The sequence below is a fragment of the Streptomyces sp. NPDC096323 genome (genome assembly GCF_040302845.1).
In the GTDB taxonomy this organism is placed as follows: Bacteria; Actinomycetota; Actinomycetes; order Streptomycetales; family Streptomycetaceae; genus Streptomyces.
In genome coordinates this window covers 126,662-177,424 of record NZ_JBEOSI010000015.1, presented here as the reverse complement: position 1 = coordinate 177,424, position 50,763 = coordinate 126,662, and the positions used below count along the sequence as shown (strand labels likewise).

Below are 50,763 nucleotides of genomic sequence, written 5' to 3'. Positions count from 1 at the left end.
CCGCATACTGGATGTATTCGGGCGTTTCGACAACGCGGCGAGGTGCCGTAGCTGTCGTCGCGCGCCCGCCAGGAATTGCGGGACAGCCCTTAGGGGCGGATCACCTCTCCGCGGAGGCCAGACGGGAACGACGTATGCCGTACGCGGCGTAGAACACGAGGCCGACAGCCATCCAGGCACCGAACACGATCCAGGTGTCCACGTCGAGTGTGTACATGCTGTAGGCGCAGAAGAGGAAGCCCAGAACGGGGAAGAGCGGACCGAAGGGCACCTTGAACGTGCGGTCCATCTCGGGCCGTTTGTGGCGCAGCATGACCACGGCGATGTTGACCAGGGCGAACGCGAAGAGCGTACCGATACTGGTCGCGCTGACGAGCTTGCCGAGCGGGATGGCCGCCGCGAGGACACCGCAGAAGAGCGAGACGATCACCGTGTTGACACGAGGCGTTCCGGACTTGGGGTGCACCTTGCCGAAGACCTTGGGTACGAGGCCGTCGCGGGACATCGCGAAGAGGATGCGGGTCTGGCCGTAGAGCACCGTCAGGACCACGCTCGCGATGGAGATGACCGCGCCGCCCGCGAGCAGGGTGCCCCAGAAGCCCTGTCCGGTGACATCGTTCATGATCGCGGTCAGGGTCGCCTCGGAGCCCGCGAACTTCCTCCAGTCCCACGCGCCGACCGCCACGGCGGCGACGAGCACGTACAGCACGGTGACGATGACCAGGGAGAGCATGATCGCTCGCGGAAGGTCGCGCTTGGGGTTCTTGGCCTCCTCGCCGGCGGTGGAGGCGGCGTCGAATCCGATGTAGGAGAAGAAGAGGATGGCGCCCGCGGCACCCACGCTTCCGATACCGAGCGGCATGAAGTCGCTGTAGTTGCCCGACTTGAAGCCCATGAAGCCGATCGCGCAGAAGAGGACGAGCGAGGCGATTTTCACGAGCACCATGATCGTGTTGGCGCGAGCGGACTCCTTGGCCCCGCCCAGCAGGAACATCATGGCGAGCAGGACGACGATCAGAGCGGGGAGGTTGAATATGCCGCCGTCGCCGGGGGGTGCGCTGAGCGCCGTGGGGAGGGTGACGCCGAGCGTTCCGTCGAGCAGTTGGTTGAGGTAGTCACCCCAGCCCACCGCGACGGCCGCGACGGACACGCCGTACTCCAGGAGCAGACACCAGCCGCAGACCCATGCGACGAGTTCACCCATCGTTGCGTAAGCATACGAGTAGGAGGATCCGGCCACCGGAATGGTGCCGGCGAGTTCGGCGTACGAGAGGGCCGAGAAGAGCGCCGTGAGTCCGGCGAACACGAAGGCGAGCGTGACGGCAGGGCCGGCCTTGGGAACGGATTCGCCGAGGACCACGAAGATTCCGGTGCCGAGCGTGGCACCGATGCTGATCATGGTCAGCTGCCACATGGAGAGCGAGCGGCGGAGGCTGCCGCCCTCACCCTGTCCACCCTCGGCGACCAGGCGTTCCACCGGCTTGCGCCGGGTGAGGGCGGAGAGCACGGATGACTTCGGCGTGGGCGCCGTCGTATCGGGCGCGACTGTGCCTTGGTCCAGCACTGGGGGACTCCTTCATCGCTGCGGGTCAGTGGACGGGACCTGCGGCGGTGACACGGGCGTCACGAGAGAGACCCGAGGGGGATGGGGAACCGCCGAGCAGACGGTCGCCGCCACTCCTGGTACGAGGCATGAGCCTAGGCCCCTGAGTTCGCGCTCGTAATGAAGGGTTGTTGCGCATCGGCGGATGATCATTGCGCATTTCCGGTACCGGCGGGGAAACATTGTCCCGCACCGCATGAATCGACACATCGGGGTGTCCGGGGTGTACGGGCTCCGCACGTGGGCAGGCGCTCCTTATGTCGGCTGACGCACTCGGTGGGTCAGCCGGCGCCGTCACGGTCGGAGGCGTCCATGAGCCGACCGCCCCCTGGGGGCTTGCACGTGCGGCCCGGTCCGAGATCGGAACCCCAGGTTCCGGCCGCCCGGCGTTGCTGGAGTCCCGGGCCGTTGCACGCGCCCCGGTGCGGCTTCGTGGTGGTGGACCCCGGGTTCGCCGAGCAGTCGGCTTCCGCGGCCGCTGATCACGGAGCCGTTGTTCATGGCGGGGACGTGGTTCGCAGCTGGTAGCCGTCGACGGACTGGATCGTGTCGCCGCCGGTGCCCGGGTTCACGGAGTGCGGGTCGCCGACGATCCCGTTTCGTGACGGCGCGCGACATACAGGCGGTGGCCCCCGGCAGGCGGGCGGCACACGGTTCGAAGGAGGAACACCATGTCCGGATTGGTTACGCGCATCAAGCAGTTCTCCCGCACCCCGCGGGGACGCCGAGCGATCGCGAGCGCCCGCCGCGCCGCCGCGGACCCGCGCAGGCGCTCCCAGGCCCGCGGCCTCATCGGTCGGTTGCGCGGGCGCCGGTGACGGGGCGATCGGGAGGGCAGGCGGATGGTCAAGGGAGGACTGACACGCTGGGAACGGACCCTGGAGCGCTGGGAAAGCGCTCTGGTCCCCAGGACCCATCAAGACGAGCCCGTCGAACTCCTCGACGCGCTGCGGCGGGAGTGCGATTCCCGGGCCGTCGTGTGCAGCGAGAGCAGAGTGGTCGTGCCCAACGCCTACGAGGTGGAACTGGACGCCCGCGTGCACGAGGAGTTGGTGCGGCAGACCGGCGGCGACGTGGGAGAGGCCCTGACCGACGACCTGGCACGGCACGGCGAGCGCATGGGATACGAGTGGGTGGGGCCGCTCACCCTGCGTGTCAGTCCCACCGATCGCCCGTCCGGTGATCCCTACCGGGTGAGCAGCACCCCCATGCCGCACGTGCGTGCGGACGCCTTCCCGGCGGAAAGCTGATCCTCGCGGTGGGTCCGGCCGTTACCCGATGTGGGCCGCAGAAGTCGGACCTGGCGCGTCGCGGCAACCGGACAGCCTGAGTTGTCCTAACGGCATTTGGTGGACACGAACGTCGACAACGCGGACCGGCAGGTGCGGCTGAGCTTCCTTGGTTGACCAGGCTCGGTCCCAGACGTCGTGCCGCCGAGTCTCCCTACCTGCGTGCGCGAACGGAGGGAGACTTGAGGCGCCACGCACCCGGTGACCCGCCCGAAGCCGGGCCCATGGTTCCGCGATGAGAGGGGCCCTTACGACGGTCTCGTCGCGGCCGCCGTGGACCGCAGGGGTGCCGCCCGGTCCGCGAACACCCCGGGCGTCACGCGCGTGCCGCCGTCTGCGGCACCCGGAGATCCGCGACGTGGTGCCCGAGGGTGCAGACGAAGACCGCCCCGCCCCCAGCGGCGCGTCCACACCACGGGGAACTCGACGGGCCCGCCCCAGGGGTCGGCCGGGCCCGGCGTGAGCACGGACGTGGCCACGACGGTGTTCAGGGAGTCCGTGAGCACCCAGTAGTGCTCGGTCTCCACGTCGTAGTCCGCGATGCCGTCGGTGATCCCGCCGTCCCGGTCCGGCGCTGCGGCGACCCGCACGGTGAACTCCTGGAAGCCGTCCGGATGCCACAGGACGCGCCCTCCGACCGCACCACTCGGGCCGCCCTGACCTATCTGCGCGCCTCCCGCCATGCTTCCGTCGTCAACGTCTGTTCCATCGCCGCCACCGCCGGACTTCCCCAGCGTGCCCTGTACTTCGCCAGCAAAGGAGCCGTGCTGTCCCTCACCCCGGCACCCCGGCCATGTTCGCCGACCACATCCGCGAGGGCATCCGCTTCAACTGCGTCAACCCCGGCACCGTGGACACCCCCTGGGTCTCGCGCCTTTGCGACGCGGCCGACGCCCCCGGTGCCGAGCGCGCCGCTCTCCATGCCCGTCAGCCGCACGGCCGACTCGTCACCGCCGATGAGGTCGCTACCGCCATCACCCACCGGCCGGCCCGCTCGCGGGCTCGACCCTGGTTCCGCCCTGGCCGTCGACGGCGGCATGGCGGGCCTGCGTCTGCGCCCCGCCTCGGACGACTGACCACAGTCTCTGCCACAGACCGAGTCCAGCCTCGTCCGGAACGTGCGCATCACCGACGGGCGAAGCTGACGGCGCACACCTCAGTGGCGCACGCCCACGCTCATCCCCGACCGGACGGCAGCGGAGGCTTGCACCTCACGTCAATGTCAGGTTCTAGGGTGACGAGCGTCGGACGAACACGTCTTTCCGGCTCGTCGAAGTAAGGCAGACCATTATGCGCGCAGCCCGGTTCCACGAATACGGCGGAGCAGAGAGCCTCGTGATCGAGCAGGCCCCCGACCCCCACCCCGGACGCGGTGAGATCCGTATCCGCGTCGCGGCGGCCAGTGTCAACCCCATCGACTGGAAGCTGCGCGCCGGCGCCCTGCATCAGCTGATTCCCCTGGAGCTGCCCGCCATTCCCGGGCGCGACGGCGCCGGTGTGGTCGACGAGATCGGCGACGGGGTGCAGGGAGTGAGCATCGGCGACCGTGTCTTCGGACTGGGCGGTGTCACCGGGGCGACCGCGGAGCTGCTCATCCTCTCGGCCTGGGCGCACACCCCCGCCACATGGAGCGACGAGCAGGCCGCTGGTGCAGGTCTCGCGTCAGTGACCGCGATGGGTGGACTGAACGTGCTCGGCGCCCTCGCGGGGCGCACCCTTCTCGTCGAGGGCGCCGCCGGAGGCGTGGGCAGCGCGGCGGTGGAGATCGCGGTAGCGCAAGGTGCCAATGTGATCGGGACAGCCAGTGAACGCAACCACGAGTTCCTCACCGCACTGGGCGCCGTTCCCACCACCTACGGCCCCGGCCTCGCTCAGCGCCTCACCACCCTCGCTCCGCACGGCGTCGACATCGTGCTCGACACCGCGGCCTCCGGCTCCCTGGACGACCTCGTCGCGATCACGGGTGACCCGAAGCGCGTCGCGACGGTCGCCGACCACGCGGGCGGGCAGCGCCTGGGCACGCATGTGGTCAATGCGGAGAACGATTCCGCTCTCCTTTCCGCGGCCGCGGACCTGGGCGGGCAAGGCCGTTACACACCACGCATCGATCGGACCTACTCCCTGGAGCGGATCGCGGACGCCCACGCGCACGCCGAGCGCGGACGGACCCGCGGAAAGATCGTGATCTCCATCTGAACGGGCCGATCCGTATCGGAACAGGCCCACGAGGTGGGTAACTCGCAACATGCGGGCCTGCGGGGCGGACCGTGTCTGATACATACCCCAGTTCTGCGAGGTATGGGACGGGGCATAGGTGTCGGTGGGGAACTGAGGGAGGCTGCTGGTCAGTAGCGGGGCGGTCTGCAGGCGTCATTCACGGCGACCGGGGGCCTGGCGGCTGTGCGGCCGCCGGGTGGCCCCGACCGCCGCCGCAGCGGTGGCGTGGCGCGGCACGGGCCTGGGATCCAGGCGCTGCCAGCAGCTGCGGGTCCTATCGGCATACCCTCAGCCCCTTGGGTATTGCGCAAGTCTCAACAGCCGCACTTGCCAGTAGGGACCAGCACTCAGCACATCAAGAACTCTGCACGTTCCTTCGTGCGCGGCTCTGCGCGTTCACGTGAACGCCGACAGCGTGCCTTGATCGGTACCGGGAGCCGCGGTCCCGAACGGACCGATCCCCATTGATCCTCGGCAAGCGGCCTGCCCCTGTTCGGGCACCGCGCGATGGTCATTCCACCGTCCGCCCGGCAGCACGCCGCGGGCACGGTGGCTCGTTCACCCGGACCGGACGACGTGGGCGGCTACACGGTGATCCGCCGGGCATCCACCTCGATCTCGATCTTCATGCGGGGATCGGCGAGGCCGCACATGAGCATGGTGGCGGCCGGCCGGACCTCTCCGAAGGCGCGCCGCAGTACCGGCCAGCAGGGCTCGAAGTCGGCACGGTCGGGCAGCAGATAGCGCACCCGCACCACGTCGGCGAAGGTGCACTTCGCTTCGGTCAGGGCGGCCTCGATGTTGCGCAGGCACTGCTCGGCCTGCTCCACCACGTCGTCTGGGATCGCCATGGTGGTGTAGTCGAATCCGGTCGTCCCGGATACATGAACCCAGTCGCCGTCGACCACGGCGCGGGCGTAGCCGATCTGTTCCTCGAACGTCGAGCCGCTGAGGATGGAACGTCGCTCTGTCATGCGCCGAACGCTAAATGGCCAGCATTGATACGTCTCATACTCTTGCAGGCACGGGGTGACATCTCTCTGCGTATGGACCGCCCTGAACTTCCCCTTCCGTAACTGCACGCCTTCGTCGTGCTCGCCGAGGAACTCCACTTCGGCCGTGCCGCCACCCGCCTGGGCATCGCCCAGCCGCCCCTGAGCCAGCAGATCCGCCGCCTGGAAGACAAGGTCGGACATGCGCTCTTCAGCCGCGACCCCGGGCGCATCGGCCTCACCCCGGCGGGCCGGGAGCTCCTCCCCGCCGCCCGGCATGCCCTCGCCGGCCTCGCAGCCGGCCTGACCGCAGCCCGAGAAGCCGGCAGCGGCAGGGCCGGCCGCCTGCGGATCGGCTTCGCCGCCTCCCTTGCCCTCACCGTCCTGCCCGGCCTGCTGCGAACCTTCCGGGAACGATTCCCCGCTGTGGACCTGGACATCCAGGAGATGACCACCACGCCGCAACTGGCCGCTCTGCGCGAAAGAACGATCGACATCGGCCTGTTGCGCGAACCGCCTGCCCATGACGCGGAACTCGGATTCGAGACCGTGCTGACCGAACCGTTCGTGGCCGTCCTGCCCTCCTCGCACCGACTCGCGGCACAACGAGCCGTGCGAGTCGAGCAGTTGGCCGACTGCCCCTTCGTGCTCCTGCCTCGTGCCGTCGGCCCGCCGCTGTATGACCAGATCACCGACTTGTGCACCGCCGCGGGCTTCACGCCCCACGTGTCTCAGCACCCCGTGGAATGGCAGACCGTCTGCGCCCTGGTAGAAACCGGGCTGGGCGTGTCACTGGCCCCGGACAGCATCCGCCGCATCCGCCTCAAGGGCGTGGCCTTCCGTGGGATCGAGCCCGGCACCGCGCGCACACGAGTCGCCGTCGCCTGGCGCAAGAACGACGCGAACCCCCTGGTCCCACGCCTCCTGGCAGCTCTCACTCAACATCCGCCGCACAGGCCGGGCCCGGGCCCTGCTTCAGCGCCGTGAGGATGGCCAACGGCGTGGCCGCTGCCCATGCCTGCGGGGAACAGGAGTGGGGATAGGGCACCGGGCGCGGGTGGTCGGTACGGCCGTAGCCCGCCAGCACCTCCGGAAGCCGGTCCCCGTGGTGCACCGCCGCGTCCAGCAGGCCCAGCGCGAGCGAGCGGGCCTCATCCGCCAGTCCGCAGCGGGCGAGTCCCAGCGCGATCACGGCGTTGTCGTGCGGCCAGCAGCTGCCGCGGTGGTACGACAGCGGGTGATAGCCGGGCTGCCCGGAGGCCAGGGTGCGGATGGCCCAGCCGGAGAAGAAGTCGGGTTCCAGCAGACGCCGGCCCACCCGGTGGGCATGAGCCCGGTCGAGGATCCCCGACCACAGCAGGTGTCCCGCGTCGGAGGCGAGGGAGTCGACCTGTCGTCCGTGGCCGTCCAGCGCGAGCGCGGGGAAGCCGGGGCCCGGCATCCAGAAGTCCCGCAGGAAGCGGTCCCGCAACGCGGCGGCGGCCGTGGCCAGTTCGTCGGCCCAGTCGGCGTCACCCCAGACCGTGCGGGCCAGCCGGGCGGTCCGGATCAGCGCGTCGTACGCGTACCCCTGGGCCTCGGCCACCGCGATCGGACCTTCGGCCTGGGTGCCGTCCAGGAAGCAGATCGCTCCGGCGGAGTCCTTCCAGTTCTGGTTGACCAGCCCTCCGGCATCGGGCGTGTAGACCAGATATCCGCCGTCGTCCAGGCCGCCGTCCCGGAACATCCACGCGACGGCCGCGCGGGCCTGCGGTTCCAGCCGTGCGGCGAGGGTGGCGTCGCCGGTGGTCCGGGTGTAGCTGTCCAGGAGCACCAGGAACAGGGGGGTCGCGTCCACCGAACCGTAGTAACAGCCGTACGGCACCTGGCGGAAGTGGGCCAGTTCACCGTGCCGGATCTCATGGACGATACGGCCCGGCTGCTCACCGCGGTACGCGTCGTACTGTCTGCCCTGCGTCGCCGCGAGCGCGCCGAGTGTGCCCGCCGCGAGCTCGGGCCGGTAGGGGAGCGCGAAGAGGGAGGTGAGCAGGGAGTCACGGCCGAAGAGCGTGAGGAACCAGGGCACTCCGGCGCCCGGGACCGTCAGATCCTCTCCGCCCGGCCCGACGGCCGGCACTCGCAGCCCCGCGAGGTCGCGCAGCCCCTGGGCGCACGCGGCCGCCAGTCCCGACGGTGCGTTTTCCGGCATGGGCAGGGGTTCGTCACCGACGAAGGCCGCGATGCGGGCCGCACGGTCCGCGGCCGCCTGTGACGGCACGACTGCTGATCCCGTGCCGACGGGTGCGCCGTGTGGCAGCGCCCTGACCGTCAGCAGGATCTCCGCCGTGCCGTGCGCGGGCAGTTCCAGCTGCCATTCCAGCCGGTGGGCGGTCTCCTGCCCCTCGACCGGTCCGGCCGCCGACGGTGGCGGCACCGCCGATACCGTCGTACGGGAGAGCCAGTCACCGCGCGAGTAGGCGAAACCGACTCCGTCGGGCCGGAGCAGAGCAGTGCGACGGGCACCGTCCTTGTCGTACCGCCGCCCGTCGGAGCGCAGTTCGAACTGGTCGGCGAAGTCGCAGTCCACACTCAGGCCGACGCTTGCGGTGGTGGCCTCGGTACGGTTGCTGACGAGCAGCAGCCGCTCCGTGAAAGCGCCGGAGGCGAGGGCTTGTTCGCGGAAGACGGTGTACGCGGGAGGCTCGTCGCGCGTGCCCGGTGGGGTCAGCACGCAGCGTGCGGAGTCCTCGCCCGCCGACGGGACGAGCACGCCCGGCGCGGCGCCGCCGACGGTCAGGGACCACAGGCTCAGATGGCGCGCGTCACGCAGGAACAGCCCGTCGGGTGAGGTGCCATGGCTGCCGGTGATGCCGCCGTCCGCCCCGACGACGGCGAACGCGCCGTCATGAACCAGCGTGGTCACGCCTGCTGTGCCGGTCATGCCCGTACCCCGATCGACAGGCCGTCCCTGGGGGAGGGATCCTCCTCGGACCGGGCGGCGGCCAGCAGGTCGAGGGTGAGGGCAGCTGTCCACCCGAAGTCCCGGGCGCCCCGGGGCTGCCCTGTGAACGGGTCCACGTACTCGGCGAAGCCGCCGGCCTGTGCGGCCGCCAGCATCGAGGCGCGCAGCCGGTCCGCCGCGTCCGTTCGCCCGTATTGCCGCAGGCCGCGCTCCAGCAGCCAGTTGGTGTTGAACCACGCCGGTCCGCGCCAGTAGCGGGACGTATCGAAGGCCTGGCCGGTGACATCGTACGAGGGTGCCATCGGGAGCCTGCCGAGCTGGAAGGCGTCCCCCGCGGTCGTGGCGGCCAGTGCCTCCACCACTTCCGCGGGGAGCCCCGGAACGATGAGCGGGATGATCCCGGCGACACTGCGTTCGGCTATGAGGTGACCGCCGACGAGGTCGCGGCTGAGGAACATCCCCTCGGCGGGCGACCACAACCGCTCAACCAGCGCCCCGGTCAGGCGTGTTGCCCGCTCCATGTGCGGCCCGGGGTCACCGCCTGTCTCGGCGGCGATCCGGGCGAGTGCGTGCTCGGAGACGATGAGCAGCGCGTTGACGCAGGGATCCTCGACGGCGAAGGCGTGGTCGGCGCCCCTGTCCGCGTACCCGCCGTCGCGATAGTCGGCGGCGAGGCGGACGTAGCGCCCGTAGTCCAGGTCGGTCGGGCGCTCGGCGGACTGCCCGTGATCGAGGTCGGCGCGCCGGTAGGAGCCGGGGGCGGCCGGGGCGATGCGCTCCAGGGGGCCGTCCCAGCACGGACTGTTGTCCATCCCGGGTTCCCACGGGTGCACCATCGCCGCAAGGCCGCCGCCGCCCAGATCGCGCGGGCCCGTGAGGTAGTCGTGCCAGGCCGCGAGGCGGCCGTACACCCGGGGCAGGAAGCCGCGGCGGCGCGAGGTCTCGGGGTCGGCGCAGTGCACCAGCCAGGCGGCGAGCGCGTGCACCGGCGGCTGCACGATCCCGGAGGTCTCGATTCCCGCCGGGGCACCGGCCACCGCGCCGGCGCGGGAGGAGCGCCAGAAGTCGGGGCTGGGGAAGTAGGCGTCGAGGGGCACCGCAGGACTGAACACGATGTGCGGGACCCGCCCGTCGGACCACTGGGCGCCGAGCAGCGTCTCCAACTCGCGCTGGGCGCGCCGCACCGAGAGGTGGCGCAGGCCGATGGCTATGAACGCCGAGTCCCAGCTCCACTGGTGCGGATACAGACCGCGGGAGGGGACCGTCGAACCACCCGTCCAGTTCGCCAGCAGGACCCGCGCCGCGCCGCGCCGAAGGGTCAGGGCATCGACGGCGGCGGGCGCGGGGGTTTCGAGCAGCGAGGTCATGCGCCGGACCTCCGCAGGAACGCGGGGATGGAGCGGACGGCGGAGACGGGGTCGCCGGTCAGCCGGCATTCGACGGCGAGGTAGCCGTCGTAGCCGATGCTGTGCAGAGCGCCGAGCCAGGCCGGCCAGTCCAGGTGACCGGCGCCCGGCTGGAACCGGTTGGAGTCGCTGACCTGGGCATGGCCGACGTAGGGGGCGGCGGCGAGGATCGAGGCGGAGGGGTCGGCCTCCTCGATGTTCATGTGGTAGCTGTCGATGCCGATGCGGACCGAGTCCAGACCGACCGCGCGGATCAGGTCGACGGCCTGGTCCAGGCGGTTGACCATGTGGTCCTCGTACCGGTTCAGCGGTTCGAGATAGAGGGTGACGCCCTCCTGCCGGGCGTGCTCGCCCAGCTCGGCAAGTCCGGCGAGCAGTACCTCGCGGTCCTCCTCCTCGGTGCGCGGCGGCTCGAACGGCGGCAGCCGCCGCGAGAACATTCCGTACGAGGCGGGGGTCTGCACACCGACCGCTCCGATCTCGGCCGCCACGCTGAGCTGCGACTTCATCTGATCCAGCGCGTCCCGGCGCAGACCCTCGTCGAACGCCGCGAAGAAGTGCAGCATGTCGACGCACACGGTCGGCATGACGACACCGTCGGCGCGTGCCTGCTTCAGTTCGGGCAGCCGGTCGCGGAACCGGAAATCGCCCGCGGAGCGAAGTTCGATGGCGTCGTAACCGGCGTCCTGGGCGAACGCCCACTTCTTCTGGAGGGTGTCGCCGGGGAGCAGCTGTTCCTGGCAGGCGGACTTCAGCATGAGGGGCCTTTCGGCGCTGACAGGCAGCGCTCGGGGTGGTGTCGTCAGGCAGGTGACGGAGGGAAGGCGGTACGGGACAGCTGCCCCGGGGGTGCTCAGAACTCCAGGACAACCTGGAGGGCGTCGGCGGGCCGCTCATCCAGCAGCACGTAGGCATCGGCCGCCTCTGCCACCGGAACGACGTGGCTGACCAGGGACTTCACGTCGACCAGACCCTCGGCGACGAGGGACAGGAAGGTCCGCTGGAGGCGTTCGACGGTCCACCGGCCGGCGAGCTGCGGGGGGACACCGCCGATCTGCGAGCAGATGAGCTGGACGCGGTTGTGATGGAACTCATCACCGAGGCGCAGGCCCGCCCCATCGCCCTGGTAGAAGCCGGACGCGACGACCCTGCCGCCCACGGTCACCGAGCGCAGGGCCTCGTGCAGCGCCGGGTACACGCCACTGATCTCTATGGCGACGTCCGCGCCGGCGCCGCCCGTGGCCTCGCGGATGCGCTCCGCGACGGTGTCGGTGCGGGCGTTGAGCGTGTGACGCGCGCCATACTCCAGGGCGGTGGCCAGGCGTCCGTCGAGCGCGTCCACCGCGGTGACCCGCGCGCCGTTGAGCTGGGCCAGGCGCGTGGTGAGCAGGCCGATGACGCCCTGTCCGAAGACGGCGACGTCCTCGCCGAGGTGGATGTCCGCCGCCAGGACGGCGTTGTACGCGATGGCGCCGACCCGGGCGAAGGCGCCGGCCAGCGGCTCGACACCGGCGGGCAGGGTGTGGCCCACCATGCGCTCGGCCGGCACGATGCCCTCGCTGCGGTGGCCCCAGATGCCCCACACCAGGTCGCCGGTGACCGGCATTCCCGGCGTGCCGGCCAGCTCGGGGGAGACCTCGGTGACCTCTCCGACCTCGGAGTAGCCCCAGCCGGCTACCGGATATTCGATGCCGGCGGCGCCGTCGCGGAACATCCGGGCCTCGGCGTCCCAGGTCCGGGTCAGATACGGGTTCGTGCCGCGGTAGGCGGTGAGTTCGGTGCCCGCCGATATGCCCGAGTAGCGGGTGCGGACCCGCAGATGGCCGGCCGGCAGGGGAGCGCTCTCGTGCTCGGCGACTTCGACCTGACGAGGGCCGACGAACTGGACGACGCGTTCCACGGGAAGCTCCGGATCTGGGTGGAGGATGAGCGTTGCTCGCTTACTTGGGTCGAAGATATCTCACAGTTATGTCTTGTCAATAAGCAAAAGTGATGCTGAGATGCGTACTGAAAATGCGTAAGTGGCGTGAGGAAGAGGCATGGTGATGAGGACCACACGGTCGAGGGCGACCCTGTTCGGGCTCGCCGCGACCCTGGCCGCAGGCCTGCTCGCGGGCTGCGGCAGCTCCGGTGCCGAGCAGAAGCCCGACAACCGGATCACGGTGTGGTCGCAGGAGAACCTGCCGCCACGCGTGGCGGCGACCGAGAAGGTCATCGGCCGGTTCGAGCGGGAGACCGGCGTCAAGGTCGACCTGGTCGGCGTGGACGAGGCACAGCTCCCGCAGCTGATCATGTCCGCCGCCGCAGCCGGCAAGCTCCCGGACGTCATTGGCGCCGTCCCCATGGGACAGGTCTGGCAGATGTACGGCAACGGCCTGCTCAACACGAAGGTCGCGGACCGGATCGTGAAGGACCTGCACCCCGGCACCTTCAACGCCAACGCGCTGTCGCTCACCCAGGACCGGGGGACCCGGCTCGCCGTCCCCTCCGACGCATGGCTCCAGCTCCTGGTCTACCGCAAGGACCTGTTCGCGAAGGCCGGCCTGCCGGCGCCGGACAGCTACGGCGACGCGCTGAAGGCGGCGGCCTCCCTGGACAAGGACGGCCGGGACGGTATCTCCCTGGCCACCGACCCCTCGGACGTCTTCACCCAGCAGAGCTTCGAGGACCTCGCACTGGCCAACAACTGCGAACTCGTCGACGACGCGGGCGAGCCCGCCCTCGACTCGCCCGCCTGCCGGGTGGCCTTCGCCGCGTACGACGACCTGGCGCGGGAGCATGGGGCACCCGGCACCCAGAGCGTGGACACCACCAGGGCCACCTATTTCTCGGGCAAGTCCTCCATGATGGTCTGGTCGTCCTTCCTCCTCGACGAGCTGGCCGGGCTGCGGTCCGACGCCCTGCCGAGCTGCCCGGAATGCAGGAAGGACCCGAAGTTCCTGGCCCGTAACACGGGAGTCGTCACCTCACTGCAGGGCCCCGACGGCAAGGAACCCGCCCAGTTCGGCGAGATCACCTCCTGGGCCGTCACCAGGACCGCAGAGGCCGGAGCCTCCCAGAAGTTCATCGAGTACATGATGGGCAAGGGCTACGAGGACTGGTTCGGCATGGCCCCCGAGGGCAAGATCCCCGTCCGCACGGGAACCCCGCAGGCCCCCGGCTCCTTCCAGCGGGCCTGGCGCGCCGGCGTCATGGGAGTCGACCACCGCGAGTCCCTGCAGAAGGCCTACCCGTCCGCACTCCTGGACCAACTCGTCAGCGGCGTGAGCGACATGAAGCGATGGGGCCTGGCCCAGGGACAGGGCGCTCTCGTCGGTGCCACCAACGGCGAACTGCCGGTCGCCAAGGCCATCGGAGCCATGACGAGCGGGCAGCTCTCACCGGACGAGGCCGCCAAGGAGGCCGACGACGAAGTGACCGCCCTCCAGAAATCCCTCCAGTAGCCGCACCGGCCGATCCGTCACCGAGGTAACCGATCCCATGAGCACATTCCAGAGCGGCGCGACGAAGCGCCGCAGCCGGCCACAGACCGCCAGCAGGCGGGAGAACCGCGCGGGCCTCGCCTTCGTGACCCCCACCTTCCTGGTCGTCCTGGTCGTGGTGATCCTGCCGATCCTGTGGACCGTCCTGCTCGCCTTCCAGAACGCCAAGCTCGTCGACATCCAGGAGAACGGCCTCTTCGGCCGCTGGACCCTCGACAACTTCGAGCAGGTCTTCGGCTCGCCCGGATTCTGGAGCAGCCTCGGCACCACGCTGCTCTACACGATCGGCGCCACCGCGGGCTCCGTGATCCTCGGACTGATCGCCGCCCTCGCGCTGCGCAGGCCCTTCCGCGGCCGCGGCGTCCTGCGGGCCGCGATGCTCCTTCCGTACGTCGCGCCCGTCGTGGCCGTCTCGTTCGTCTGGGAGGTCGCGCTCAGCCCGCAGTACGGGATCGTCAACGAATGGGGCCGGAGGCTCTTCGGCTGGGACGACCCGATCGCCTTCCTGTCCACCCGGTCCTACGAAGTCGGCCTGTTCGGGCTCCACTTCGACATCCCTCTGGCGCTGCTGACCGTCATCGCCTTCGAGACCTGGCGCTACTTCCCCTTCGCCTTCCTCTTCATGCTGGCCCGCCTCCAGGCCGTCCCGGGCAGCCTGGAGGAGGCCGCGGAGGTCGACGGAGCCACCATCTCCCAGCGTTTCCGGCACATCCTGCTGCCGCAGATGATGCCCGTCATCGCCCTGCTGTCCGTCCTGCGCTTCATCATGACGTTCAACAAGTTCGACGACATCTACCTGCTCACCGGTGGCGGATCCGGCACGGACGTCGTCGCCGTGCGCGTCTACGACTTCCTCACCTCCCGCTTCGACGTCGGAGCGGCGTCGGCACAGGCCCTCGTGCTCGCCGTCGTCCTCATGGCCCTGCTGGGCATCTACTTCAAGTTCTTCGGCAAGAAGGTTCAGGAGGAGTCGGCATGACCCCCGCCCCGTCCGCGACCCGTGAGCGGACGACCGCGCCCGCCCGGACCGCTCCGCCCGTGCGACCCCGCCGGACCCTGACCCGCGCCCAGTTCGAGGAACGGTTTTTCGGAGTCCTGCGCTGGATCGTGATCGCTTTCCTTGCGGCGATCACGATCGTGCCCTTCTACTACATGCTGATGCTGTCGGTGAAGCCGATCGACGCCCTCCTCCTGGACCCGGGCAACCTCTGGGTCTCCGCGAAGGACTTCACCCTCGCCACGTACGAGAGCGTCCTCAAGCCGACCTCCGAGGGCGGCCAGGGTTTTCTCGGCATGCTGCTCAACTCGGCCCTCGTCGCCGTGGCGACGGTCCTGCTCACCCTCGCCGCGGCGGTGCCCGGCGCGTACGCCGTCAGCCGGCTGAAGTTCTTCGGCAACCGGCACGTCAGCGCGCTCTTCCTGGCCGTCTATCTCTTCCCTGCCACCCTGCTGGCGGTTCCGCTCTTCGTGATGTTCGCGAAGATGGGCCTCTCCGGCAGCCTGGTGGGACTGGCCGTCGTCTACATCGCCCAGACCGTGCCGGTCTCGATCTACATGCTGAAGAACTACTTCGTGACCATCCCCTTCAGTATCGAGGAAGCCGCCGCGATCGACGGTGCCTCCCGCCTCCAGACCGTACGCAGGATCGTCCTGCCCCTCGCGCTGCCGACCCTCATGGCCACCGGGCTCTACGTTTTCATGATCGCCTGGAACGAATTCCTGTTCGCGCTCCTCTTCCTGGCGGCGGAGCCGGACAAGTGGACCGTGTCGCTGGGGCTCCAGCAGCTGGCCAACGGCATCGAGGTGTCCAAGACCGTACTGATGGCCGGGTCGGTCGTCCTCACCATCCCCGTGGTACTGCTGTTCTTCGCGGCCGAGCGGCTGCTCACCGAGGGGCTGACCAGCGGCGCCGACAAGGGCTGAACACGGGGCAGGCACGGTACGGGACCGGCGCCGGGCGGCACGACGGACCCGGGCACGGGACGAAACAGGACGAGGGCGGCGGGGATGGCAGGAAATCAGGCGAGCGCGGGGCATCTGCTAAGGCTGATCCGTAGCGGCGAGGCCACCACACGAGGTGAACTGCAGCAGGCCACAGGGCTGTCGAGGTCGACGGTCGGCCACCGCCTCGACCAGCTCTTCGCGGCCGGCTGGCTGCGTGGTGCCGCCGGCACGTCCACCGGCGGACGCCCCTCGGCCCGGCTGGAGTTCGACCCCACCCATGCCGTGGTGCTGGTCGCCGACCTCGAGACCCGGCACGGCCGCGCCGCCGTCCTGGACCTGGCCGGCACGGTCCTCGCCGAGCACACCGGTGACCTCGTCATCGCCGACGGCCCCGAGCCGGTCCTTGACCGGCTGGCCCGCTGGTTCGGCCCGCTCCTGGAAGGGGCAGGTGCCACGCCGGACCGGGTCTGCGGAATCGGCCTGTCCGTGCCCGGCCCCGTCGACTGGGCGTCCGCCCGGATCGTGCAGCCCCCGATCATGCCCGGCTGGGACGGCTTCCCGGTACGCGAACGGCTGCGGGAGGCCTTCGCCAAGCACGTGGGGATGCACTCGGGCGGTGATCCGCTCCCCGTGTTCGTCGACAACGACGCCAACCTGATGGCCCTGGCCGAGCAGCGCGAGAGCCACCCCGGCTGCGCGGCCTTCGTCCTGATCAAGGCCTCCACCGGAATCGGCGCCGGCGTGGTCGTGGGCGGCGAGGTGTACCGGGGGATCGACGGAGGGGCGGGCGACATCGGCCACATCCGGCTCCACGACCGCCCCGACGCCCTGTGCATGTGCGGTTCCTACGGCTGCCTGGCGGCCGTCGCCAGCGGACGGGCCATCGCGGACCAGCTCACCGCAGCCGGTGTCCCCACCGCGTCCGGCTCGGACGTGCGCGAACACCTCGCCGCGGGGCAACCGGACGCGGTCCGGCTCGCCCGCGAGGCGGGCCAGCGCATCGGCGAGGTACTCGTCACGGTCGTCACCCTCCTCAACCCGGGCGTCCTGATGCTCGGTGGCGACCTGGCCGGAACACCCTTCCTCACCGGCGTACGCGAACTCCTCTACCAACGGGCCCTGCCGCGCACCACCGCCCACCTCCAGGTGACCACCTCCGCCCTCGGCGACCGGGCCGCCCTGCTCGGGGCGGCCGTGATGGTGGTCGACCACCTCTACGCCCCCGACCGGGCCGACGCCCGACTCACCGCACTCGCCCGGAGCGCCGGAACCGGCTGATCCGTGCCGGTCCTGGCCCCGCCCACCCCATCCGTACCCGCACCGGCTCCCGCCCCCGCCCGCCCCATCCACGGAGAAGCGCCATGTCCCACGTCCTCGCCCCTTCCCGAGGCGACCTGCCCCATCCGCCGGTCCGCGTCGGGCTGGTCGGCGCCGGACCCTGGGCCCGAGCCATGCACGCCCGGATGCTGGCCGCCGGGCCGGAGACCGCTCTGACCGCGGTCTGGGCCCGGCGTCCGGAAGCGGCCGCCGAACTCGCCCACACCCACGGCGCCCGCGCCGCCGGCTCCTTCGAGGAACTCCTCGACCACTGCGAGGCGGTCGCCTTCGCCGTGCCGCCCGCCGTCCAGGCGGGGCTGGCCGTACGGGCGGCCGCCGCCGGCCGGGCGCTGCTGCTGGAGAAGCCCCTGGGCGCCGACCTCGCCGCGGCCCGCGCGGTCGCGGACGCCGTCGCCGAACACGGCGTCATCTCACAGCTCGTGCTCACCAAGCGCTACCACCCGGCCACCCGGGCCTTCCTGGCCGAGGCGGCCACCCGTCAGGTCCTGGGGGCCCGGTCGTGCTACCTCCACGGCGCTTTCCTCGGTGGCGAGTTCGCGACGGGCTGGCGGCTTCAGCACGGCGCGCTGCTCGACCTCGGACCCCACCTGCTGGACCTGCTGGACAGTGCCGTCGCCCCGATCACCTCGGTACGCGGCACCGGCGACCCGCGCCACTGGGTCGAGCTGACCTGCGAGCACGAGAACGGGGCGGTCAGCCAGGCGTCGCTCTCGGGCAGCGTCAGCCTGCCCCGCGCCCGGACCCGCGTCGAGCTGTTCGGCCCCGGCGAGGAACTCGTCTACGACACGGCGGACATCGACCACGAGGAATGCTGGCCGGTACTCAGGCGCGAATTCGCCACGGCCGTCCGGACCGGGACCGGAACCGGTATCGATGCGGCCAGGGGCCTGCGTCTCCAGGAACTGCTCGATCAGGTGGGAAAGGCCTGACCCACTCGTATCCCCAATCGGCCGGCTCGCTCTCTTCGGCTTCGGGAGGCGGGCCGGCAGCATGCCGGGGCGAGAGGGGTTCTCCTCGAAGGCGGGGGTAGACGGGTGACGAGGACCGAGCGAGGGAGGTGCGATGGCGAAAGACACGTCGCTGCGCGCGATGGGATGGGCTCAGTCGTTTCCGGTGTCGCAAGGCGTGCGGGCCGGCCGGCGGTGGACGAGCGAGCATCTGGCGTCCTTGGAGTGGACCAGGGACGCCCCCGAAGTAGTGGACGCGATACTGCTCAGTGTTTCCGAACTGGTCACCAACGCGCACGTGCACGCGCACAGTGACGCCCAGCTGGTTCTGACCTGGGACAGCCACTGCCTGCACGTGAGTGTCCACGACTCCGATCCCCTGCCGCCCAAAAAGCAGTCCGAAGATCTCACGACGACCGGGGGCCGCGGACTGGTCATCGTCGACGCGCTCGCCGACGGCTGGACCACACATCCGCAGGCGTCCGGCAAGACCGTCACGGCGTGCTTCGTACCGCCGGGCGCTCCGAAGCCCCGGCATGGCCGGGACGCCGGCTGAACCAAGGGCCGCAACGACTCGTATCTTCCGCAGGAGCCGCACGGAAGGCGGAGGACAGCACCGGCCAGCAGCAACAGCCGTCGTCGCGGCGGGAGGGGTCACCCCCGCGGACGTCAGCCACGACCGGGCTGCCCGGAACGGGTGCGTCATCTGACCTTGCGTCGTGACCCGTGTATGGGCCACCGAGCTGGCGTTCGGCCGAGTGGTGCTTGTCTTCGATCCGTGAAGGCGACCCCCTTTTCCTGCAACGCTGTGTTCCGGGTGGATCAATATCTACGACCGCGGGGTGAGGGTTCAACGCGTCGCGCTGTGAGTGTTTTTACCGCAGTGAAGGGGGTGCAATTATTCGCCGTACGCGGGCCATTACCGCATGCTACTGTCGATCTCAGTTGCAGTTGTGGTTCCCAAAACTTCAAGTCTCCTCGTGGATGTTTTTGACCAGGGGAAGCTTCTTTGTATTTCCGGTTGTTTCTCCGGTCGGGGCATCATCGCGGCGACCCGGCATCCGTGCATCACGGGTCCGGCGTACTGCCCCCAGAGGAGACATGACATGGCGTCAGGCACTGTGAAGTGGTTCAACGCGGCCAAGGGTTTCGGCTTCATCGAGCAGGACGGTGGCGGCGCTGACGTGTTCGCCCACTTCTCGAACATCGCCGCTCAGGGCTTCCGCGAGCTGCTCGAAGGTCAGAAGGTCACCTTCGACATCGCACCGGGCCAGAAGGGCCCGACGGCCGAGAACATCGTTCCCGCCTGACGTCGACACGCGCTTCGCGGCTGGGGCCCGCGCCCCTCGGGGTACGGGCCCCGGCTGCGGACATCGCCCGCAGTGGTGTTCGCCTGCGGCACTTTCTCCGCGTACGGAGTCCTCTCGGCGCCCCTTTCTCCAGGCGCGACCCTTCAAGGGTTTTTGGGATTTCACGTCCAGGTGACGTCGCCCTCTTTCCTGGTCTGCACCCGGGGTCAACCGTAGGTCAGACTTTCTGTCGCATTCTTCTCGGCCCGTTCTTGTGATTCCCCGCGCTGTTCTTCCGCTGCGAGAATTCCTTGATACGTGCCGTATCAAGGAAGGTTCTGAATGAACCCCACACGTACAAACAACCGGTCTTCCCGCGCTCGCAGCCGCACCCTCGACTCCGGCGCCGGTTCAGGCCCGGGCAGTCGGTTCAACTCACCCGCCCCGGCACGTTCCGCGGCCCCGGCCCGTTCCGGCAGTGCCCGCTCGGGCGGCAGTGCCCGCTCGGGCGGCCAGGGGCGGCGGCCCGCCGCGGTGCAGGGCGAGTTCGCGCTGCCGGTCACGGTCACTCCCGCCCTGCCTGCCGTCGAGGCGTTCGCCGACCTCGACATGCCGGGGCAGCTGCTGGCCGCCCTGACCGCGCAGGGCGTGAGCGTCCCGTTCCCGATCCAGGGCGCGACTCTGCCCAACACCCTCGCGGGTCGCGACGCGCTGGGCCGTGGACGTACCGGCTCCGGAAAGACCCTCGCCTTCGGCCTGGCTCTGCTGGCCCGCACCGCCGGGCGGCGTGCCGAGCCCCGGCAGCCGCTGGCGCTGGTCCTCGTGCCGACGCGTGAACTGGCCCAGCAGGTGACCGACGCGCTCACCCCCTACGCCCGCTCGGTCAAGCTGCGCCTGGCCACCGTCGTCGGCGGGATGTCGATCGGCAGGCAGGCCAACGCGCTGCGCGGCGGGTCCGAGGTTGTCGTGGCGACGCCGGGCCGGCTCAAGGACCTCATCGACCGTGGTGACTGCCGGCTTGACCAGGTCGCGATCACCGTGCTGGACGAGGCCGACCAGATGGCCGACATGGGCTTCATGCCCCAGGTCACCGCTCTCCTGGACCAGGTTCGCCCCGACGGTCAGCGGATGCTGTTCTCCGCCACTCTCGACCGCAACGTCGACCGCCTCGTCCGCCGCTACCTCAGCGACCCGGTCGTCCACTCCGTCGACCCGTCCGCAGGCGCGGTCACGACGATGGAGCATCACGTGCTGCACATCCACGGGGCCGACAAGCACCGGACGACGACGCAGATCGCGGCACGCGAAGGCCGGGTGATCATGTTCTTGGACACCAAGCGGGCTGTCGACAAGCTCACCGAACACCTGCTGGCCAGCGGTGTCCGGGCCGCCGCCCTGCACGGCGGGAAGGCGCAGTCGCAACGCACGAGGACGCTGACCCAGTTCAAGGCCGGGCACGTCACCGTGCTCGTGGCCACGAACGTCGCCGCCCGCGGCATTCACGTCGACAACCTCGACCTCGTCGTCAACGTCGACCCTCCGACCGACCACAAGGACTACCTGCACCGCGGCGGCCGTACCGCGCGCGCCGGTGAAGCCGGCAGCGTCGTCACCCTGGTCACCCCGAACCAGCGCCGCGACATGAGCCGCCTCATGACCGCCGCCGGCATCGTGCCTGAGACCACCCAGGTCCGATCCGGAGAAGAAGCGCTCCACCGGATCACCGGCGCCCGGACCCCCTCCGGCATCCCTGTGGCGATCACCGCACCGGTGGTCGAGCGGCGCCGGAGCAGCGCGGCCTCACGCGGGCGGCGCAGCCCCGCCTCGGCGGCCCGTCGTGTGACCGCGCATCAGTCCTCCTTCGACGCGGCTGCCTGACAACTTCGTGGCCTGGAACCTAACCGCCTATACAGGAGACACCTTTGACAGTGATGCATACGGAGCCCCACCCGGCCGGTGTCACCGCCGTACACAGGACGGTGGCCGACGTCATGGAAACCGCCGGGCCGCAGGCGTGTGACGACATGACGGTCGAGGTGGCCCTGTCGGTCATGACCAGTGCCCGCACCGGGCATCTGCTCGTCTGCGACGACAGCGGCCTGTGGATCGGACTGGTCACCCAGGCCCAGCTCGCAACAGCTCGTGACAGCTCCGCGTACTCGGACAGGGTCCAGCTGCGGGACATCCTCGGCGACCGCGGACCGTTCACCTCGCCCGTGACCACCATGTCCGAAGCCGCGCACATGATGCGTCACAGCCACGTCGACGCCCTGCCCGTGGTCGACGGACACGGCAGCGCCCTGGGCGTCCTTGCCCCTGCCGGCTGAGCCGTCTCCACCACGCCGGAGCCACTGCTTTCTCCGCTTCCTCTCCCCGTGAGGCATCATGCGCTGTGTCATCGCCCGCTTTCCGTTCGACCTGACCAGGAGTGGCGTCCTGGAATCGATGAAGGGCGTCAAGCCCGAGCCTGCGCCCGGCGAGTCCGTGATCATCGGCCGGCGCACTTACCCCGTCAAGCAGGTCGGCCAGGTCGTCACGCGTCAGGATCGCCGCGACTTCAGCGCGGGAGAAGTCATCCGGGCCATGACACAGCTCGGCTTTACCTGCCGCGGCGTTCCACAGGCCCCCGCGCCCACCCGCGCCCTCAACCCGTTGCAGCACGCGTCCGCGATGCTCGGCGCCCCTGTGGCCGCCTGACCGACGGGCAGGCGCGAGCTGCCGGCAAGCAGCTGTGAAGGTCCGATCGGGGTGCGCCCGTCGGACCTTCACCGTGTACCGGGGGTCAGGCCTGTCGTTCGGATCAGGCCAGTCCTCGGGAGCCCGGCATGATCCGAACGAATGGCCTGGACGCGGCAGTGGGTCAGTGGTCGGAGTAGCTGAAGTCGCCCATGGTCCAGGCGCTGACGTCTTCGATCGCGACCCGGTACATCCCGCCTGTCTCCGGGATCCCTACGGTGCCCTGGAGAATCCGAGCCACGTGGAAGTGCAGATGTGTGGGCGGGCCTTCTTCGGGTGCCGCAGTGGCGAACATGGCAGAAAAGTCGCTCAGGACGGCCGAGTCCGCCAGGACCTCCGACACCCGCTGCCTCCAGACGGCTTCGGGAGCCAGCCGGCCCGTGATGACAGCACCACCGGCGACCACGGTCAGAGGCATCTGATTACTGCGCCCGGACTCCACCAGGGTGGCAACGTCAACGAGCAGCGCGTCACGCTTCGACATGAGGCCGATTATATTCGTCGATCACCGGACTGCTCCATTGTGGTGCCGAGTGCGGCACAGGCGGACGGGAGTGCATCAGCCGGGTACCCGCTCAGGCGTCGCTCAGCGCCGCGTGCGCCCTGGGTCGGAGGTCATTCGGCAGCCGTCAGTACTCACATTCCTGGGGGTACCCCCAGCGGGCCGGCGCGCCCGTTTGAGTTCGGCTTCGTAGAGGTGGTCTCGGCCCTGGGCCAGATCCTGGACCAGCCGGTGCTCAAGGTCGGTGAAGGGACGGTGATAGGTGCGGTTGTAGGCCTCGACGATCTGGAAGGTCCAGTGACCGGGGATGACGTCGCGCCCGAGGATCTCGCGCTCGACTGTCTGGGCCTCCTTGGCGTGACCCGCCTCGCGCAGCAGGCGCACGGCGTCACCGACCTGGAAGTCGGCGGTCCCGGTCAGCTGGTGGAACTCGTACAACGCGCCGCGGGCCCGCTCGGTGGTCTCCAGGGCCTTCGACAACGCCCCCAGGGCTTCCACCGTCTTGTCGCTCACGCCCGCGGGACGCAGGTGCGCAGTCCCTTGCTTCATGGTCTGTTCGTCGCCCATGTATGCAGACCTGCCCCGAACGTGCGGCGCTCTACCAACACACTTCACCTCCGTTCCCGAAGCGGAGCAGGCGAGGCCCGCAAGCAGTTCGGCTGATGAGCTGGGCGGGCCCTCCCTGCGGGCCAGTCGGGTGGACATGCGGCCGGTCGAGGCTGGGTAGCCGTTGAACGCGGCACTTGAGTCCCATGTCGCCTCAGAGTTCACAGACCCGCTATACCGTGCCCGGCCTCAGTACCAAAGCGGGAGGACAGATCATCGGCCTGCTGGCTCCGCGCCTGCACTCGCTCAATGACCTGGCCCTCACCCTCAAGCACATCCACTGGAACGTGGTCGGCCCGCACTTCATCGCTGTGCACCGGATGCTCGACCCTCAGGCCGTGGCAGTGAGAGGCATGGCCGACGCCGTTGCCGAGCGCATCGCCGCTCTCGGCGGTGAACCGCAGGGCACCCCCGGAGCCCTGGTGGCCGCTCGCACGTGGGACGACTACAGCATCGGCCGGGCCGACGCGATCGCCCATCTCGGTGCACTCGACCTCGTCTACACAGGCATCATCGAGGACCACAGGAAGGCGGCCGCGAAGGCAGCCTCCCAGGATCCGGTCACCGAGGACCTCCTCATCGAGCACCTGCGCTCCCTGGAACAGTTCCAGTGGTTCGTGCGCGCTCACCTGGAGAGCAGCTCCGGGGCCCTCACTACCGCGGACGCCGGAACCGAGGACCGTGCGGCCAAAGCCGCCGCTTCCTCCGGGAAGCCGGCCGCCCGCAGCAGCACGCCCCGCACGGCCAAGAAGACCGCGGCCGGCAAACGCACCCGCTGACCGGCTCCCCGGGGGAGCGGACGTGTCGCCTGCCCTTGGACTCCGGCGGTGCTGACGACCCAACGGGTTCGAGCCGACAGAGACACGACGTCGTGCTGCGAGCAGCAGGAGAGCGGAGCAGGTCCGCGAGCGCGCCACCCGTGGTGGGATGGCCCTTCGTACGTGCCGACAACTTTGCCCGCCGCCGTGGCACCCATTCAAGCCGTGGCACCCATTCAACGAGAACGGTCCGACGCGGGCCAGACGTAGGGAAGGCCTTCGGGGTCGTCCGGGAACAGGGGACCGTAGACGGCCGGGTTCTTGGTCCGTAGCGCCGACCGATGACTGCGGTGGAATGCGGGGTCTCCCAGCCAGGGTGGCAATTCACCGTCCGCCATGAGCTGCTCCTGCGTGCGTACGCGTGTGTGAGCGTGATGGGCCGCGAAATCGTTCATCAGGGAGGCGGCGCACGTGTCTCCGTGCCCGGCTGCTGTCCATACCCGGCATATCTCGAGCCCGTAGCACACCAACGCCTCTTCGTAGCCGGTCCACATGCGCACGGCGGGGTGGTGCCGCCAGCCGTAGCCGGGGACCGTCAGACCACGCTGCACCTGAAGTGCCTCGACGCGCTGCTTGCCCAGGCGCCGCGGGTCGAGTACAGCCGCTGAGGCGACGAAGTCGGGATAGGGGAGAAACGTCTGCATGATCGTCCCATGTCCGAGTGACTGCGCAGCGATGCGACGACGGGGCGTGTCCTCCCTGGAGCCGGCCCGGGCGTCACCCGGTCAGCCGGTCGGCAGACAACAGGCAGCCGCCGCCTCTGACCTGCGCGCTGGGGAACGTACGGTCAACCGTATCCAAAAACTCGAGCCGCGAAGAATGCGGCAATGATGACGAAACCAAGCAGAATCAGGTGGTGTCTCCCGGTGAGTTTGGTGAGGACGCCATAACTCCATCTTCTCGCCCTCGCTTCCTTTCTGCACGGTCTGTGGGACGCGTTGCCTCCGCAGCTTCCTGCCAGGTGAGCGCGTACGAACCATGCCGGCGCAGGCAGGTCGAGTACCCATGGCGTCCCTGGCCCGTCACCTTGGCACTGGACTGCGACACGTGGCGCTGAGCGGCCGGCTCCTGGGCGCATTCACTCCTGGCCGTGCCCTGGCCCCGCATGGAGTCGGGGCCAGGGCTGAGGTGCCGGATCACCGCCGGCGCGTCGGCGTCAGCGTCTGCGGGAACGATGGGCCGTGCCGATTCCCGCGACGTGCAGGGCGAGAAGTGCCAGGCCCAGAAGCATGAGGTTCACGGAGGCGAAAACGTCGTTGGTGGTGATGTCCGCGGCGTTGATCAGGAAAGCGATGACGAACAGGACGGCCGCTGCTATGCCGAGCATGGAGTGCTCCTCTCGATGGGGTGAGGTGCGTGTGCCCGGACTTTTCGCGAACAGACCCCGTTTCCGCTTCGGAAGGGAGAGGCGGCCGGGCAGCAGCCGGCGGTCTTGTGGTGGCTGAGTACGGTTCGCAGGGGCTTTAGCGGCTGGCCCGTGGACGACAGAGCGTTCAGGCTGCCGAGCAACACCGACTGCTCGTCGAAGACCGCGATCTTCTGGTGCACGAAGTTCATCGGGATCGACATGTGGGCCACCGTGCGAATATCCGTGATCAGCGCCTGGGCTTGCAGGCTTGCGTGGCAACTGATCAGCGTCGACGGATCAGGTCCGCACGCAACGGGCCTGCCCGCCCGGCCTGACCTCCCGGGTGCCGCCGAAGGCGTGGTGGGCGAGGTGCAGGCCGGGCACGGGCGGCTCGACCGCGTGGTCAGCGACGTGGGCGGACTTCAGGCCCGAACTGGTGGCTGCGCCCAGGCGAGCAATATGCGTGGGCTCTTGCCATGAGGCCGATATGGGCGGACGGCTCAGCTCGACGCAGTATGCGCCGGTGATCCCTGCTCAGCGGCGGCCTGTGGCCAGAGTGACGAGGAACTGGCCGCCGCCCGGCTCGATGTCGGCGGTCACCGGCAGCCCCGGCGCCAGTCGGGAGAACCGGTCCACCAGCCAGTCCGCCGTCTCCTGGGCGTCCTGCCTGGTCGGACAACGGCCCACCATCTCGCGGCCCCCCTTGCGCTCCAGCCTCGCGGCAACGGTGATCAGCGGCGCGGGTTCGACCACGTACAGGCGGTCGGGCCAGGCGATGGTCACCTTGACAGCGCCCTTGCGGGTGTTGCATCCGCGGTGCGCGAGCCGCTCCGCGACCTTGGCCTTCCGGTCGGCAGTCCGGCTGTCGACGCTGGGCCCCCGCGGGTCGTTCACCGACTCGTCGGGGTCGACCGCTTCGTCACACACCCAGCACCGCCAGCCGTCGCGCTCGGCCACATCATCAAGGAGGCTCATCCGAGCAAACTAGCCTGCCCGGCCGCCAACCCGCGCACCAGGGCCCCGGCAACCTGTCAATGCCGGCCAGCGGGGAGAGCCCCGCTCGTGGCAAGCCCTTGCCTCAGGGCTGTCCCGCAATTCCTGGCGGGCGCGCGCCGACAGCTACGGCACCTCGCCGCGTTGTCGAAACGCCCGAATACATCCAGTATGCGGGCGCCTCTCCGCCTTGCGATGCACCGCATCTGACGCCGCGCGCTGATCCACCAGGAATTGCGGGACAGCCCTTCGGGTGACCGCACCGATTGGATGTTCCGGCGCCGCCTTTCCCCGGTCATGCAGTGGCGGGGCGGCCACCCGCACGTACCCCGAATTACGTAGTGCCGGTCAGGGAAACCACTGACTCCTGGCACGGCCAACGGGTGGGAGAGTCGTGGTCGGCCGGTGAGCCGTAGGCATTGGGGCGGCCTGCGCGTCGTGCGACTTCAAGGGGGGCGGGCGGTGTGGCGCGAACGGCGGGGAGATGGCAGCGGAGGCTGGGCCTGACCGGATCGGTGGTCAGCCTGGCCGTCGCCGGGTGGCTGATATGGCTGCTCCCGGCGCCCCACCTGGCGGCCGTTCTGGGCATGGGCCCGGTTGACGGCATCATGATGATCTCGGGGTGCTACGAGGCCACGGACGCGGAGGGCTATCAGGACGGCACCGACTGCACGGGCACGTACCTGCCACGTGCGGCGGGGGAGTCCCGGCGTCGGATCACACTGGACAAGGCCGCTCACCCGCGGAGTCGACGCCGAAGCAGTGATCCGGATCGCTCCGGCGCCGCTCACGGAACAGGAATGCATCGAAGGGCTCGCCCCCGACCTGCCTCGCGCCCGGGCCGCGCAGCTCTACGCCACCGGCGAGGGCAACCCCCCTGTACTTCCTGTCCCTCGTACACGCGCACCGTGAGAGCGCCGCGCACGGCCTCAGCACGTTGCCGAGCGGACTGGGATCACTCCTGCTGAACGAGCTGACCCCGCTGACCCCGTCGCAGCGCCGGATCGTGGAGGCGATCGCCGTGCTCGGCGTTCACGCGGTACGGCGCGTGATCGGCGCGTCGTGCGACCGTCCCGATGCCGAACTCGACGACGACATCGACACCCTGGTCCGGCGCGACCTCGTGCGACCGGGAGCGGGCGGTCGGCCGGCACTGCGCCACCCGGTGCTCCGGACCCTGGTGCACGAGTCCACCGCCGCCCGGCGACGCGTCGAGATCCACCGCGCCGCTGCCGCCGAGCTGGCCCTTTCAGGCGCGGCGGCCGTCGAGCAGGCCCAGCACATCGAATGGTCCGTGACCGCCTTGGACCCGCACGCGGTCGCGGTACTGACACGAGCCGCCGAGGAGACCGCGTCGACGGCTCCGACGAGCTGTGCGCACTGGCTCCGGGCCGCACTGCGGCTCCTGCCGGCGAGATCTCCGACACGGAGCACTTCGACGTGATCGTCGTGCCCGGCTCCGAGCAGGGTCCGGATCACGGCCGCACGACCGTCCTCACCAAGGACGACCTCGGTGTGCCGGACGACATCCAGACGGGCGACGACCCGTGGCAGCCCACGATCGCCGACCTGGATGCGGACGGCCACGCCGATCTCGTCGTCAGCGGCGCCGCCCAGGTCCTGTGGGGAGGTCCCAAGGGCCCGCAGGCCGGCGGGCCCCACGGGCGTGTCCCGCTGCCGGGCAGCGGATACGACACCGCGCCGGTCGCCGGCGATTTCGACGGAGACGGCCACACCGACCTCGCGGTCTTCAGGTTCTCGAACGAGGATCAGGAACTGGTCCTCCTCCAGGGACCGTTCAAGCGCTCCGGCGCCCCCGCCAGGACCGTGGAGATCCCCAGCCCGGTCCATGAGGGCGCGTCACCCGTGCTGGTCGCCGGGGACGCGAACGACGACCGCGCCACCGATCTCGCGCTGTACGACTCCCCGTGGGACCCGCCCCTGCTGTTCACCGGCGGTCACCGTTCTGAGGCCGGACTGAGCAAGGAGCCCGAGCGGCTACCGGAGGGCGAGAACGTCGTCTTCGGCGACTTCGACGGCGACGGGCGGCAGGACGTCGCGCTCGGCCGGAGCTTCGTCGACAGCTACGACGAGGCCGACACGCCCCACCGGCACGGGCAGGTCAGAGTCCGCTACGGGAAGGAGCCGGGGAAATGGGTCACCATGGAGGGCGGCGGCTTCAAGGAGGGCTTCGGTACCGGGCTCGCCGCCGGGGACTTCAACGGCGACGGCTGCGACGACCTCGCCGTACAGCTCACCAGGAAGAAGGAGACCGGGGACGCCCGGATCGAGGTGCTGCGGGGCGGCTCCGCGCACGGGATCGGGTCGAAGCCCTGGCGCGCCACCAAGCGCTTCATGCCGGGTGACGAAGGCCCCGTGGACGGCACGCTCTTCGCGGTCCACGACTGGGACGGCGACGGCCGCGCGGAAATGGCCCTTGTCGGCGGGGGCAGATGGTGGATCACCGACGGCACGAACCGCGACGAGGCGTCCTTCCCGGTCGCCCGCCGCCAGGACCAGGGCCAGGATCAGACACACCCTTGAGCACAAGGGTCAGTGCGGGCCCCTCAAGCCGCAACCGTGAGCAGGTCCACGACGAAGATCAGCGTCGAGCCCGCCGGGATCAACGCGGAGGGTGACTGCTTGCCGTAACCGAGACGCGGGGGAACGATGATCTCGCGCCGGCCACCGGCTTTCATTCCCCTCACCCCCCGGTCCCAGCCCTTGATGACCTTGCCTCCGCCCACGGCGAACTTGAACGGCCGGCCCCGCTCCCAGGAAGAGTCGAACTCCCTTCCGGACGCGAACGTGACCCCTACGTAGTGGACTTGGACGACCCTGCCCGGCCGCGCCTCGGGTCCGTCCCCGATCACGAGGTCCCGGATCGTCAGCTCGGTGGGCGGGTCACCCTCCGGAACCTCGATTTTTGGCTTCGTCGGTTCGCTCATCACGGTCCCCTCGCTCGCCCATGGACCTTCCATGCGGCAGACGATCACGCTACCGGCCACGCCCGGCCGGTCGGCCCGCACCGCCTCAGTCCCCCTGCGCCTTCGCAGCGGTGAGTTCGCCCGATCCGCGGACGATCAGCCGGGTGGGAACGGTGAGGGTGCGGGCGCGGGAGCGGTCGCCGTCCAGGCGTGCCAGCGCGGTCTCCGCCGCCCTCCGGCCGATCTCCTCGGGGTCCTGGGCCACGACGGTCAGGGCGGGTTCCAGGGCCTCGGCGAGCGGTACGTCGTCGAAGGCGACCACGGCGACGTCCTTCCGCTTGATGCGGGCCAGTTCGGCGACCATCCCGAGGGCGACGATGTTGTTGCCGGCGAACAGGGCGGTGGGGGGACTCGCCGACTCCAGCAGGCGGGAAGTGCAGACGGCGGCCCCCTGCTGGTCGTGGGCGTTGATGACCAGGGAGCGGTCGTGAGGGAGGCCTGCCTCGGCCAGGGCCGAGCGGTATCCGGCCAGGCGTTCACGGCGGGTGTAGAGGTTGGTGGGGAGGTCGCCGACGAAGCCGATGCGGCGGTGGCCGTGGGCGATCAGGTGGGCGACACCCTCGTGCGCTCCGGCGCGGTTGGAACTGACGACGCTGTCCGTGGCCAGCCCGGCTCCCGGCCGGTCGACGAAGACGACGGGCAGTCCCGTGCTCCGGTGGGTGCGCAGGTGGGAGTGGTCGGAGCCGACGGACGGGATGACCATCAGGATGCTGACGCGACGGGCGAGGAACTTGTCGGTCAGTCCCCGTTCGCGTGTGGGTTCGTCCGCGGAGGCGCCCATGAGCAGGGTCAGGCCGCGGTCCCGTACGACGTCCTCGATGCCGCCCGCCACCGCTCCGAAGAAGGGGTTGCCGAGGTCGGGCACGACGAGCCCGATGGTCGTGTCCGGACCGCCGACACGGATGTTGCGAGCCATGAGGTTCGGCTGGAAGCCGAGCTTGGCCACGGCGGCCAGCACCTGTTCCCTGGTCCGGGCCGAGGCGGGGCCGTCCTCGTTGAGCACCCGGGAAACCGTCTTGGCGCTGACGCCTACTTCTCGGGCGACGTCGGCCAGGGTGGGGCGGCGGTTCGCTGCCATGGAGCGGGGATCTCCCTGTGCTCGTCGGTTCCGGCCGCGGCCTCGGCCGGAACCTGTGAGTGTCATCGGTGTCAGGTGGCCTGGACTCCCACCGCCTTTGCGGCCTCGGAATCCGCTACGACAGTACCTCCGGCCCCGTCCACGGTCAGCGCTCCGGTCATGATGGCGACGACCTCGGCCATGGAGTGATCGGACGGTTTGATCACGGCGGCGCGACGGCCCAGCCGGTGGACGTGGATCCGGTCGGCGATCTCGAAGACGTGGGGCATGTTGTGGCTGATCAGGACCACGGGCATGCCCTTGTCGCGGACCCGGCGGATCAGGTCGAGGACCTGCCCGGACTCCTTGACGCCGAGGGCGGCGGTCGGCTCGTCCATGACGACGACGCTGCGCGCCCAGGCGACCGAGCGTGCGACGGCCACGGCTTGCCGCTGACCGCCGGAGAGGGTTTCGACCGCCTGCGTGAGCGAGCGCAGCCCGATTTTGAGGTCGGCCATGTGCTCCGCGGCCTCCTGGCGCATGCGCTTCTTGTCCAGCATGCGGAAGGCGCTGCCGAGGATGCCGGGCCGGCGCAGTTCGCGTCCGAGGAACATGTTCGAGGCGATGTCCATCGAGGCGGCGACCGCCAGGTCCTGGTAGACGGTCTCGATGCCGTGGGCGCGCGCGCTCTGCGGTCCCGTGAAGTGGATGAGTTCGCCGTTGAGGCGTATCTCGCCCGCGTCCGGCGCCACCGCACCGGTGAGGGCCTTGATCAGGCTGGTCTTGCCGGCTCCGTTGTCGCCGATGACCGCGAGGACCTCGCCGGGCATCAGGTCGAAGTCGGCGCCGTCGATGGCGGTGACCTGCCCGTAGCGCTTGACCAGGCCGCGGGCCTGGAGAACGGGGGTGGGGGCGGTGGTGGTCATCGGGCCTTCCTCCGGGACATCTGGTCGACGGTCACCGCGAGGATCACAAGGATCCCGGTGATCAGGGTCTGGTAGATGGAGGCCACACCCATCAGTTGCAGGCCGTTGCGGAAGACGCCGACGATGAGGACACCGATGAAGGTGCCCAGGACCGAACCGCGTCCACCGAAGAGGCTGGTGCCGCCGAGGACCACGGCGGTGATGCTGTCGAGGTTCTCGGTCTGTCCCGCCTGCGGGTCGCCCACCCCCGTACGGGAGATGAGCAGCAGGGCCGCGAGGCCGTACAGCACACCGGCCACGGTGTAGATGCCGATGGTCAGGCGGGAGGTGCGGATGCCGTTGAGGCGGGCGGCTTCCTGGCTGTTGCCCAGAGCGTAGACGTGCCGGCCCCAACCGGTGCTGCCGAGGGCGTAGGCCAGGAGGAGGAAGAGGACGATGGTGACCAGCGAGCCGTAGGTGATGTCCGTGCGGCCGAGCGGGAAGGTCTCTCCGAGGGCGGTCAGCGGGCCGGGCAGGCTGGTGACCGTCTGCTCTTCGGAGTAGATGTGCGTCAGGGCGAACGCCACGTTGAGCATGCCGAGCGTCACGATGAACGGCGGCAGCGGGATCTTCTGTACCAGAAGCCCGTTGAGAAGCCCGAAGCCGCCGCAGACGGCCAGGCCCAACGTGACGGCCAGGAGCGGGGGCAGGGTGCCCTCGGCCGCCATCTTGGCGATCACGATGCTGCCGAACGCCATCACGGCGCCGCACGACAGGTCGATGCCGGCCGTGAGGATGATCAGGGTCTGGCCGATGGCGAGGGTGCCGACGACCATGACCTGCTGCACGATCAGCGAGAAGTTCCCGCCTGTGAGGAACTGGTCCGTCGACAGGGAGAAGAACGCACAGGCGAGGAGGAGAGCGGCCAGAGGGCCGGTGGTCGGCGCGGTGAGGAGTCTGCGGGCCGCGGTCGGCGTTTTGAGCTCGGCGTACGGCGCGGTGGTGGCTGTCATACGAAGTCCTTGTCGGAAAAGCGGTGGTCCTCGAGGGAGGACGGAGGGGGTGACCGTTCCTGAGCGGGGCGGGGCCGGTCACCCGGCCAACGGGTTTCGGACGGCGGCTGCCCGGAGGGCGGGCGGCTCAGCCCCAGCAGTTGTCCAGGCCGTAGGCGGTGTCCTTCGACGTGACCCCCGCCTGTGCCTGGTCGGTGACCAGGCTGACGCCGGTGTCGGTGTAACCCGTCGCCTTCTTGCCGCCCTCGGCGTACTTCACGACGGCCCCGACGCCTTCGGCGGCCATCTTCAGCGGATACTGCTGGGAGGTCGCCGCGATCTTGCCGTCCTTGACCGCCTGCGTGCCCGTGCAGCCGCCGTCGACGGAGACGATCAGGACGTCCTTCTCCCTGCCCTTGGCCTTCAGCGCGGTGTACGCGCCCAGCGCGGCCGGTTCGTTGATGGTGTAGACGACGTTGATGCCGGGCGCCTTCTGCAGGCAGTTCTCCATCGCCGTCTGGCCCTTGGCCTGGTCGCCTCCGGTGTCCTGGGAGCAGACGATCGAGGGGTCCTTCTCGCCGATACCGAAGCCCTTGAGGAAGCCGTTGTGCCGCTGGACGCCGACGGCGACGCCCGGTGCCAGGTCGAGGGTGGCTATCTTGGCCTCCTTGCCCTTTGTCGAGGCCTTGGCGTAGGCGCCGATCATCTCCCCGGCCCTGAGGTTGTCGGTGGCGAAGAGGGCATCGACCGCGCTCTCGGGGTCGGTGGGGGAGTCCAGGGCGATGACCAGAATCCCCTTGGCGCGTGCCTTGGCGAGGGCGGGCACGATCGCCTTGGAGTCGCTGGGGGTGATCAGGATGCCCTTCACTCCCGAGGCGATCATGTTCTCGATCGCGGTGACCTGACCGGCGTTGTCCCCGTCGAACTTGCCGGCGGAGCTGATCAGTTGGGCACCACTCTCCTTGGCGGCCTTCTCCGCACCCTCCTTCATCTTCACGAAGAAGGGGTTGGTGTCCGTCTTCGTGATCAGGCCGACCTTGACGCCGTCCGAGCCGTTGCCCGCGGTATCCGAGCCCGAGCCGGAACCACAGGCCGTCAGGGTGAGAGCCGCGATACCCGTGCATGCGGCGGCTCTGATCAGGGACGGGGTCAGACGAATGGTGCGAGGCATGAACGACTCCTGCGGGATCGCGTGCGGCTCGGGCCGGCATCGAAGCATGCCGTCCGGGTGTCATCGTTGACTTATGTCATCGTTGACACTGCTTGCCGAGGATGATGGACTCCGTCTGCCGGGCACGTCAATGCCTCACCGCTGTTACAAATCGGCAACGTCCTCGGTAGTCGCCCGCCCGCAGCCCGCAGACGTCCGCGCCGCGACGTGCTCGGCCGGTTCGTCCGTCCGTCAGAGAAGAGCAGCCCATGAGTCCGCGTCAGATCACCGTCCTGGGCGAATGCGTCGCGGACGCGTTCACCCGGCCCGCAAGCGCTCCGCACGAGCTCGACCTGCATGTACTGCCCGGTGGTGGCCCGGCGAACACGGCCGTGGCTCTGGCTCGCCTTGGTACTCCGTCCCGCTTCCTCGCGCGCCTGTCCGGGGACGTGTTCGGCCGGCTGTTCCGGGACCGCCTGGAGGCTTCAGGGGTGGACCTGTCGGACGCGGTCGTGGCGTCGGAACCGAGCACCTTGGCAGTGGCGGAGCTGGACGCCCAGGGGCAGGCCGCGTACGCGTTCCACGCGCACAGCACGGCCGACTGGCAGTGGTCGGGCGCCGAGCTGGCAGGCGTGGACCTGTCCTCCACCGCTTGCCTGCACACGGGTTCGCTCGCGTTGGTCCAGCAGCCCGGGGCGGCGGTGGTGGAGGAGTTCCTGGCAGCGGCCGCGTCCCGGACGACCATCAGCATCGATCCCAATGTCCGGCCACTGCTGGTGCAGCCCGCGACCTATCGCGAGAGACTGCGGCACTGGTGCCGGCTCGCGGACATACTGCGGCTGAGCGAGGACGACGTCAGGCTCCTTCTGCCGGAAACGCCCCTGGACCAGGCGTGCGACTTCTGGCACGCGGCGGGCGCACGGCTCATCGTGGTCACGCGTGGCGCCGAGGGCGCGCTCGTCTCGCTGGACGGCGAGCGGGTGCACGTGCCGGGTGTGACGGCGCGGGTCGTCGACACGGTCGGAGCGGGTGACTCCTTCACGGCGGGTCTGCTGCACCACCTGGGTGCGCGCGGGCTCCTCGGGGGGCGGCTGACCGGTCTCGGTCTGGGCGAGGTGGCGGAAGCCTGCTTGTTCGCCGCCCAGGTCGCGGCCCTGACCTGCTCGGTCGCCGGACCGAACCCCCCTTGGCGGAGCCAGCTGCCGGCGTTCCCCTCGACTGGCCATCACCTGACGGGCAGTCCGGTCGGTCCGGAGAAAACGCTGCCCAGCCGTTGACGCGTAGGCCGGAGTGCGCCCATCATCGGCACCACCCGGTGTCATCGCTGACATAAGTCAACGATGACATTCATGTGGCCGACGCGATGCCACAGCGTCGGCCGGGCCTCCCTTTCCGTTCCGTACGCAGCCGGGACGCACCCGCCTGCGGAAACGGCCGCAGCCCAGGAGACACCACCATGACCTCCGTATCCCGGCATGCCCGCACACGGATGATCGCCGCGACGGCGACCGTGTGCGCCCTGTCCGCAGCCCTGTTGGCACCTCAGGCCATCGCCTCCGGCACTCGGCCGTACAGCGAGACCTACCGGCCCCAGTTCCATTACACGCCGCAGAAGAACTGGATGAACGACCCCAACGGCCTCGTTTACTACAAGGGTGAATATCACCTTTTCTACCAATACAATCCCAACGGCAACTCCTGGGGCGACATGTCCTGGGGGCACGCGGTGAGCGCCGACCTCGTGCACTGGAAGGATCTGCCGCTCGCCCTGTCCCACGACGACAAGGAGATGGTCTTCTCCGGCAGCGCGGTCATCGACTGGAACAACACCACCGGATTCGGCACGAAGAAGAACCCGCCCATGGTGGCGATCTACACAAGCGCCGACAAAAGCACCGGCAGGCAGTCCCAGTCGCTCGCCTACAGCAACGACCGCGGCCGTACGTTCACCAAGTACGACGGCAACCCCGTCATCGACATCGGCTCCAAGGAGTTCCGCGACCCCAAGGTCCAGTGGTACGCGCCGACCAGAAGCTGGCTGATGACGGTGTCGCTCTCCACCGAGCACAAGGTGCGGTTCTACTCTTCGAAGAACCTCAAGGACTGGGATCAGCTCAGCGAGTTCGGGCCGGCCGGGGCGACCGGCGGGGTGTGGGAGTGCCCCGACCTGTTCCCCCTGGCGGTCGACGGGAACAAGAAGAACATCAAGTGGGTCCTGGTCGTCAACATCAACCCCGGGGGGATCGCGGGCGGTTCGGGCGCCCAGTACTTCATCGGCGATTTCGACGGCACGAAGTTCACCGCCGACGACAAGGGTTCCTACACGCCGCCCGCCGGCACTGTCATGCAGGACTTCGAGCAGCCGGACTTCGGCGCCTGGACGACGACCGGCACCGCCTTCGGCCAGGGGCCGGCCGCCGGTGCGCTGACCGGCCAGGGACCCGTCAGCGGCTTCGAGGGCAAGGGCCTCGCCAACAGTTTCCACGCCGGTGACGGCGGCACCGGAACCCTCTCCTCCCCGGCTTTCACCGTCGACAGCCCGTACCTCAACTTCAAGGTCGCCGGCGGACGTCACCCCCACCAGCCCGGCACCGTGCAGGAACGAGGACCCGCGCCCGAGGGGACGACCCTCGCCGACTTCGAAGGCGGCACCTACGGCGACTGGACGGTTACCGGCGATGCCTTCGCAGCCGCACCGGCCACGGGCAGTCATGCAGGCCAGCAGGAGGTCAGCGGCTTCCTCGGCAGTGGCCTGGCCAACTCGTTCCTGAACGGCGACTCCACGACCGGCAGCCTCGCCTCGCCGGAATTCACCATCGACAAGGACTACGTCGACTTCCTCATCGGCGGCGGCAGCCATCCCGCAAGCCAGGCCGATCCCACCGCCGTGGAGCTCCTCGTCGACGGCAAGGTGGTGCGCAGCGCCACCGGGCACGATGGCGAGGCACTCAACTGGGACTCCTGGGACGTCCGCGAACTCCGCGGCAAGAAGGCGCAGATCAGGATCGTCGACGGCAACACGGGCGGCTGGGGTCACATCAACGTCGACCACATCGTGCTCTCCGACACGCGCGCCCAGCCCCTCTCCCGTGAGACGGCCGTCAACCTGGTCGTCGACGGCAAGGTCGTCGGCAGCGCCACCGGCTCCGACAGCGAGACGCTGGACTGGGCCTCCATCGACATGCGCCCGTACGCCGGCAAGGAGGCGCGGATCCAGATCGTCGACATGAACACCGGCGGCTGGGGCCAGATCATGGCCGACCGGTTCACCGCGGCCGCGACACCCGCCAAGTCCGCCGTCCAGCGGGCCGACTGGGCAGACTTCGGCAAGGACTACTACGCGGCCGTGTCCTGGGAGAACGCACCGGGCGGCAAGCGGCACATGATCGGCTGGATGAACAACTGGGAGTACGGCGGCTCCATTCCCACGTCCCCCTGGCGCAGCGCGCAGAGCATCCCCCGCCAGATGGCCCTGCGCACCGTGGACGGCCGGATCAAGCTGACCAGCGAGCCGGTGAGCGGCCTGGCCTCCCTGCGAGAGGGCCGCCCGGTGGCATCGGCCGGCGCCACGGTGACCAGCACATCACGGCCCCTGGGACGCGGCGCGGCCCAGGGCAAGGCGCTCGACATCGAGGCGGCCTTCTCCCTCGAGGACGCCGACCGGTTCGGCATCAAGGTGCGCACCGGCGCAGGCGGAGAGGAGACCGTCATCGGCTACGACACCACGACACAGGAGTTGTACGTCGACCGGACCCGGTCCGGGGCCGTGGACTTCAGCGACACCTTCCCCGGCGTCCAGCGGGCGCCGCTGCGGGCCGAGAACGGCAAGGTGAAGATACGGATCCTGGTCGACTGGTCATCCGTCGAGGTCTTCGGCGGCAACGGCGAAGCGGTGATCACCGACCAGATCTTCCCCGCTCCCGCCAGCCAGGGAGTGGAGGTCTTCGCCGAGAACGGCTCGGTGAAGCTGGACGAGGCGCGCGTCTGGCACCTCGGTTCCTCCCGGAGGTGACGTGCCCCCGCCTCGTCAGTTCATCTGACGCCGCACCAGTTCATGGAGCCGCCCGTCCCGGTCCGCGAGGAGTTCGGCGGGCGGCCCCTCCTGGACGATCCGGCCCTCCGCCATGACGATCACGCGGTCGGCGTCCATGACCGTGGACAGCCGGTGCGCGATGACGACCCGGGTGGCGCGCAGGGACCTGGTGCTCTCGATCACCGTGCGCTGGGTCTCGTTGTCCAGGGCGCTGGTGGCCTCGTCGAAGAACAGGATGCGGGGACGCCGTACGAGCGCCTGGGCGATCATCAGCCGCTGGCGCTGGCCGCCGGAGATCGTGCCGCCGCCGGAGATCATCGTGTGCAGCCCCATCGGCATGCGCTTGATGTCCTCGGCCAGCCCCGCCATCGCGGCGGCCTCCCACGCCTCCTCCTGGGTGAAGACCTCGGCGCCGCAGATGCAGTCCAGGATCGATCCGGACAGCGGCTGGGCGTTCTGCAGGACGACCCCGCACTGACGGCGTACGGCGGCCTGGTCGAGCGCCGTCAGGTCCTGGCCGTCGTACAGCACACTGCCCGAGACCGGCTTGTCGAAGCCGATGAGAAGCCTCAGCAGGGTCGACTTGCCGCATCCGCTCGGGCCGACGACCGCGACGAACTCGCCCGGGCGCACGGTCAGCGACACATCGTCGAGGACGAGGGGACCGTCGTCGGAGTAGCGGAAGGACACACCCCTGGCCTCGATCCCGCCGGACAGTTCGCCCGGCTGGGCGCTGGCGCCGCGTACCTCGGGTGCCTCGTCGAGTACCGGCTTGATCTGCTCGAACATCGGCAGCACCGCGGCTGCGGACACGAACGCCCCGGTGAGCTGGGTGACGGCGGTCAGCAGCATCGTCACGGACGTGTTGAAGGTCAGGAACTCGGCGGCCGTAAGGGAGCCCCGTGCCGGGCCCGCCAGCAGGACGAAGATCACCAGCGAACACAGCGGGAGATGGACCGCGTTGAGGACCGTCGTCAGATTCCTGATCCGGCCCGCCCGCTTCTGCAGCTCGCGGCTGCGGGCGAACTCCGCCGCCCACGCCCCGTACGCGAAGCTCTCCGCCGCCGCGACCCGCAGCTTGGGCAGCCCCCGCAGCGTCTGGAACGCCTGATTGTTGAGCTTGTTGCCCAGCACGACCAGTCGGCGCTGCCACCGCAGCTCCCACATCCCCATGGTGAGGAACACCCCTGCGATGACCACCAGCATCGCGACGGCGGTGAGTGCCAGCGGCACGCTGAACCAGAGCAGCAGGCCGAGATTCATCGCCCCGAGCGTGCCCGCCTGCACCACGACCGGACCGGTGCCGGACAGCACCCGGCGGATGGCGCTCACCCCCATCGCCGCGCTCGCCAGTTCTCCCGTGGAGCGCTCGGTGAAGAACTTCACCGGCAGCCGCAGGAGCCGGTCCCAGACCGCGGGCTGGAGTGTGCTCTCGATCCGTCCCTCCATCCGCAGGATCGTGAGGTTCTGCAGCAGCATGAAGGCCGCCGAGACCACCCCGGAGATGATGACGGCCAGTGACACCTGCACGATGAGGGTGTTCTGGGCGGTGGGCACATACACGCCGAGCACCCTGCCGGTCGCGATCGGCACCAGGGCCCCCAGCGCCACGGTCACCAGCCCAGCCAGGACCAGTCTCCGCAGGTCGCCCCGGGTGCCGAACAGCCCGAACCGCAGCAGCTGCCGCTTGCTCAACGGCTGCTCCGGCAACGGCCGGTAGAACATCACGGCTCGTTCGTCGAAGTCCTGCGCCGAGGAGCTGTCGACACGGCTGCGCCGCCCCGTCAGCGGGTTGACCGCCTCGTAGCGGCCACGCCGCCGGAGCAGGGCGACCGGCGCTCCGGACGCGGCCCGACGGCCCACCAACGGCCCGTAGTCCTCCCGCCACCAGCGCCCGTCCAGCCGCACCGCCCGGGTGCGGACGCGCGAGGCGACCGCGACCCGCTCCACCGGGTCGGTCCGGTCGCTCACCGCCCCGCCCGTCGCGGGCTCGCCCAGGACGATCCCGGAGTCGCGGGCCACCAGCCGGCAGGCCGCGTACACCGCGTCGTCCGAGGCCCCGGCCGCGGGCGAGGAGCCCCTCCGGGACCGGCCGATCGAGGTGAGCAGCGCCTGGTCGGCCTCCTTGCGGACGGCCTCGCCCGCCTTCATGCCCGCCGCGGTCCGGTCCTCGTGGGCGCGCTCCAGCTGTTCGATCCAGCGGTCCAGCGCCGACAGCAGGCGGTACTGCTGATTGACCATCCCCTGCCACATCGCCGCGTCGACGAGCAGGTCGCCCGCCGCCTCGGCGCTGAAAGCGGCGCCGTACTGCACACTCCCGGGCGACACCGGCAGCCACAGGACGTCGTCGTCGCCCACCGACTCGTCGACGGTGGTCCGCCCGTCCAGCGGGGCCTCGAACAGGACGCGTTGGCTCCGGCCCACGCCGAGCGAGAAGGCGTGCTCCAGCAGGCTCAGCGTGGTGTCCCCGGTGTCGTAACTACTGCTGTACTGCCCCTCGTACGTCCCCTGGTCGGCATCCTGCGGCCGGTACAGCTCACGCAGCGCGATCCGGCGCAGCACGCACTCCTGGAGCGGCCGCCCCACCAGGGTGTGCCGCGGGCCGTCGACCGGACCCAGGACGAGGGTTCCCGGTTCGAGCCGCCCCAGGAAGTGCCAGTGCCCCTGCTCCACGGCGTCCACGGCGAACAGATCGAGGGCCCCGCCCACGACGAGCCACAGCACGTGCGGCCCTTCCAGCGGCAGACTCCGCAGCCCGGCGCAGTCGACCGGTTCACCGAGAGCACCCAGCGCGCCGATGACCGGGTCCTGCCCGGGAGCCTCCGTGCCGGCGAGCGGATGTACGAAGGCCATGTCAGTGCTCCCTGACCAGATCGGAGTACGGGCCACCGGCGGCCACCAGGCTCTCGTGCCGGCCGCGCTCCACGACCGTCCCGTGGTCCAGGACCACGATCTCGTCGCTGTCGCGCACGGTGCTCAGCCGGTGCGCGATCACGACACAGGCGCAGCCGCGCCGCCGTAGGTTGTCGATGATGACCCGCTCCGTCTCGGCGTCCAGCGCGCTGGTGACCTCGTCCAGGACCAGGACGCTGGGGCGGCGCACGAGTGCCCGGGCGATCTCCAGTCGCTGGCGCTGCCCGCCGGAGAAGTTCCGGCCGTCCTGCTCCACCCGGCCGTGGATGCCGCGGGGGCGGCGGGCGACGACGTCGTACAGCGCGGCGTCCCGCAGCGCGTCGCTCACGGCCTCGTCCGGGACCGAGGGGTCCCACAGCGCCACGTTGTCCCGGACGGTCCCCTCGAAGAGGAAGACGTCCTGGTCGACGAAGGACACGGACGCGGCGAGCGCTCCCCGGGGTATGTCCTCCAGGCGCTGCCCGTCGATGCGGATGGTGCCCTCCCACGGGCTGTAGAGACCCGAGATGAGCCGCGAGACCGTCGACTTGCCGCTGCCCGAACCGCCGACGAGCGCCACCTGCTGCCCGGGCCCCACCGACAGCGAGAAACCGGTGAGCAGCGGCTTGTCGAGCGGGCTGTAGCCGAAGGTGATGTCCTCCAGCGTCACATGGCCCTTGAGGCGGCGGGTGCTCGCGGCCGGCTCCCGGCGCGAGTACAGGGGGTCGACCGGGAAGTTCTCCACGTCCTTGAGCCGGGCCACGTCGGCCGCGAAGTCCTGGACCCGGCCAGCCACCCCGTTGAGCCGGGTGACGGGCGCGGTGAAGCGGGTCACCAGCGCCTGGAAGGCTACGAGCAGGCCGATCGAGAGATGCCCCTCGACGGCCCGCAGCCCGCCGATCCACAGGATCAGCGCGCTGTTGAGCGTCGCGAGGGCGGGGGCGACGATGCCCAGCCAGGCGCTCGGCACCCCGAGGCGCTGCTGCTCCTCCAGCGTCGTCGCGTGCTGCCCGGCCCATCGGCGGAAGTACCCGTTCTCCCCTCCCGTGGCCTTCATCGTCTCGATCAACTGCAGGCCGGTGTACGAGGTGTTGGTGAGCCGGGCGCTGTCGGCCCGCAGCTTCTGCGTGCCCACGGCCCGCATCCGTACGACGATGCGCATCGCGACCACGTTGAGCAGCGCGATCCCCACCCCGATGACGGTCAGCTGCGGATCGTAGGTCCACAGCAGGAGCGCGTAGAGGAGGACGACGATGCCGTCCACGCCCGCCGCGGTGAGATCCCGGGCGAGGGTCTCGGCCACGGCGTCGTTCGACTGGAGGCGCTGGACGAGATCGGCGGGGCTGCGCTGCGAGAAGAAGGTGACGGGCAGCCGGAGCAGGTGCCGGAAGAAGCGCGCGCTGCCGAGGGTGGACGCGATGACCCGTCCATGCAGCAGATTCGCCTGTTGCAGCCACGTCAGCACGGCGGTGAGGGCGACCATGGTGCCCATCGCGGTGAACAGCACACCCAGCAGCGAGGACTGTTCACCGATCATGAACAGGTCGATATACGTACGGCTCAGAGCCGGGAGCGTCGCTCCGGCCGCCACCAGCAGCAGGCTGGCGAGCAGGGCGACCAGCATCGTGGCCGTCGTGCCCCGCAGCCGGGCGGGAAGCGCGGCCATCACACCGGGCTTCCGCCCGCCCCGCTCGAAGTCCTCGCCGGGTTCGAGGACGAGGACGACCCCGGTGAAACTGGTGTCGAAATCCTCGGTGGGCACGAACCGGCGCCCCTTGTCGGGGTCGTTGATCCGCACGCCCCGTCGGCCGAGCCGGCGTGCCGGGCCCTCGTAGACGACGTAGTGGTTGAACTCCCAGAACAGGATCGCGGGCGCCCGGACCTCCGCGAGGGCCCCGGCCTCCATCTGCATTCCTTTGGCCCGGAGGCCGTAACTCCGGGCGGCCTTGAGCACGTTGCTGGCGCGCGAGCCGTCACGGGAGACGCCGCAGGCGATGCGCAGCTCCTCCAGCGGCACATGGCGGCCGTGGTGGCCGAGCACCATCGCCAGCGAGGCCGCGCCGCACTCCAGCGCCTCCATCTGGAGCACGGTGGGCGTGTGCACGGTCTTGGTCCGCCCGGGCTTCGGCGCCGGGCGTGACCGCCGCCTGCTGCCCAGAGGCGCCCCCGGGCGGTGCCTGCCGCGGCCGGGCGGCGGCAGTCGCCGGTCGGTGGGGGACGGGTGCGGTGCGGTCACGGGAGCAGCCAATCGATCGGGTGCCGGCCGGCGAGACGGACGGAGCCGGTGGCCAGGGTCATGGAGCCGATCGCGTACGGGGGGCCGTCGGCCGAGGACCACCGGTAGCCGGACTTCGTGGCGGCCGCGCGCTCGATCCTCACCAGGACGGCCAACGGCCTGCCGTGGCGGGAGAACTGCTCGCCGAGCTGGGCGTCGCCGAGGAAGCGGGTGATCTGCTGCTGTGTCTGCGCTGCCCGGCCGACCGCGGCCACCTTGCCGCGCAGCACCCCGTACTGCTGGGCGGGCACCGACTGGACGGTGAGGTCGACCCAGGCGCCCACCGGGACCGACGCGGCACTGCTGCCGGACACGTAGAGGAGGGCGACCAGCGGGTCGTCGGCGCCGTCGATCCGTTCGACGCTCGCCACGTCCGCGCCGGTGGCGACCACGGCGCCGACCGTGGCGGTCACCGAGGTGAGCCGGCCCGCGTCGATCGTGCGGACGACGCGTTCGCCCTGCTGCGTACGGACCTTGAGCAGTGGGTGGTTCCGGGGCAGGGTCTCGCCCTCGTCGGCGAGCACCTCGGTGATCTGGCCGGCGACCGGGCTCTGCAGGAGGTAACTGCCGCGTGCGTGCGTGAGGATGCCGGGGGCGTCGAGGGTACTGGCGACGGAGCCCGTCACGGCCCAGAAGCAGGCGGCGGCCATCACGGCGACGGTGACACACAGGACGAGCACGCCCTGCGGGCGGGCGAAACGCACCGGAAGATCGAGCTGTTCGGGCGACTGCAGCTTGGAAAGGGCCTGTTGGCGGAACTGCACGGAACTCTTCCCTCACCTGTCAGCGGTCGGCGCCGAGCCCCGGAACCGCAGGGGTTCCGGGGCTCGGCGGGGTACTGCCGTGTCTCAGAGACCGGCGGTGAGGCCGGCGGCCAGGCCGGTGACCGCGCCCGTGTTCACGCCGGTCGTGCCCTCGACGAGACCGGTGACCGAGCCGACGAGGCCGGCGACCGGGACGATGCCCTCAACGGTGCCCGTGACGTTGCCGACGAGACCGCCGACGAGGCCGCCCGAGACGTTGTCGAGGTCGCTGTCGGAGAGCTCGGCGGTCTCGACCTGGGGGGTGTAGTTCATGATGAGCGCCCTTCATATGGAAATTGCTTCTCTACGGGAGTCCGTCGTGCGGTCCCCGTATGGGCCAGGATCAAAGCACGCCTGTGCGTCGCGCAGCCAATCGAACTGCGGCGGATTCGTGTTTATCGACGTGCGGGAATCGAAACACGTGCAGAGGCGTCCATCGCGTCGGAGCAAATCCTTCATGAGCTTCACAGGATGAATTCGGCGCCCTCGCAACTTCACGCCTCGCGTGGGGCGCCTGCGCCCTATTCGTCCCGTGCGCCTGCCTTGACCTGGTGTCCTGCGAATGGAACGGTGACTGATCTGCGCACGCGGTGTGCAGGGTTCCGTGGTCCGCCTGTCTCCGTAATTCCGGGGCGGCCGACGAGGCGTGCTGTTCGGGAGGTGCGCAGGAGTTCCGTATGGCGACGGCGTGAAAGTGAGCCGGGCTCGCTCGCTCTTGTGCGTCATCTGCGAATGGATGGCGCGTTTATGGAGTGTTTTTCGTGGGCCGTGTGCGCGGCGTCGCTTTGTCCGGCGGATATGTGGAGAAGCTGCGTGCGCATCAACGGCGGTCGCATCACGCCGGGCCGGAGCCGCGCCGAGGCGGCTCCGGGAAGAGGTGCGGCCGGTTCAGCGGCCCTTGCGTACCCGCGCTGCCGCGCGCGCTTCGGCCGTCCTGCGGGCATCGGCTGTTCTGCGGGATTCCTTGGGGCGGCCCGGACGGGTGCCCATGCCACGGAAGGGGGCGTTGCCGCTGCCCTTCTCTTCGACGGGCGGCCGCTTGGCCCCGGTGATGGCGGTCAGCTTCTCCTCGCCGGAGCGCACCTGGGTGACGGTCGGCCGGACCCGGGCCGCGGCCATGATCTGGTTCAGGTCCCGCCGCTGGTTCGGAGTGGCCAGCGTGACCACGCTCCCGGATTCTCCGGCGCGAGCCGTACGCCCGCCACGGTGCAGGTAGTCCTTCGCGTCGGCCGGCGGGTCGACGTTGACGACGAGGTCCAGCGCATCGATGTGAATGCCTCGCGCCGCGACATTGGTGGCCACCAACACGGTGATCTCGCCGTTCTTGAACTGCGCGAGTGTGTGAGCGCGCTGCGGCTGCGACTTCCCGCTGTGCAGGGCGCCGGCCCGTACGCCGCTGGCCCGCAGGTGCCGGGTGAACTGGTCCACGCCGGCCTTGGTGTCCAGGAACATCAGGACCCGCCCGTCCCGGGCTGCGATCTCCGTCGCGGTCGCGTACTTGTCGGCCGGGTGGACGTTCAGTACGTGGTGTTCCATCGTGGCGACCGAGGCCGCCGCGTGGTCGACCGAGGCGACTACCGGGTCGTGCAGATACTTCCGCACCAACAGGTCCACATTGCGGTCCAGCGTGGCCGAGAACAGCAGCCGCTGTCCGTCGGGGCGGACCTGGTCCAGGACTTCCGAGACCTGCGGCAGGAATCCCAGGTCGCACATCTGGTCCGCCTCGTCCAGCACGGTGATCCGCACCTGCTGCAGATCGCAGTAGTGACGCGATACGAGGTCGGCGAGCCGTCCCGGCGTCGCGACGACCACTTCTGCGCCGGCCCGCAGCGCCGCCGCCTGCCGGTTGATCGCCAGCCCGCCGACCACCGTGGCCAGCCGCAGGTTCAGCGCCTGCGCGTACGGGGCCAGCGCATCGCTCACCTGCTGCGCGAGCTCCCTGGTCGGCACCAGGACCAGGGCGACCGGCCGCTTCGACTCCGCTCGCACGCCTGCCGTCCGCGCCAGCAGCGCAAGCCCGAAGGCAAGCGTCTTGCCGGAGCCGGTCCGCGCCCGCCCGAGGACATCGCGACCGGCGAGCGCGCTGGGCAGGGTCGCCGCCTGGATCGGGAAGGGTTCCGTCACTCCCAGGTCCGCCATCGTCGCGGTCAGCTCCGGCGGAAGCCCGAGTCCGTCGAAGGGCACGCCCGGCGGCAGGCCAGGGGCTGCCGTGAGCGGTGTGGTCGGTTCGCCCTTCGGGGCCGGCGGCTTCGCGTTCATGGGGCAACCCTTCTCGGTCCGGCGCCCGGAACGCGCCGGGGCCCGTACCCCTCGGTACGGGCCCCAGCGTTTCTCAAGCGTGCCCCCAGTTTACCAGTGGAGGCGCGGCGCCCCCGGTCCCGTCGGCGCGCTCGCCGGCGCCGCCCCGGCGAGGGGTACTCGCGCGGTCGTCGGCGTGGAGCTCAGTGCTCGCAGAGGGAGAACTCTCGCTCGAAGAGCTGCTCGTTGTGCTCATTGACGAAGAACTTGCGTTCCCGCATGAGTTCTTCGCGGTAGTGCCCGGCCTGTTCGAGCGTCATGGTCGAGGTGTCGGACCACGGCTGCTGCGGGGGCACATCGGACGTCGAGACGATCACTTCCGACGGGTCGACCAGGAAGAACGCGAGTATTTTGCGATGTCCCGGCAGAGTGGGGTCCGTGAGGCGGAAGGAGCCCACGCGGTGCTGCAGGACGTTCGGGAACGCCAGGCAGCGGCCCGCCGGGGTCGATGCCGATCCCAGTGTCTGGTTCAGCGCGTCCTCGTCCTCCAGGCCGTAGACCTCACGCAGGCCGTCGTCGTCGTTCTGCTCGTAGTTCGGGTCGTCGAGTGCCGCCCGGAAGCTCAGCCGGCTTTCCGTGATGTTCTCGCTGTCCCAGTAGTAGATGCCGGTCGATACGATCCGCTCGTTCAGCATCCCCTCGACATGCCAGGAACCGCCGGAATACTCGGGCTTGTCCGGGGTGAGATGAATGGTGGCGAGCTTGACGATGACCTGGAGACGGCGGCCGCGCAGGCCGACTCGGGCGGATTCATCGGGCAATGCGGGCGGGGCGAAGGCCGGGGCGTCCGGAATGACCGGGTGGCGGTTTTCGAACCAGCCGTCCAGAGCCTCCTCCCATGCGCGGAGGGCTTCTTTGTAGGCCCCCTCATCACCGTAGGAGGCCCGGTCCGGATACTCGGGCTCCGAGTCGTACCAGGAATAAGGATCCGCTTCGATCCGCAGGGGCCGCGGATGACGCAGATCGGTGAGTACGTTCTCGAACAGGGGGAGAAAGCGTGCGAACAGGTCCGGAAGGACGGATGCCAGCTCGTGATGAGTCTCGGGGTGGACGTTATTGACGTACGAACGGAAGACGGCATCGCCGTCGGAACTGACGTCGACATCCGTGGGCAGCCACTGGAACTTCTCCGAGAATTCGTACTTCGAGTATCGGTCCGTCGGATTCTGCCAAGCCCGCTCGGGCGCCCCGCTCACCTCTCTCACCAGACAGAACAGTGAGGGATGTACGAGATCCACCACCTGGCCGTCGGATCCGGGATGCCAGTCCCGTTCTGCTTCGGGGACCTGCTCCAGAACCCGGACCGCCTCGCGCAGCCGGGATCCGAGCTTGTCGTCGACCAGTGTGTCGGACTGCCACACCCCGTCGACGGCGGACATCTCGATTCCGGTCCGTCCGTCCCGCAGCGTCGCGTAATGAGCGAGCTCGGCAAGCACATAACGAACCTGCGCTTCGGTGAGCTCTTGGCCGATCGCTTCTTGCGTCCACCTGGCGACGATGTCGGCATCGTGCATCTTGTCGAACCACCCGGGCTTCGCCCGGATGGTGGCGCTGCACTGCATCATCTGAATTTCCCGCAGCGTTCGGGGCGTGGCGAACGATATGGAGCGGGAGGTCTGAAAGGGCAGCGGGAAGGGGGACAGGTCAGTCAACTCTTCTGGTCCTCCGCGTCGGTGTGCGATGGCGGGAACGATACGTCAGCGGACTGACACCGAGCCGGGGTCCCTGCCGTCGCAGCGCCGTCGACACCTGCCCCGATGTTCGAGTGCGAATGAGTGTGGTCGTGTGCGGGTGATCCGTAGAGGGGGCGAACGGCTTCGTTGTGTCATGTTCCCGCGCCCGAGTCGGGACGAGGCAGACGAGGCAAAGGAAGCGGTGCCGGATGCGTACACACAGGACGCGCACGCAGATCAGGACGCGTGGACAAAGAAGGCTGCGGTGGGCGTCGCTCGCGGCCGCCGCAGTCGTGACCCTGGGGGCGGGGCTCGTCGCCGCGCCTTCCACGCACGCGGCGGACGACCCCGTCGACGTCGTGGTCGACGGTGACGACGTGCGCGCCGGCAACGTGAACGGCCTGACGTACAAGGGCCTCGGCGTGCTCAGCTGCAACAGCACGAGCAATCTGCTGATGGACTACAAGGCCGAGCACCCCGAGCGGTACTGGCAGCTCATCCGTGTGCTGTTCGGCGGTGGGAATCCCCTCGTCAACCACGTCAAGGTCGAGATGGGGTCGGACACGAACACCTCGACCGGCGCCGACCCCGCGACCATGCGCACCCGGGACGAGCTCGCGGACGCCTCCCGTTCCCCGGGCTTCCAGCTGGCCGCCGACGCCAAGACGGTCAACCCGCGGCTCAAGGTCTCGATCCTGCGCTGGGAAATGCCCCAGTGGGTCCAGCAGGAATGGAACAAGGGCACCGGCACCGACGAGATGTACCGCTGGTACAAGGAGACTATTCTCGACGTCCACGAGAAGTACGGGTACATGATCGATTATGTCGACCCGGACAAGAACGAGACGCGCTCGCCGGACATCTCATTCATCAAGTGGTACAAGAACGCGGTCGTGAACGACACCGAGTTCGCAGACGGACGCTACGGGATTCCGGCCGGCGAGCGGGAGGCCGTGGCCAAGGCCTACCACCGCATCAAGATCGTCGCTTCCGACGAGAACAACACGCTCAACATGGGCCCGGCGATGCTCAGTGACGCCGAACTCTTCGGGATCGTCGACGCGGCGGGCTACCACTACACCACGGAGGACCGGCGCGAGGGCGCCGCGGACAGCCCCACCTATCTGCCGTACACGAAGCTGGCCACCGGCGACAACGCATACGGGGAGGACAAGGAGGTCTGGTACAGCGAGGGGACGGCCTCGTTCGGCTACACCGACTACCGTGTCAACAACAACGAAGGCCGAAACGGCGCCGGCACCGGAATCGGCGGTGTGCAGAGCGCTCTCGACGTCGCCAATCGCATCGTCAAGAGTTACGCGAATTCCAAGCGCACCCACTACATCTTCCAGCCGGCGATCGGTTCCTTCTACGAGGGCGCCCAGTACAGCCACAAGGAACTGGTCGGCGCACGCGATCCGTGGTCGGGATACCTTCATTACGACGCTGCGCTGTACGTGATGCAGCACTTCACCGGGTTCGCGAAGACGGGCTGGGAGAACGACACGAACACGGCGGGCATCTGGCGCACGGTTCCGGAAGCCAGTTACAGCGGCGTGAGCGGAACCGAGAATCTCGACGGTTCGAATGGCGCCCCCAGCTATATGACGCTCGCCGATCCCGGGAAGAAGGACTTCTCGACCGTCGTCGTCAACGACAGCGACCAGCCGAAGACGTACCGGATCAAGGCCGAGGACCTGCGGCTCGGCAGCGACCCCACGATGGAGGTGTGGGAGACCCGGGCGGCCGACGCCGGGCAGCGCTACGACGCCGACTTCAAGCACCTGGCCGACGAGATCCGGCCGGATGCCGAGGGCGCGTACACGTACACCGTGAAGCCGCGGTCCGTCACCACCCTGACCACCCTGGACAAGAGCGCGGACGCGTCCACGAAGCAGCGCCTGCCCAAGTCCGGGGAGCGCGCCGTCCTCGACAGTGACGAGAGCGGCAAGCGCGGCGACACCCATGACACGTACCTGTACGCGGACGACTTCGCGTACGACGAAGAGGGAAGGGTCAAGGTCGGCAGGACGCTCCAGCCGTACCTCGCCTCGCGCGGCAACCAGCCCCGCTACATGGTCGACCAGACCGGGGCATGGGAGGTGGGCGGCGACGGAGTGCTGTACCAGTACATGGACCGGTCGATGAAGGACACCGCCGCCTGGAACAAGAACACGCCCAACACCACGGTGGGTGACTTCCGGTGGGAGAACTACAAGGCGTCCGTCGACGTCTCCTTCCCCGATCCGGACGGCGGTCTCGCGGCCCTGGGCGTGCGCCAGCAGAAGGGCATGGCGATCAGCGACGCGGCCTACAACCTGCGCATCGGCCCCGACGGTGCCTGGACGTTCTACCAGTACGGCACGGTCCGCGCGCAGGGCAGGGCCGCGGCGGCCGACGGTTACCGCCTCGCCGTCGAGGCGAAGGGGGCGAAGGTGACCGCCTTCGTCGACGGTGAGGCGGTCGCCACCTACGACGACCCGACCCCGCAGACCGAGGGCCGGGTCAAGCTCGGGAGCGGCTTCCAGCGGACGGGCTTCGACAATCTGAAGGTCGAGAGGGTCGACGGTTACACGCCTTACGCGGACGCGCAGTTGGACAACATGGACAGTGCGGTCACGTACGAGGGCACCTGGGCCCGGAAGGCCTCGTACGGCGACGCGATGGACTGGTACCGCTCGACGTCGACGAGCGCGACGCCCGGCGCGTCCTTCACCGTCCCTTTCCGAGGCACGGGGATCGACGTCATCGGCGGCAACGACGGCAGCGCCGTCCTCGACGTCTACGTCGACGGCGCACTCGTCGCCGGGAACGCGAGGACCGAGGCCACCGACAAGCGCCTGGCCACGTACGCGCTGCGCGGTCTGCCGGACGGCAAGCACCGGGTGAGGTTCGTCCTGAAGTCGGGGACGCTCGTCCTTGACGCCCTCAACACCTTCTCCGCCTCTTCCGAGCGGCACGGCAAGGCCGGCCAGTAGGCGGCTCGGCACAGGGCGAGCGGTCCCGGCGGAGGTGTGGCCGGGGCCGCTCAGGCAGGTTCGCGGCGCCGCGTCGCGGGCGCGGGGTACGGCGCCGACGGCAGGGACGAGGCGCGGATCATCAACTCCGGCAGAATGAGCGCTCGCTGGGCCGGGCGGCGACTGCCTTCGAGCAGACGCGCCAGCATCATCTCGACGGCCGTGCGGCCCACGAGCGCCTTGGGCGGCCGTACCGCCGTGATCGCCGGATCGGCGAGATGGGCGACCTC

Annotated in this window: 44 protein-coding genes and 2 pseudogenes (1 of these 46 running past the window's edge); 22 read left to right on the top strand and 24 right to left on the bottom strand. The window is 69.6% G+C overall.

Translation table 11 applies throughout. The features are described from left to right. Positions 1–100 precede the first annotated feature (100 nt). Positions 101–1,564, bottom strand: a complete 1,464-nt coding sequence (locus ABTX18_RS33495) for an amino acid permease (RefSeq protein ID WP_352126574.1) — start codon at positions 1,562–1,564, stop codon at positions 101–103. A gap of 710 nt (positions 1,565–2,274) precedes the next feature. Here ABTX18_RS33495 and ABTX18_RS33490 point away from each other — a divergent pair. Both ABTX18_RS33490 and ABTX18_RS33485 read left to right on the top strand, forming a co-directional pair. Then, positions 2,275–2,421, top strand: a complete 147-nt coding sequence (locus ABTX18_RS33490; RefSeq protein ID WP_352126573.1) for a hypothetical protein — start codon at positions 2,275–2,277, stop codon at positions 2,419–2,421. 24 nt (positions 2,422–2,445) lie between these two features. Continuing rightward, the gene (locus ABTX18_RS33485) at positions 2,446–2,853 is read left to right on the top strand and encodes an FhaA domain-containing protein (protein ID WP_352126572.1); all 408 of its coding nucleotides are present in this window, start codon (positions 2,446–2,448) and stop codon (positions 2,851–2,853) included. Between the two features lie 287 nt (positions 2,854–3,140). Here the strand turns inward: ABTX18_RS33485 and ABTX18_RS33480 are convergent, their stop codons facing one another. Continuing rightward, a complete protein-coding gene (locus ABTX18_RS33480) occupies positions 3,141–3,575 on the bottom strand; it encodes a hypothetical protein (RefSeq protein WP_352126587.1) in 435 nt (144 codons plus the stop codon). On the opposite strand from ABTX18_RS33480, the pseudogene ABTX18_RS33475 reads away from it, so the two are divergent. Beyond that, positions 3,531–3,968, top strand: a pseudogene (locus tag ABTX18_RS33475) (SDR family oxidoreductase); the annotation flags it as partial. The gene ABTX18_RS33480 and the pseudogene ABTX18_RS33475 sit on opposite strands and share 45 nt — an antisense overlap. A gap of 214 nt (positions 3,969–4,182) precedes the next feature. Continuing rightward, positions 4,183–5,088, top strand: coding sequence for an NADP-dependent oxidoreductase (locus tag ABTX18_RS33470; protein ID WP_352126571.1), 906 nt, complete (start codon positions 4,183–4,185; stop codon positions 5,086–5,088). A 605-nt stretch (positions 5,089–5,693) separates the two neighbouring features. Here the strand turns inward: ABTX18_RS33470 and ABTX18_RS33465 are convergent. Further along, positions 5,694–6,083, bottom strand: a complete 390-nt coding sequence (locus ABTX18_RS33465) for a RidA family protein (protein WP_352126570.1) — start codon at positions 6,081–6,083, stop codon at positions 5,694–5,696. 102 nt (positions 6,084–6,185) lie between these two features. Here ABTX18_RS33465 and ABTX18_RS33460 point away from each other — a divergent pair, with 102 nt between their 5' ends. Beyond that, positions 6,186–7,088, top strand: a complete 903-nt coding sequence (locus ABTX18_RS33460) for a LysR family transcriptional regulator (protein ID WP_352126586.1) — start codon at positions 6,186–6,188, stop codon at positions 7,086–7,088. Here ABTX18_RS33460 and ABTX18_RS33455 read toward each other — a convergent pair. The 4 genes from ABTX18_RS33455 to ABTX18_RS33440 all read right to left on the bottom strand — a co-directional run bounded on the left by ABTX18_RS33455 (position 7,036) and on the right by ABTX18_RS33440 (position 12,348). Next, positions 7,036–9,021 carry an amylo-alpha-1,6-glucosidase gene (locus tag ABTX18_RS33455; RefSeq protein ID WP_352126569.1) on the bottom strand — a complete coding sequence of 662 codons (1,986 nt, stop codon included), beginning with the start codon at positions 9,019–9,021 and terminating at the stop codon, positions 7,036–7,038. The genes ABTX18_RS33460 and ABTX18_RS33455 overlap by 53 nt on opposite strands. Beyond that, positions 9,018–10,409: an MGH1-like glycoside hydrolase domain-containing protein gene (locus ABTX18_RS33450; RefSeq protein ID WP_352126568.1), complete on the bottom strand. Its 1,392-nt coding sequence runs from the start codon at positions 10,407–10,409 to the stop codon at positions 9,018–9,020. Before ABTX18_RS33450 ends, ABTX18_RS33455 begins: the two co-directional genes overlap by 4 nt. Beyond that, positions 10,406–11,206, bottom strand: a complete 801-nt coding sequence (locus ABTX18_RS33445) for a TIM barrel protein (RefSeq protein WP_352126567.1) — start codon at positions 11,204–11,206, stop codon at positions 10,406–10,408. The genes ABTX18_RS33450 and ABTX18_RS33445 overlap by 4 nt, the downstream gene beginning before the upstream one ends. Positions 11,207–11,301: 95 nt before the next feature. Continuing rightward, complete coding sequence (locus tag ABTX18_RS33440; RefSeq protein ID WP_352126566.1) at positions 11,302–12,348, bottom strand: zinc-dependent alcohol dehydrogenase; 1,047 nt, start codon at positions 12,346–12,348, stop codon at positions 11,302–11,304. Between the two features lie 139 nt (positions 12,349–12,487). Here ABTX18_RS33440 and ABTX18_RS33435 point away from each other — a divergent pair, with 139 nt between their 5' ends. The 10 genes from ABTX18_RS33435 to ABTX18_RS33390 all read left to right on the top strand — a co-directional run bounded on the left by ABTX18_RS33435 (position 12,488) and on the right by ABTX18_RS33390 (position 22,145). Next, positions 12,488–13,891, top strand: a complete 1,404-nt coding sequence (locus ABTX18_RS33435) for an ABC transporter substrate-binding protein (protein WP_352126565.1) — start codon at positions 12,488–12,490, stop codon at positions 13,889–13,891. Positions 13,892–13,928: 37 nt separating this feature from the next. Next, positions 13,929–14,909: a carbohydrate ABC transporter permease gene (locus tag ABTX18_RS33430; RefSeq protein ID WP_352126564.1), complete on the top strand. Its 981-nt coding sequence runs from the start codon at positions 13,929–13,931 to the stop codon at positions 14,907–14,909. 77 nt (positions 14,910–14,986) lie between these two features. Then, positions 14,987–15,853 (top strand): carbohydrate ABC transporter permease, encoded by an 867-nt coding sequence (locus ABTX18_RS33425; RefSeq protein ID WP_352126585.1) that lies wholly within the window; start codon positions 14,987–14,989, stop codon positions 15,851–15,853. Between the two features lie 84 nt (positions 15,854–15,937). Beyond that, the gene (locus ABTX18_RS33420) at positions 15,938–17,152 is read left to right on the top strand and encodes an ROK family transcriptional regulator (RefSeq protein WP_352126563.1); all 1,215 of its coding nucleotides are present in this window, start codon (positions 15,938–15,940) and stop codon (positions 17,150–17,152) included. 83 nt (positions 17,153–17,235) lie between these two features. After that, positions 17,236–18,141 carry a Gfo/Idh/MocA family protein gene (locus tag ABTX18_RS33415; protein WP_352126562.1) on the top strand — a complete coding sequence of 302 codons (906 nt, stop codon included), beginning with the start codon at positions 17,236–17,238 and terminating at the stop codon, positions 18,139–18,141. A gap of 133 nt (positions 18,142–18,274) precedes the next feature. Next, on the top strand, positions 18,275–18,715 hold the full coding sequence (locus ABTX18_RS33410) for an ATP-binding protein (protein WP_352126561.1): 441 nt from the start codon (positions 18,275–18,277) through the stop codon (positions 18,713–18,715). Positions 18,716–19,265: 550 nt separating this feature from the next. Continuing rightward, the gene (locus ABTX18_RS33405; protein ID WP_076967088.1) at positions 19,266–19,469 is read left to right on the top strand and encodes a cold-shock protein; all 204 of its coding nucleotides are present in this window, start codon (positions 19,266–19,268) and stop codon (positions 19,467–19,469) included. A 321-nt stretch (positions 19,470–19,790) separates the two neighbouring features. Then, positions 19,791–21,326 (top strand): DEAD/DEAH box helicase, encoded by a 1,536-nt coding sequence (locus tag ABTX18_RS33400; protein ID WP_352126560.1) that lies wholly within the window; start codon positions 19,791–19,793, stop codon positions 21,324–21,326. Between the two features lie 53 nt (positions 21,327–21,379). Then, the gene (locus ABTX18_RS33395; protein ID WP_352126584.1) at positions 21,380–21,775 is read left to right on the top strand and encodes a CBS domain-containing protein; all 396 of its coding nucleotides are present in this window, start codon (positions 21,380–21,382) and stop codon (positions 21,773–21,775) included. Positions 21,776–21,833: 58 nt separating this feature from the next. After that, the gene (locus ABTX18_RS33390) at positions 21,834–22,145 is read left to right on the top strand and encodes an SCO5918 family protein (RefSeq protein ID WP_352126559.1); all 312 of its coding nucleotides are present in this window, start codon (positions 21,834–21,836) and stop codon (positions 22,143–22,145) included. A gap of 163 nt (positions 22,146–22,308) precedes the next feature. On the opposite strand, the gene ABTX18_RS33385 is transcribed toward ABTX18_RS33390, so the two are convergent. Further along, positions 22,309–22,668 carry a GvpU-like protein gene (locus ABTX18_RS33385; protein ID WP_352126558.1) on the bottom strand — a complete coding sequence of 120 codons (360 nt, stop codon included), beginning with the start codon at positions 22,666–22,668 and terminating at the stop codon, positions 22,309–22,311. Positions 22,669–22,770: 102 nt separating this feature from the next. After that, complete coding sequence (locus ABTX18_RS33380) at positions 22,771–23,253, bottom strand: hypothetical protein (RefSeq protein ID WP_352126557.1); 483 nt, start codon at positions 23,251–23,253, stop codon at positions 22,771–22,773. Between the two features lie 185 nt (positions 23,254–23,438). Between ABTX18_RS33380 and ABTX18_RS33375 the strand changes: the two genes are divergently transcribed. Further along, the gene (locus tag ABTX18_RS33375) at positions 23,439–24,071 is read left to right on the top strand and encodes a Dps family protein (protein ID WP_352126556.1); all 633 of its coding nucleotides are present in this window, start codon (positions 23,439–23,441) and stop codon (positions 24,069–24,071) included. Between the two features lie 215 nt (positions 24,072–24,286). Here ABTX18_RS33375 and ABTX18_RS33370 read toward each other — a convergent pair whose 3' ends face one another. Together ABTX18_RS33370 and ABTX18_RS33365 are read right to left on the bottom strand one after the other, a co-directional pair. Further along, positions 24,287–24,754 (bottom strand): MSMEG_6728 family protein, encoded by a 468-nt coding sequence (locus ABTX18_RS33370; RefSeq protein ID WP_352126555.1) that lies wholly within the window; start codon positions 24,752–24,754, stop codon positions 24,287–24,289. Positions 24,755–25,266: 512 nt separating this feature from the next. After that, complete coding sequence (locus tag ABTX18_RS33365; protein WP_352126554.1) at positions 25,267–25,437, bottom strand: hypothetical protein; 171 nt, start codon at positions 25,435–25,437, stop codon at positions 25,267–25,269. A gap of 150 nt (positions 25,438–25,587) precedes the next feature. On the opposite strand from ABTX18_RS33365, the gene ABTX18_RS33360 reads away from it, so the two are divergent. Next, positions 25,588–25,938, top strand: a complete 351-nt coding sequence (locus ABTX18_RS33360; protein ID WP_352126553.1) for a hypothetical protein — start codon at positions 25,588–25,590, stop codon at positions 25,936–25,938. A 54-nt stretch (positions 25,939–25,992) separates the two neighbouring features. Here ABTX18_RS33360 and ABTX18_RS33355 read toward each other — a convergent pair whose 3' ends face one another. Next, complete coding sequence (locus tag ABTX18_RS33355) at positions 25,993–26,433, bottom strand: hypothetical protein (protein ID WP_352126552.1); 441 nt, start codon at positions 26,431–26,433, stop codon at positions 25,993–25,995. 955 nt (positions 26,434–27,388) lie between these two features. Between ABTX18_RS33355 and ABTX18_RS33350 the strand changes: the two genes are divergently transcribed. Beyond that, a complete protein-coding gene (locus ABTX18_RS33350; protein ID WP_352126551.1) occupies positions 27,389–27,895 on the top strand; it encodes a hypothetical protein in 507 nt (168 codons plus the stop codon). After that, a pseudogene (locus ABTX18_RS33345) lies at positions 27,865–28,995 on the top strand (FG-GAP repeat domain-containing protein); the annotation flags it as partial. The gene ABTX18_RS33350 and the pseudogene ABTX18_RS33345, both read left to right, overlap by 31 nt. A 23-nt stretch (positions 28,996–29,018) precedes the next feature. Here the strand turns inward: ABTX18_RS33345 and ABTX18_RS33340 are convergent. The 5 genes from ABTX18_RS33340 to ABTX18_RS33320 all read right to left on the bottom strand — a co-directional run bounded on the left by ABTX18_RS33340 (position 29,019) and on the right by ABTX18_RS33320 (position 33,563). After that, positions 29,019–29,399, bottom strand: a complete 381-nt coding sequence (locus ABTX18_RS33340) for an FKBP-type peptidyl-prolyl cis-trans isomerase (protein ID WP_352126550.1) — start codon at positions 29,397–29,399, stop codon at positions 29,019–29,021. Positions 29,400–29,484: 85 nt separating this feature from the next. Next, positions 29,485–30,516, bottom strand: coding sequence for a LacI family DNA-binding transcriptional regulator (locus ABTX18_RS33335; RefSeq protein ID WP_352126549.1), 1,032 nt, complete (start codon positions 30,514–30,516; stop codon positions 29,485–29,487). Between the two features lie 71 nt (positions 30,517–30,587). Continuing rightward, positions 30,588–31,421: an ATP-binding cassette domain-containing protein gene (locus ABTX18_RS33330; RefSeq protein ID WP_352126548.1), complete on the bottom strand. Its 834-nt coding sequence runs from the start codon at positions 31,419–31,421 to the stop codon at positions 30,588–30,590. Next, positions 31,418–32,413: an ABC transporter permease gene (locus ABTX18_RS33325; protein WP_352126547.1), complete on the bottom strand. Its 996-nt coding sequence runs from the start codon at positions 32,411–32,413 to the stop codon at positions 31,418–31,420. Before ABTX18_RS33325 ends, ABTX18_RS33330 begins: the two co-directional genes overlap by 4 nt. A 127-nt stretch (positions 32,414–32,540) precedes the next feature. After that, complete coding sequence (locus tag ABTX18_RS33320) at positions 32,541–33,563, bottom strand: sugar ABC transporter substrate-binding protein (RefSeq protein ID WP_352126546.1); 1,023 nt, start codon at positions 33,561–33,563, stop codon at positions 32,541–32,543. Between the two features lie 248 nt (positions 33,564–33,811). Here ABTX18_RS33320 and ABTX18_RS33315 point away from each other — a divergent pair, with 248 nt between their 5' ends. After that, a complete protein-coding gene (locus ABTX18_RS33315) occupies positions 33,812–34,819 on the top strand; it encodes a carbohydrate kinase family protein (protein ID WP_352126545.1) in 1,008 nt (335 codons plus the stop codon). A 179-nt stretch (positions 34,820–34,998) separates the two neighbouring features. Next, positions 34,999–37,554, top strand: a complete 2,556-nt coding sequence (locus ABTX18_RS33310; protein WP_352126544.1) for a GH32 C-terminal domain-containing protein — start codon at positions 34,999–35,001, stop codon at positions 37,552–37,554. A 15-nt stretch (positions 37,555–37,569) separates the two neighbouring features. On the opposite strand, the gene ABTX18_RS33305 is transcribed toward ABTX18_RS33310, so the two are convergent. The 6 genes from ABTX18_RS33305 to ABTX18_RS33280 form a co-directional block, all read right to left on the bottom strand. After that, the gene (locus tag ABTX18_RS33305) at positions 37,570–40,428 is read right to left on the bottom strand and encodes an NHLP bacteriocin export ABC transporter permease/ATPase subunit (protein ID WP_352126543.1); all 2,859 of its coding nucleotides are present in this window, start codon (positions 40,426–40,428) and stop codon (positions 37,570–37,572) included. A 1-nt stretch (position 40,429) separates the two neighbouring features. Beyond that, positions 40,430–42,703 (bottom strand): NHLP family bacteriocin export ABC transporter peptidase/permease/ATPase subunit, encoded by a 2,274-nt coding sequence (locus ABTX18_RS33300; protein WP_352126542.1) that lies wholly within the window; start codon positions 42,701–42,703, stop codon positions 40,430–40,432. Then, positions 42,700–43,506, bottom strand: a complete 807-nt coding sequence (locus ABTX18_RS33295; RefSeq protein WP_352126541.1) for an HlyD family efflux transporter periplasmic adaptor subunit — start codon at positions 43,504–43,506, stop codon at positions 42,700–42,702. The genes ABTX18_RS33300 and ABTX18_RS33295 overlap by 4 nt, the downstream gene beginning before the upstream one ends. Before the next feature lie 84 nt (positions 43,507–43,590). Next, positions 43,591–43,818 (bottom strand): type A2 lantipeptide, encoded by a 228-nt coding sequence (locus ABTX18_RS33290; RefSeq protein ID WP_352126540.1) that lies wholly within the window; start codon positions 43,816–43,818, stop codon positions 43,591–43,593. A gap of 615 nt (positions 43,819–44,433) precedes the next feature. After that, entirely contained in the window at positions 44,434–45,804 is a 1,371-nt protein-coding gene (locus ABTX18_RS33285) for a DEAD/DEAH box helicase (RefSeq protein WP_352126539.1), read from the bottom strand. A gap of 182 nt (positions 45,805–45,986) precedes the next feature. Beyond that, positions 45,987–47,495 carry a DUF4246 domain-containing protein gene (locus ABTX18_RS33280; RefSeq protein ID WP_352126538.1) on the bottom strand — a complete coding sequence of 503 codons (1,509 nt, stop codon included), beginning with the start codon at positions 47,493–47,495 and terminating at the stop codon, positions 45,987–45,989. A 230-nt stretch (positions 47,496–47,725) separates the two neighbouring features. Between ABTX18_RS33280 and ABTX18_RS33275 the strand changes: the two genes are divergently transcribed. Beyond that, positions 47,726–50,494, top strand: coding sequence for a GH59 galactosidase (locus ABTX18_RS33275; RefSeq protein WP_352126537.1), 2,769 nt, complete (start codon positions 47,726–47,728; stop codon positions 50,492–50,494). A gap of 50 nt (positions 50,495–50,544) precedes the next feature. Here the strand turns inward: ABTX18_RS33275 and ABTX18_RS33270 are convergent, their stop codons facing one another. Beyond that, positions 50,545–50,763: the final stretch of a substrate-binding domain-containing protein gene (locus ABTX18_RS33270; RefSeq protein ID WP_352126536.1), read on the bottom strand. Its footprint extends 963 nt past the window's final position; only the last 219 of its 1,182 coding nucleotides appear in the window; the start codon falls outside the window, past its right edge; its stop codon occupies positions 50,545–50,547.

What these genes read in the sequence shown, in the direction of transcription:
- ABTX18_RS33285 (WP_352126539.1), bottom strand. Translation starts at nt 45,804, where the DNA reads ATGAACGCGAAGCCGCCGGCCCCGAAGGGCGAACCGACCACACCGCTC.
- ABTX18_RS33420 (WP_352126563.1), top strand. Translation starts at nt 15,938, where the DNA reads ATGGCAGGAAATCAGGCGAGCGCGGGGCATCTGCTAAGGCTGATCCGT.
- ABTX18_RS33410 (WP_352126561.1), top strand. Translation starts at nt 18,275, where the DNA reads ATGGCGAAAGACACGTCGCTGCGCGCGATGGGATGGGCTCAGTCGTTT.
- ABTX18_RS33325 (WP_352126547.1), bottom strand. Translation starts at nt 32,413, where the DNA reads ATGACAGCCACCACCGCGCCGTACGCCGAGCTCAAAACGCCGACCGCG.
- ABTX18_RS33380 (WP_352126557.1), bottom strand. Translation starts at nt 23,253, where the DNA reads ATGGGCGACGAACAGACCATGAAGCAAGGGACTGCGCACCTGCGTCCC.
- ABTX18_RS33480 (WP_352126587.1), bottom strand. Translation starts at nt 3,575, where the DNA reads ATGGCGGGAGGCGCGCAGATAGGTCAGGGCGGCCCGAGTGGTGCGGTC.
- ABTX18_RS33330 (WP_352126548.1), bottom strand. Translation starts at nt 31,421, where the DNA reads ATGACCACCACCGCCCCCACCCCCGTTCTCCAGGCCCGCGGCCTGGTC.
- ABTX18_RS33390 (WP_352126559.1), top strand. Translation starts at nt 21,834, where the DNA reads ATGCGCTGTGTCATCGCCCGCTTTCCGTTCGACCTGACCAGGAGTGGC.
- ABTX18_RS33335 (WP_352126549.1), bottom strand. Translation starts at nt 30,516, where the DNA reads ATGGCAGCGAACCGCCGCCCCACCCTGGCCGACGTCGCCCGAGAAGTA.
- ABTX18_RS33365 (WP_352126554.1), bottom strand. Translation starts at nt 25,437, where the DNA reads ATGCTCGGCATAGCAGCGGCCGTCCTGTTCGTCATCGCTTTCCTGATC.
- ABTX18_RS33340 (WP_352126550.1), bottom strand. Translation starts at nt 29,399, where the DNA reads ATGAGCGAACCGACGAAGCCAAAAATCGAGGTTCCGGAGGGTGACCCG.
- ABTX18_RS33435 (WP_352126565.1), top strand. Translation starts at nt 12,488, where the DNA reads ATGGTGATGAGGACCACACGGTCGAGGGCGACCCTGTTCGGGCTCGCC.
- ABTX18_RS33370 (WP_352126555.1), bottom strand. Translation starts at nt 24,754, where the DNA reads ATGCAGACGTTTCTCCCCTATCCCGACTTCGTCGCCTCAGCGGCTGTA.
- ABTX18_RS33405 (WP_076967088.1), top strand. Translation starts at nt 19,266, where the DNA reads ATGGCGTCAGGCACTGTGAAGTGGTTCAACGCGGCCAAGGGTTTCGGC.
- ABTX18_RS33455 (WP_352126569.1), bottom strand. Translation starts at nt 9,021, where the DNA reads ATGACCGGCACAGCAGGCGTGACCACGCTGGTTCATGACGGCGCGTTC.
- ABTX18_RS33445 (WP_352126567.1), bottom strand. Translation starts at nt 11,206, where the DNA reads ATGCTGAAGTCCGCCTGCCAGGAACAGCTGCTCCCCGGCGACACCCTC.
- ABTX18_RS33485 (WP_352126572.1), top strand. Translation starts at nt 2,446, where the DNA reads ATGGTCAAGGGAGGACTGACACGCTGGGAACGGACCCTGGAGCGCTGG.
- ABTX18_RS33305 (WP_352126543.1), bottom strand. Translation starts at nt 40,428, where the DNA reads ATGGCCTTCGTACATCCGCTCGCCGGCACGGAGGCTCCCGGGCAGGAC.
- ABTX18_RS33400 (WP_352126560.1), top strand. Translation starts at nt 19,791, where the DNA reads ATGAACCCCACACGTACAAACAACCGGTCTTCCCGCGCTCGCAGCCGC.
- ABTX18_RS33450 (WP_352126568.1), bottom strand. Translation starts at nt 10,409, where the DNA reads ATGACCTCGCTGCTCGAAACCCCCGCGCCCGCCGCCGTCGATGCCCTG.
- ABTX18_RS33375 (WP_352126556.1), top strand. Translation starts at nt 23,439, where the DNA reads ATGTCGCCTCAGAGTTCACAGACCCGCTATACCGTGCCCGGCCTCAGT.
- ABTX18_RS33355 (WP_352126552.1), bottom strand. Translation starts at nt 26,433, where the DNA reads ATGAGCCTCCTTGATGATGTGGCCGAGCGCGACGGCTGGCGGTGCTGG.
- ABTX18_RS33415 (WP_352126562.1), top strand. Translation starts at nt 17,236, where the DNA reads ATGTCCCACGTCCTCGCCCCTTCCCGAGGCGACCTGCCCCATCCGCCG.
- ABTX18_RS33275 (WP_352126537.1), top strand. Translation starts at nt 47,726, where the DNA reads ATGCGTACACACAGGACGCGCACGCAGATCAGGACGCGTGGACAAAGA.
- ABTX18_RS33470 (WP_352126571.1), top strand. Translation starts at nt 4,183, where the DNA reads ATGCGCGCAGCCCGGTTCCACGAATACGGCGGAGCAGAGAGCCTCGTG.
- ABTX18_RS33395 (WP_352126584.1), top strand. Translation starts at nt 21,380, where the DNA reads ATGCATACGGAGCCCCACCCGGCCGGTGTCACCGCCGTACACAGGACG.
- ABTX18_RS33465 (WP_352126570.1), bottom strand. Translation starts at nt 6,083, where the DNA reads ATGACAGAGCGACGTTCCATCCTCAGCGGCTCGACGTTCGAGGAACAG.
- ABTX18_RS33490 (WP_352126573.1), top strand. Translation starts at nt 2,275, where the DNA reads ATGTCCGGATTGGTTACGCGCATCAAGCAGTTCTCCCGCACCCCGCGG.
- ABTX18_RS33430 (WP_352126564.1), top strand. Translation starts at nt 13,929, where the DNA reads ATGAGCACATTCCAGAGCGGCGCGACGAAGCGCCGCAGCCGGCCACAG.
- ABTX18_RS33320 (WP_352126546.1), bottom strand. Translation starts at nt 33,563, where the DNA reads ATGCCTCGCACCATTCGTCTGACCCCGTCCCTGATCAGAGCCGCCGCA.
- ABTX18_RS33385 (WP_352126558.1), bottom strand. Translation starts at nt 22,668, where the DNA reads ATGTCGAAGCGTGACGCGCTGCTCGTTGACGTTGCCACCCTGGTGGAG.
- ABTX18_RS33290 (WP_352126540.1), bottom strand. Translation starts at nt 43,818, where the DNA reads ATGAACTACACCCCCCAGGTCGAGACCGCCGAGCTCTCCGACAGCGAC.
- ABTX18_RS33315 (WP_352126545.1), top strand. Translation starts at nt 33,812, where the DNA reads ATGAGTCCGCGTCAGATCACCGTCCTGGGCGAATGCGTCGCGGACGCG.
- ABTX18_RS33310 (WP_352126544.1), top strand. Translation starts at nt 34,999, where the DNA reads ATGACCTCCGTATCCCGGCATGCCCGCACACGGATGATCGCCGCGACG.